Genomic DNA, 57671 nt, shown 5'->3' with positions numbered 1-57671 from the left:
CAGCTCGAGGCCGTTCAGGAGCAGTTTCGCACCGGCGCCATAAGCTTAGGTTGGGACCCAACCACGGCCCAGGTCGTAATAGAGGCCTACCCCATCACCGATGTCGATGTTGATGAAAACGACGAATCGCTTGATGAGGACGGCGCTAACGAGCCCGAAATGCTGCTGGTGCGAATGCCGGTCGGCACCGCCCGCGCATTCGCCAAGCGCACCCGTGAGATCGTGGGTGCCGGGCGTCCGACGTGCTCGCTCTGCGGTTACCCCATGGACGCCGACGGGCACATCTGCACCCTTCCCGAGGTCTGATGCCAGCGCCGGACCTAGTGACCGCCGAGTTGACGCTCACCGGCCGCATCACGACGGCTTCAAACGCTACATTTCTGGGCAGCATCGGCGACGCGGTGGTCGTCTATAAGCCGATAGCAGGCGAAAGTCCGCTGTGGGATTTTCCCCACGGCACCCTGGCTCACCGGGAGGTGGCCGCCTACCTGGTCTCGCAGGTCTTCGGCTGGGACGTCGTGCCGCACACCTGGCTGCGCGATGGTCCGATGGGCGAAGGAATGGTGCAGCTCTGGCAGGAGCAAGACCCCGCCCAAAGCGCCGTGAACCTGGTCGCGACGGACCACATGCCGGAGACGGGCTGGAAACACGTTCTCGAGGGACGAGATGAGAACGGACGGATGGTCGCCCTCATTCACGAAGACTCGCCAGCGCTCAGACGCATGGCGGTGTTCGACATGGTCGTCAACAACGCCGACCGCAAGGGCGACCACATTCTTGCCATGACAGACGGACACCGGTACGGCGTGGACCATGGGCTCACCTTTCACCGTGACCACAAGCTGCGCACGGTGCTGTGGGGATGGCTGGGAGACGCTCTGACCGCCGAGGAACGCGACGGCGTCGATCGTGTCAGCGAAGGGCTGAACGGTGGGCTGGGCCGAAACCTGGCGGACTTGCTCAGCGCCGAAGAAATCGCATCGCTCGCCGCGCGCTGCGCCCGGTTGCGCTTGGCAGAGCGGTTTCCGGCCCCGAGCGGTGAGATGTCGGCGGTGCCCTGGCCGCTGTTCTAAGGGAATTACGGCTACAGGCTTCGCAGGCTGTGTCACGTTGATGGCATGGGTCTTAGGGTAGCGACGGAGCTCATCACCCCTGAGCGCGAGCTCGGCTGGCGATTTTCCTGGGAGCCCGGCCCCGGCGGGCTCCCTCGGTTTCGAAGGTTTGGGCGATGGGAGAGACATCAACTGTCACCGAGAATTCGCTGCCCAAACGCCGATAACAGAGCATACGTACCCAGGTGGCCGGAGACCCGCTTCTTCGCCGGCACCTCGATGAGGCACCGATTTCCGTGGCCTAGCCCAAACTGAAGAACAATCAGCAAGTCATGTCGTACGCGGCCGAGCCACCATGAAGTAGTGAACGCGAAAACCCGACGGAAGGACGGACGAGGATGAATACCCAGAAGAGACCCCACAGGGCGGTACCCGGTCCGCCGTGGGCCGCCGCTCCCCCATACAACCGAATAGGCCGTTTCCGGGGTCCACACGCCCGGAACATCAGGTCAGAGGCGAGAGAGTGCACCATGTGCACACGAAGAAACTCCAAAGAATCCCCTGAACAGGGAAAACACTGTGCCCGAGGTGGGACTCGAACCGGGTTCCAGCCCTAGTAATTCCGCCACTCCCCCGAAAACCTCCGCAATCCGGCCCAGTCCGGCACCGGTACGACCCCATCCACAGCCCAGGGTGTGCACATTGTGCACACCCTCTTTTTGCCAGCCGCAGGCAACGTTGAATCGGGCACGGGCACCCGGGCCGTCACCCGACCTCCTTCCGCCTCCATGTCCTGGACCGCTGCAGTCATGCCTTGTGCCACCGCACGTCCTCTCACCAGGATGGCAGCACCGGCACCGGGCCGTCCACGTCAATATGTTCGGCGTCCCCGCGGGCCAGCCACTGGAGCAGGCCTTCGCGGTCGGACACAACCCGCAGACCGCCGTCGCCGATCACCCACTCGTCACGTTCCTCGGTCACCAACGTCATTCCCGGTGACCCTTTGGCCCGGAGCGAATGCACCACGGCTTCGAGGGCGTTCAGCAGCGAATCCGGGTCGGCCTCCTCGATGGTCCAGGCAGTGTCGAGGTCATGGTGATGCACCACCAACTCGGCAATCCGGAGCGCAACGATGGACGTGGCAGGGAGCGCCCTGCCATTGAGCTGCACCTCAGGGGCCGCAGGCCCCCCGCCCAGCCGCTGTGCCTGCTCGGCAAAGTGCCGGGCCGACTCCCGCAGTTCGCCGACGAGCTCTTGCCGCGGGAGAGCGGCCAAGGCGGCGATCTCCTGGGAGCGTGCGTCCGGCGAGGCATACAAGGGGCGCTCCTCGCCTGAGGTGGCCCAGTCGATGAGCTTTACCAAAGCGCGTCCGTTGGAGGTGACGTGGGCGATGACATCGGCGCGCGTCCACCCCTCGCACAGCGAGGGAGCGGTCATCTCGTCGTCGACAAGGGATTCAACGGTGGCCAGGAACATGTCAGACTCCCTGCCGAGGCGGGACAGGTCTGAGTGAAGGCGTGCGGGCTTGATCATTTTGCCAGCCTATCCACGCGCAAGTACGAGGACCAGCGTTCCTGCCCCGCTGTCCCATATCCAGATCGTATGGATTGAGACGGGCGGGACTGCCAGGGCCACGGCTCCCCAATAAGGCTGTTTGATATCTGCGGTATATGAATGACCCCCGGGCGAAAAGCCGGGTATTTCCCTCATATGACTCGAGTCACACCTCTGTCAGGCTGAAAGCAACCGGAAGACGGCCCTGAAGATCCTTCGTGCGCCGCTCCGCCTTCACTTCGCGCAGAGAGGACCTGGCATCATGACACAACCGCATGCCGTTATAGCCGAAAATCCAAAAAGGGAGGCGCGCACGGCGAATTGGGTCGCCTTCATCATCTGCACCGCCCTCTTGTTTGACGGGTACGACCTCGTCATTTACGGCACCGTCCTTCCGGGACTGCTTGCGGACCCGAGCCAGATCGGCGCTTTTGATACAGTCGCCGCTGGCCTCCTGGGGTCCTGGGCACTCATCGGAGTCCTCGTGGGCTCCCTGATCTGCGGCGCAGTCGGCGACTTCTTCGGCCGGCGCCGGCTGATGCTGCTGGGCATCGCCTGGTTCTCCGTGGGCATGTTCGTCACGGCCTTTGCCACCAGCGTCACTGCTTTTGGAGCCTTGAGGTTTGTTACCGGGCTTGGCCTGGGAGTGGTTATCGCTACTGCCGGCGCCACCATGGCTGAATTCGCACCCGCCGGAAGGCGTCAGTTCTACAACGCAATTGTGTATTCCGGAATCCCCGCAGGCGGCGTCGTAGCATCAATCCTGGGCATCCTGCTGCTCAATAACATCGGCTGGCGCGGGCTGTTCATGATCGGCGCCCTACCCCTCGTCCTCCTCGTGCCCATCGCGTGGTTCAAGCTCCCTGAGTCTCCGCGCTGGCTGCTGGCCCGCGGCCGTGAGCAGGAAGCCCAGGCTGCTTCCCAACGCACTGGCGTTCCGCTTATCGAGGAACAGGTCATTCAACAGGTGGGCGCCGCATCGCAAAAAACAGGTTTCGCTGCAGTGTTCTCCCGGCAGTTCGCTGTGCCATCCATTTTGCTTGGTGTGATGTCGTTCTGTGGCCTGCTCCTGACTTACGGACTGAACACATGGTTGCCGAAAATCATGGAAGGCTACGGCTACGGGCGCACATACTCCCTGTTCTTCCCCCTGGCGCTGAACCTGGGTGCCGTCGCGGGCGGTCTGCTGCTTTCGCGCGTCGCTGACAAGGGCGGCCCCCAGCGGGTCATCGCCTCCACCTTTGTTCTGGCGACTATCAGCCTGGTGCTGATGACCTTCAGCTTCCCGCTGCCCTTGCTGTTCACCTTCATCGCCTTCGCCGGGGTAGGCACACTGGGCACCCAGGTCCTGATTTATGGGTTCCAATCGAATTACTACACCACCAATGCCCGTGCCGCTGGCGTGGCATGGTGCGCAAGTGTGGGACGCTTCGGCGGGATACTAGGACCCATCATCGGTGGCTGGCTGGCTGCCGCAGGCATTGGCGGGGCCACTGCGTTTTATATCTATGGGGCCGTAGCCCTCGTCGGCGCAGTCGTGACCGTTTTGGTCCCCCGCCAGCGAAAGCTGGAGGAAGCCGAGCACAAAGTGGAGGAGATCGTCGAAGGGCGGACAAGGGACAGCATCCCTTCGGATCAACTCAGGTAGCCCGCGTGATGTTGCCCTGACAGCATTACGCCGCCTAAGTATACTAGTAGGGCTCTTTATGGATATTATTTGAATCAATAGCGAGCCCAGGGCAGCATCGGCGGGGCCGGTCGGGCGGAAGGACGGAACCACGTTGGATATTCGGCAGTTGAACTATTTCATCGCGGTTGCTGAGGAGCGGCACTTCGGCCGCGCTGCCAAGCGCCTGCACATGGCTCAGCCACCTCTATCGCAGCAGATCCGTCAGCTGGAAGAGCAGTTGGGAGTCCGCTTGCTCAACCGCACTACGCGGAGGGTGGACCTCACAGCGGCGGGCCAACTCCTGCTGGATCGCGGCCGGCAGATCGTCAACGAGTTGGCGACACTTCAGGCCGATGTCTCTCAAGTGGGTAAGGGCGCCACCGGCGTTCTGAGGGTGGGCTTCTCAGGGTCGGCAACCTACGGCGTTATGCCGCAGATCGCCCGCCTTGCCAAGCAGGTCCTGCCCGGACTGTCCCTGGCGCTGCACGGCGAAATGCTCACGCCTTCCATGGAAGCAGGGCTGCGGGAGGGTACGTTGGACGCCGCGTTGCTGCGCCCCCCCGTTGCTTCCCCTGACATCGACTACCGGATTGTGGCCAAGGAGCCGCTCGTCGTTGCGCTTCCCTCGTTCAGCGCCCTGGCGGTAGACCGGACCGTGGCCATGCACGAACTGCAGGACCAGGACTTCATCGCCTACGCACCCGAATCTGTGCTTTACCGCACCACGTCAGACCTGTGCCGCCAGGCCGGCTTCCGGCCGCGCATCGCCCAGGTCGTAGGTGAGACCTCCACGATGCTGGCATTTGTGGCCGCAGGGGGCGGGGTGGCGGTCATGCCGTCCAGTGTGCGGGCCATCCAGCTCGAAGGCGTCGTCTACCGGGAGATTGAAAACGTCCCCGCGGTGGAACTCGCAGTCGCCTGGGTGCGCGGGCACCCCTCCGCCCTGCTGCAGAATTTCCTGGAAGTCGTTGACACCGCGACTGCAGAGCCCGGGAGCCTGCCCCCCGAACCCCGGCCCGCGCCGTTTCCCACTGATGAAAGGCTGACCCGCTGATGAAGATCGCAGCCATTGAGGCGATCCCCTACTCGATCCCCTATCTCCACCCCCTGCACTTCGCCTCCGGTTCCGTGCACGAGGCAGAACATGTGCTCATCAGGCTCCGCACAGACGACGGGGTGGTGGGCACTGCCGACACACCGCCGCGCCCCTACACCTATGGTGAGACGCAGAAGTCCATCGTCGCGGTGGTAGAGGATATTTTTGCCCCGCAGCTGATCGGGGTCGACATCTTTGACCGGGAGAAGGTCCAGGAAATCCTGTACCGGACTGTCCACAACCAGACGGCCAAGGGGGCCGTGGATATCGCCCTGTGGGACGTCATTGGCAAGACTCTCGGGCAGCCAGTGACAAAGCTGCTGGGCGGGTACTCCGACTCGCTCCGGGTCTCCCATATGCTCGGCTTCAAGCCTGCCCAGGAGTTGCTGGCATTGGCGCTGGAGTTCCGCGAGACCTATGGCATCAACACCTTCAAGCTCAAGACCGGGCGCCGTCCCCTTCACCTCGACATCGAGGCCGCCCGGGTACTGCGCGATGGCCTTGGCGAGGACGCTGAGCTCTACATGGACGCCAACCGCGGGTGGTCAGCCAACGAGGCCGCCGAAGTGTTGCGACGCACGGCGGAGTTGGGCCTGCAGTTCCTGGAGGAGCCCGACGACGCCCGAGAAGTCCTCGGGCGCCGTCGCCTTGTGGCGAACTCCCCCATCCCCATCGCCGCGGACGAGTCTGCTGCCAATCTGGGTGAGGCCGCACGTGAAATCCTCACCGGCGGCGCGAACCTCCTGGCGGTCAAGACGGCACGGTCAGGTTTTACCGAGGCGGCCAAAATCGTGGGGATGGCCGAGGGTATGGGCATCGACGTTTATATCGGCAACCAGATCGACACCCAGGTCGGCACGGCCGCCTCGGTGGTCTTCGGCGCGGCCTTCGCCCATACGGCCAAGCGTGCGGCGGAGCTGTCCAATTACCTGGACATGGCCGACGACCTCCTGGCCGAGCCCCTGACCATCACCGGCGGTCGCATCCGTGTTCCCGAGGGACCGGGCGTAGGCACAGCTGTTGATGAAGACAAGCTCTCCCTGTACCGCTCAGACCGATAACATCCCAACTTCCGAAAGTAGATCCGTGAAATTTCTTGTCCACATGGACGTAAACGTGCCCGCCGACCTCCCCGCCGCTGAAGCCGCGGAGATCAAGGCCAAGGAGAAGGCGTACTCGCATGAGTTGCAGCACTCGGGTAAGTGGCCGGAAATCTGGCGGGTGGTTGGGGAGTACGCCAACTACTCCATCTTCGACGTCGATTCGAACGACGAACTTCATGAGATCCTGCAGAACCTGCCGCTGTTCCCTTTCATGGACATCTCGGTGGTGCCGCTCGCCAAGCACCCGTCCGACGTCAAGTAAGCGCCGGGACAAGTCACACCTGCTGACATCCGAACTAGCTGTGTTCCGGGTCAGTCCTTGGCCCGGAACACAGCCGCAAGTTCGCTGCGGGAGCGGATCCCCATTTTCCGGAAGACCCGCGTCAGGTGGTACTGCACCGTCTTCTCCGCCAGGAACAGGGCGCGGGCCGCCTCCTTGTTGGTGGCTCCGCCCGCTACCAATTCGGCCACCGCCCGTTCCTGCGCCGTGAGCTGTAGGTGGTGCTCGCTGGCCGCCATGAGCACAGGATCGGCCGGATCGGGCAGGTTACCAATGTCGAGACCTGTTGCTTTGAGCTCACGGTCGCACCGTTCCACGTACGTGGCCGCCCCAAGGGTGTCGTACAGGTCCCGGGCCACGCGCAGGACCGAGGACGCCAAACGACGCTTGCCCGCCCGGCGCATGCTTTGGCCGAAGGCAAAGCTAATCCGGGCCCGCAAATACGGCCGGTTGAGTCCCCGGAGGTGGCCCAGGGACGCCTCGAAGTGTTCCCTGGCAGTGTCAGGGTCCCCCTGCGCGGCCACGATCCGGCCCCGTGCCCACGCCATCCGCGCCAGATCCGACGGCACTTCCCGCTCTCGCGGGACACGTTCAAACGCGGTGAGGAACGAGTCGGCGGCGTCGAGCTGGTCAGTCATTACCAGGGCGTTGACGTAGGTGTCCTGCCAGGGCCAGAAGGACACCCGGTTCTCAGTCCAGGGGTCCAGCTCCGTCAGCGGCTGCAGCACCGCCAAAGCACTTTCATAGTCGGCCCGCGCCTCGTGGAAGCGGGCACGGGCAAGGCTTGCCGGCACCTGCATGGCCCGGTAGGTCCCCGGCTGCACGGCCGCCTGTGAAACGTAGTATCGGGCACGGTCCCAGTCCCCGCGCATGGACCACAGCTCCGCTGCAGTCCAGTACAGCAGCGGCCGGATCAGCGGCATCCGCGTGGTCTCGAGGCGGACGGATGCGCGCGCCACGGTGGCGGCAGCCGCATCCCAGTTCCCAAGCACCAGGTGGGTGCGCGCCAGCCAGGCCTCGGCCCACAGGGAAATCCGCATCGAGCCGCCACGGTACTCAGTGGGAGCAGCCGCCTCGAAGTTCACCAACGCTGACTCAACGTTGTCAAGGCGTAACGCCAGCCAGCCGGCACCCATCTGGACCCGCTGCTTCTGGGCGTTCTCGGCAGCATGTTCGAATGCCCGCTGATAGGAGGCCTCCGCCTCCGAAAGCCGGCCCTGTGCATACAGGCCCAAGCCGTAGATTGCCTCTGACTCAATGTGCGCAGGGGTTCCCGGCTGCGTAAGTTCCATAGCCCGTTCGGCCCAGCCGGTAATCAGCGGGCCGTCCCAGGACGCTACCCCGTGCAGGACGAAGCGCTGCGCCACCTGCGCGGCGGCCGCGGGATCACGCTGCGGGTTGCAGGTGCGCCAGGCCATCTCCAGCTGCGTCTGCGCGCTGTCATTTTGTCCCGACACAGTCGAAAGGTAACCCAGAACGGAGGAACGGAGCGGTGAGGACGGCAGGGCGTCCACTGCCGCGCTCCACATCTGGGCCTGGGCTATGTTCCCGGAACCCACCAGGGCGTCCACTGCTCTCAACAGCCTGTCGTTCCGGGAACGGATGTCCTGGGAAAGCCTGGACGCGGAGAACAGCGCCGTCGAGGCATCCTGCCACACCCCCAGCAGTGCCTGGCCCCGGGCGTACTCCTCCAGCTCCTCAGCAAGGGCCTCGTCCGCACCGGGAGTCGCTGAGACGCGGTGGCCCAGACGTTCACCCTCGGGCTGCACGGCCTCAGCTGCCAGCCGGTGCAGCGCGATGCGCCGGCTGGGGACGATCTGTTCATAGATGGCCTCGGCTGTGCCTGGTTCAAAGAACACCACGGAAGAATGGGCCTGATCAACAGTCAAGCCCAGCAGACCTGCCCGGTGTCCCTCGTCGAGTACCTCCATGACCGACTCCAGCCCGCTGACCTGGGAAACCTCTGCCAGACCCGCGCTGCGTCCGAGCACGGACGCAGCCTCTGCCACAGAGACCAGCCCGGGCGACGCGGCCGCCAGGACGCTGCGCATCCGGGCGCGGACCCGGGATGTCGGAGGCAGGGAGGGGAACCACGACTGCCACGTCTCCGCTGGTAACTCGCGGAGCAGCTCGACGACCGGCTGGGCAATTCCGCCGGTGTGCTGGACCAGCCCGTGGGCCGCCGTGGCACTCAGGTCGATGCCAAGCGTCGTCCGGGCAAGATGCTGGACCTGCTGCGGAGTGAGCGGATCCAGCGCGATACGGGTGACCTGATGACCTGAAAGGAAGTCCAGTGCACCTGCGGGGACCCGTGTTGCGTCATCGGGGTTGATCGTGAGCAGGAACAGAATCCGTCTTCCGTGCAGCCTGCGCATGACGAAGGTGAGGATGCGCAGGCTCTCGGCGTCCAGTTTGTGAACGTCGTCGACGGCGACAACTACGGTGCCGTGCGACTGCAGTCCTTCCAGGTGGGCGCTGAGCGTCGAAGCGTAGTTGACCACCTGGGCCGGGGTGAGAGCCGCGACGGGGCCCGAGGGAACGGGCGGGCCGCCGTCGTAATCCTTGGCCGAGCGGAGCGGTACCGTGAGCATCAGCTGGGAATAGCCGGCGAGGGCAAACTGCGCCTCCCACTCGTCGCCCATAGCGGACAGTACGCGGACACCACGGACGCCGGTGCGGCAGTGCTCAAGGAATAAATCGAGCACTGCGGTCTTCCCGGAGCCCGATGGCCCGGAAATCACCACTGCGCCCACCTCTGACTTGCGGACGGTCCGGAGAATCTCCAACAGCTCCTCGAAGACCCCCCGCCGGCCCACGAGCGGAAGGTCCTCCGCCATTTCACCGCTTATGGAGCCCGTCGTCATGACCGCAATCCTACTGGAGCGGACCGCCCGGCCTGGGCTGCGGGAATTCATCGCCCGTGGCCTTAGCCCAGGTCCCCGCCAGCAACTGGAAGGATGGTTCCGGTGAGGTAAGACGCTTCATCTGATCCAAGGAATACGATCGGCGCGGCCTGTTCGTCCAAGGTCCCGTAGCGCTTGAAGAAAGAAGAATCCACGGTTTGGTCGACGATCACCTGGTACCAGGCCTTTTCCATGGAGGATTCGGCCTCCGGCCCCCGCTTGACCTTGCGGGGCGGCGCTTCGGTACCCCCCGGGGCGGTTGCGACCACGCGGATGCCGCGTCCGCCCACCTCCATGGCCAACGACTGCGTTAAGGCATTGACCCCGCCTTTCGCCGCTGCATAGGGCACCCGGTGCATCCCGCGGGTGGCCACCGATGAAACATTGACGATGGTGCCCGAGCCCTGTTCCAGCATGGCCGGCAGCACCGCCCGGCAGGTCCAGAGGGTGGGGAAGAGTGAGCGGCGGATCTCCTTCTCGATCTTCTCCTCGTCGTACTCTTCGTACGGGCGGGCCCAAATCGTGCCGCCGACATTGTTGACCAGAACGTCCACCCGGCCGTGCGTGGCCAGCGCCGCGTCGACGGCGTGCTGCGCTCCGGCGAAGGTCTCCAGATCAGCGGTCACCGCGGTGGCCGAGCCTCCTGAACCGGAGCCCTGTGCGGCCTCCTCAATCCCTTGCGCCACCTCGTGGACCAGGTCGGACCGGTCCACGAGGACAACGGCGCCGCCCTCGGCCCCGATCCGCTCCGCCACCTTCTGGCCAATGCCCTGGGCGGATCCCGTTACGACGGCGACCTTGCCGGCGTACCGGCCCGGAGTAATGAACTGTCCCGCATACGGCTGTGCCATCAGCGGTTGCCTTTGGCGTCGATCGCCGCGGCCATGGTCTCCTTGGCATCCCGTGCGTGGGCCATGATGACCTCCCGCACCCGTGCCTTGTCCTGCTGCTCGAAGGCATCAACGACATCAACGTGGTCCCGCGTGACCCGCTCAAAGATGTGCGTCCCGATCTCGAAGGCCGCCGCCATCTGCGAGTGGACATCGAGCCGGCGGTAGGACTCCAGCAGCATGGGGTTATCGCAGATCATAAAGAGGTATTCGTGGAACTCCTCGTTGGTCCGCGCGAACTCCTCCGGTTCCTGAACGACGCCGGCCGCCACAGAGCGGGTGGTGGCCTCGGCGAGCCGCCGGAACTGGTGCAGCTGTTCCTCGGTGAGGCGGCCCAGCATCAGCTCGCTCACCGCGAGCTCCAGGCCCATGCGGGCGTCCAGCTGGGCGAAGCTGTCCTCCTTGCGGAAATCCAGCCGGCCGGTCTCCAGGGACGAGACGGCCTCGCTGCGTGTCATCGTGTCACCTTCGGCCTGGATCTTTTCCACGGGTGCCGGTGCACCGGTCTCGGCGTCGCCGCCGGTGGCCTCCTTCGGGGCAAAGCGCTCGAAGTAGAAGTTGACGGGCTTGATGCCCTCGGCGTCCAGCCATTTCGACACGGCATTGACCATGGGGGGCGGGCCGCACAGGTAGATGTCAACGTCCCCGTCGTTCAGGTGGGACGGCTCGATGATCTGCGTGACATAGCCGGTGTGGGGAGCGGACGTTCCGGGTTCGGAAGCAATGTAGTCCCAGGTGAATCCGGGCAGCTTCGCCTCATATTTCCGCAGCCAGTCCAGGCCGGCGATGTCCGCCTCGCGAGTCAGCCCGTAGATCAGGTGGACCGGCGTCGACGGCGGGTTCTCGGTGAGCTTCTCGAGGATGGACAGGAGCGGGGCCAGGCCGGTGCCGCCCGCCAGGAGCAGCAGGGGGCGCTTGGGCTCCCGCAGGAAGAACGAACCGTAGGGACCTGTGAGTTCGATGGTGTCGCCCACCGCCGCCCGGTCGCGCAGGTACTCGGACATCGCGCCCTGCGGCGTTACCCGCACCATGAAGGAGGCGGCGTGAACCTCGGGGCCGCTGCTGAACGAATAGGAGCGCTCCGCGTCGGTTCCGGGGACCTTGAGGTTGACGTACTGGCCCGGGAGGAAGGCCAGGGCGTCGCGGTTTTCGACCTCCAGGCTGAAGGAAACCGTGGTTTCCGAATGCTTGTTGAGTTCCGTCATGGTGGACGTGAAGGTGGTGGCCGAGGTTTTCGCGGATGCCGATGTGGCAGGGATATGGATGGCCAGGTCCGACTCCGGGACCGCCTGGCAGGTCAGCATGTAGCCCTTGGCGAGTTCGTCCTGCGTCATCGCGTCGTCAATGAAGTCGCCGGGGTCGAAGGAGCCGGAATCGCAAAAGGCCTTGCAGGTGCCGCAGGCGCCGTCCCGGCAATCTGACGGAATGTTGATCCGGGCCTTGTAAGCGGCGTCCATCACCGTCTCGTAGTCGCCTACCTTGATGACTTTAGTGACGCCGTCTTCGAAGCTGAGGGCTACTTTGTGGCCCATGATTTCCTCCTGCTGGGGGTCGCGTCGTCGCGACCCGGAAAGTGCGGATGTGCCCGGTGGGCACGGGGTTCGGAACCGTCCACGCCGGTGCCCGGGAAGTGCCGGGCACCGGCGCGCGGCCGTTAGATCATGTAAACGTCCACCACATGGTGGATGTAGTCGTTCTTCAGGATGACCTTCTTTTTCATGATGACCGGCGCCTCGCCGGCGAGGTCGATCGTGTAGAAGCTGGTCCCGAAGTACGTGTCGGTTGTGTTGTAGCGGAAGTACAGGGTGAACCAGTTGAAGCGCACCTTCACCTGGTCGCCGTCGTGCTCCACGATCTCGATGCCTGTGAGGTTGTGCCCGGTGCGGGGCTCCGGGAGGGAGGTTGCCGACGACCGGTCTGTCTTGATCCGGAAGACACGGTCCTCAATGCCGCCGCGGTTATCGTAATAGATGAGCGAGATCTCGTTCTGCGGGTCCTCGGTCAACCGGTCGTCGACGTCCCATGCGGGCATCCAGAACTCGGAGTCCGGGTGGTAGCACTGAAGCCATTCATCGAACTGGCGCTCATCCAGCAGCCGGGCCTCCTTGTACAGGAAGGCGCGGACGGTTTCGAGGGTGGCGATCTCCTCAGCGCTCTTGAGCACCGCAACTGTTCTGATCAGGTTTGTCATGGGTTATGCACTCTCTCTGGTTCCACGTGGTCTAGGTCAGGCGGTGACAGGAACGGTGTCCAGCGCGGACTGTTCCTCTTCCGCCAGGGCCCGGTCCATGACTTCCTTCCAGTACCCGTGCTGGATGGGGTAGAGCCCCTCGTCCTCGGTGCGCACGCCGGACGCGATCACCTTGGTCATGCCCAGCGCCTTGGCCTGTTCGTCGGGGCCGGCAACCTCGTGGGTGGACCCGCGGGTCATGTCGTTCCACGGCGCCGAAGTGGCCCAGTAGGTCTTGTTGCAGGACCGGAACTCCTCGAGGTCGTCGGGGGTGGCCATGCCGGTGGCGTTGAAGAAGTCCTCGTACTGCCGGATGCGCTTGGACCGGTTCTCCTGCGATTCGCCCTTGGGTGCGATGCAGTAGATCGTCACCTCGGTCTGGTCCGCGGAGATGGGACGGAAGTGCCGGATCTGCGAGGAGAACTGGTCCATGATGTAGACGTTCGGGTACAGGCAGAGGTTTCGCGAGATGTTGATCATGAAGTTCGCCATCTCCTCGCCGTACTTAGCAACGAGCTCCTCGCGGCGGTCCCACAGGGGGCGGTCCTCCGGGTTGGTCCATTCCTGCCACAACAGCAGGTGACCGTGATCGTAGGAATAGAAGCCGCCCTTGACCTTGCCCCACTTGCCGGCGTCCATGGCCTTGGTGGTGTTGGCGGAGTCGCCGGAGTTGCGGCGGGCCGTGGTGGCGGCGTAGTTCCAGTGCACGGCGGTGACGTGGTAACCGTCGGCGCCGTTCTCGGCCTGCACCTTCCAGTTGCCGTCGTAGGTGTACGTGGATGCCCCACGGAGCACTTCGAGGCCCTCCGGCGACTGATCCACGATGGAATCGATCACCTTGGTGGCGTCACCCAGGTGCTCTTCGAGCGGGAGAACGTCAGCCTTCAAGGAACCGAACAGGAAGCCGCGGTAAGACTCGAAGCGGGCAACCTTGGTGAGGTCGTGGGAACCCTCTTTGTTGAAGCTCTCCGGGTAACCGGCGTTGCGGGAGTCCTTGACCTTCAGCAGCTCACCGGAGTTCTTGAACGTCCAGCCGTGGAACGGGCAAGTGAACGTCGTGCGGTTGTCCGTCTTCCGGCGACACAGCATGGCGCCGCGGTGCGAGCACGCGTTGACGATGCAGTTAAGGTTCTCGTCCTTGTCGCGGGTAATCACCACGGGGGTGCGGCCAATGGTGGTGGTGAAGTAGTCCCCCACGTTGGGAATCTGGGACTCGTGCGCGAGATAAACCCAGTTGCCCTCGAAGATGTGCTTCATCTCCAGTTCGAAAATCTCCTGATCGGTGAAAATTTCGCGCTTGGCCCGGATGACGCCGTTCTCACGGTCGTCGATCACTGCGTCGGCAAGGACCTCACGGACATGGTTCAGGTTCTCGGTCATGGCTGCTCCTTCATTGGAGAGTGCTGTGCGGATTGGCGGCAGGTCCGGGTCAGACGGTGGCGCCGACGGGGAACGTTGTCAGGCAATTTTGTCCTATCGTGACCCCTCTCACATCAGGCAAATACCTAGGTTCGACCAAGGGTGCAACTATGTAGGTTTCATGACTAAAAAGCGGCCAAATCGATATTTGTGGCGTCCTGATCGCGAGGCTTACCATGAGACAGACATCACGCGCAGCCACGTCACCGCGGATTCAAATCCTGACGCACGGAGGCTCGCAACGGGTGCAGGAACCTTTCCTCCCCTGTTCAATGAAGAGTATGGAGAACACCATGACTGAGACCCAAGCGGACACCCGCACAGAGGACGAGGGCACAGCCGTCGAAGCCGGCTCAAAGGCCACCGAACGCTTTACCGCCTCAGGAAAGCTCGCGCATCTGGATGTGCCGAAGGAACGCGTGAGCCTGCTGGCAGGGGCACTTATCAAGGCCGCCAACGACATCGTCGTCGAACACGAGGTCACCTACGAGGAATACAACGCACTCAAGGCCTGGCTGATCAAGGTAGGGACGGACGGGGAATGGCCGCTGTTCCTGGACGTGTGGCTGGAACACACTGTCGAGGACGTCAACTCCCAGGACCGTCCAGGCACCGTGGGCACCATCGAGGGACCCTACTACGTGCCCGGCTCCCCCGTGCTCCAGAGCCCTGGCACCGTGGAGATGCGCGAGGACGAGGAGGGCACCCCGCTGCACTTCACGGGCCACTTCACTGATACCGAAGGCAATGCAATCCAGGGTGCCCAGGTGGAAATTTGGCACGCGGACAGCGCCGGGTTCTACTCCCAGTACGCCCCGGGCCTCCCCGAGTGGCTCTTCCGCGCCACGGTCAAGGCAGACGACGACGGCCGCTTCGAAATCAACACGATGCGCCCGGCGCCGTACCAGATTCCCACGGACGGAGCTTGCGGACAGCTGATCAACGCGGCCGGGTGGCACGCCTGGCGCCCGGCGCACATCCACATCAAGGTCTCCGCGCCCGGCTTCCAGCCTGTCACCCAGCAGCTGTACTTCCCCGGCGATGCTCACAACGCCGATGACATCGCATCGGCAGTCAAGCCCGAGCTGATGCTGGACCCGCGTCCGCGCACGGACGGCCAGACCGGCGAAGAAGTGGTCTATGACTACGTCCTCGCCAAGGAAGGCCAGCACAAGTAGGAACCACCCCTCGCAATCGGTCCGGCCCCGGATCTGGCACGGAAGGCGCCCCGGAGTGTCAACTCCGGGGCGCCCGTATTTTTTCCGCCGATCCCAGGAGCCAGAATGCCGCGATCCCGCCTGATCCCGCCCGACATGCCCCACGCGGAGGCCGCTGTGGCTGCGGAGTCCCAACCGCTGCTTGAACGCCCCGAGGGTCGCCCCGCAGGCGTACGCCAATTCCTCCGTGACCTGGGCACTCCCTATGTATCCAATGGGGTGATCGGTCTCATCTTCTCCAGCTCCGGCCCGGTAGCGGTCACCCTGGCCGTTGGAGCAGCGGGCGGACTTACCCAAGGCCAGCTCGCATCCTGGGTGTTTGCCATCCTTTTCTCGGGCGGGGCCGCGACCGTCTTCATTTCGCTCCTCTATCGCCAGCCCTTGGGCTTCGCATGGTCCATTCCCGGCACGGTGCTCCTTGGCCCGTCGCTGCAGCACCTGTCCTTTCCTGAGGTCGTCGGCGCCTTCTTCACGTCCGCTGTTCTCATCCTCGCCCTGGGTGCCACCGGAATGGTACGGCGCATCATGGCGGCGGTCCCGATGCCCATTGTGATGGCCATGGTGGCCGCTGTGTTCCTGAAATTCGGCACAGACGTCGTTGCCTCAGCCCAGGCGAACCCCGTGGTGACTGTCCCGATGGTGGCCGTCTTTCTGGTCCTCTCGGCCGTGCCTGCCCTGGGCAGGTTCATTCCCCCGGTGCTGGGCACCCTTGTGGTCGGTTGCCTGGCCGTGGCGGCAAGTGGTCAGTTTGCCCTCCGGGAAGGCGGACCGATTCTTGCCACCCCGGTCTTCACCCTTCCTGAGTTCACCTGGGCTGCCCAGCTCGAACTGGTTGTTCCCCTGGCCCTCACCGTGCTGTTCGTTCAGAATGGCCAGGGCGTCGCCGTTCTCCGTGCCGCCGGCCACAATCCGCCGATCAATGTCTTCGCCATCGTTTCAGGCGCGTTTTCCTTGCTCAACGCTTGCTGCGGCGCTGTTTCAGCCTGCGTGACCGGCCCCACGAACGCCCTCATGACCTCCTCGGGAAGCAGGCAGCGCCAGTACACAGCTGCCGTGGTGTACGGCGCCCTGGCCATAATCTGCGCCCTTTTGGCTCCCACCCTCACCCGCCTCATGCTCGCCGCACCCACGGAATTCATCCTGGCCCTTGGCGGCCTTGCGATGCTGAGGGCCCTCCAGCAAGCCTTTGTGACCGCCTTCGCCACAGCCTTCACGTTGGGGTCCCTGGTGACCTTCGTCGTGACCATCTCCGGTTTGAGCCTTTTCAACATCCATCCGGCGTTCTGGGGGCTCGTCATCGGCTACACGGTGTCCCGGCTGCTTGAACGCGGGGATCACGCCAAGTCTCAACGCCAGGATTGCTAGCGGCACGTCGGCCGCCTACTGGACCTGCTCCCGCTCTGGGCCGCTCAATCCTGCCAGGCATCTTCATGCAATGACAGCTCAGCCGTTGATCGCTTGCGGAGATCCAAAGACTTGCCAGCCAGCGTCAGTTCATGCAGTGAGCGGCCCTCCCCACCATGAACAGATAACCAGCGACATCGCTACCCCGGACCATGCCGGCTCGTACTTCGACTCGATCCGCCACATCAGGAAGCTCCAAGCCGACATCATCAAACTGGACCGCAACCTCATCGCCGGAATCGACACCGATCCCCTCCGCCACGCCTTCGGCGAGGCCATGGGCCGGCTTCGCCGAACAGCTCGGAGCAACGCTCATCGCCGCAGGAATCGAACCCATGACGAACTCGCGGCCGTCGCCACTCTCGGCGTGACAGCCGTGCAAGGCTACCTCCTCGACCGGCCCACCACCCGCCACCAGGACTGGGCCCGCTGGAACCTCCCAGCTCCTTCAAAATCGAGAGCAGACACTTCTCAACCAATAACATCGATTTGGTATTGACCACGGTCACGCAGCAGGGACGCACCACTCATACTCAGCCGCCACCCAGATACTCCGCCCTCATGTTCGCCGCCGATCGGTGCTGAGCCGCTCCGGGGCTGAATACAGGCGATAGTCGACCCGCAAGCCGAACGTCTTACGGGCCGACACCTCATTCTCTGAGGAGTTTTCGTCCTACCGATCATTTGCTGTGCTTGAATGCGCCTACAAGAAGCGAGCGTGGGAGTGAAGCCACGAAACTCGAATAGAGGAAGCAGACGTCATGGCGAAATCTTCGGACGGCCACCTTTGGGCTCTAGCGCATGCTGAGCGCGCCGCGCTGGCGAAAGACCTGGCAGTCCTTGGCTAGGAGCAGTGGCATCACGAGACTCTATGTGGACGGTGGGACGACGAGCAAGTCGTCGCGCATCTCACTGCCGCAGCGAGCCTGAACCAGTGGCAGTGGCTGCGCAGCATGCTCGGTGCGCGCTTCCGCCCTGACGTGCACAACCAACGCCGACTGGAGGAGCACCGCGGTAACACCTCGGCCGAAACCCTGGACCGGTTTCGCGCCGTCATCAATAGCAACATCGCACCGTCCTCCGACACTCCGGCCTATCTGGGGGTAGTCGTGCACGCTCAAGACATCCGCCACCCGCTGGGGCTTCACCGTACTCCGAGCATTGACGCGTTGACACCCGTCGCGGAATTCTACGCGCGCCGCGACTTCACTGTTGCCAGCCGCACGCACGCTGCCAGTCTGCAATTGAGGGCAGATGACGGGCCCTTCACCGCTGGTACGGGACCGCTGGTTACTGGGTCGACCCTTGCCCTGGTGATGAGGATGGCCGGACGCGTTCCTTACCTCGAGGACCTTCAGGGTCCCGGCGTGCCGACTCTTCGGTCACGCCTCGCCAGCACCGGAATTGAACCGCTCCGGCAGCAGGACGACCCCGTGGCCTAATTGCTCCTAAAGCACCCGCCAATTGACGCCATATCGGTGTAGGAGATCGAGATTGCACCCGGCTGGGTTGTCATGTGGTCGGACGTCGTAAGACGTGGTGGCCTGGAGACGAGCCCGTGGATGCAATGGGATCAGGTGACGGTCAGCTCCGAAGCCAGGCCGGCCAACAATTCACAACCCGACATGGGCAACCCACACCCGAGCCTCGCTAAAGCGCTGATACGCGTGCTAAACCTTGACTCCAGTCGCTACAACTTCGCAACTTGGGAAGGTTATGCCGAGGAGGACGGCCAATCAGTGATCGAGTTCTCGCCAGTCGGCCGGGGAATGGTCCTGTACTCGGGCAAGCTGGTCGACGAAAAGGGCACTGCCATCGTTCCGATCACAGACAGCGGACGCGTTCCCATGTACTGGTGGCCGGATGATCTGCACTGGTGCATCGGCCAAGATATACACGCTCGAAGCCTCATCATCGGGTGTGATATTGCCACTGCCGGGAAAATCCTCGCAGATCCAGAACTGGACGCATACCTCATCCGAGAAACGGATACCGTGCTGCCTGAAGACTTTTGAGGACACCAAACTCATGCACGCTGAGGGATCCCCCACCGAGCACCTCAGCGAACGGCGAGAATTGCCCCGTGAGATCGCTGCCCGGTGGTTGTCCTTGCGTGCGTCTCGACCACATCGAAGCCCGCAGCTACCAGCTCGTCGCAGAGATCACTTACCGGCCACTGGTATGCCGGGACGACCGAATGATCGAACTTCTCGACGACGTCACCATCGAAGAAGCCGACCAGCACGGCGCCACCAGGGCGGAGTACTCGACTGAACTCCAAGAGAGGAGTGCGGATCGTGTCAGGCTCATGGTGGATCAGTGAGTACCACGCGAGCACTCCACCAATTGTCCCGGTGCTGACATCGAGGGCGTCGAGGCTGCCTGTCCGGAACGGAATGCCGGGGTAGGCAACGCGGGCGTGTTCGATTCGGGAACCAGATCCACTCCGAGTGCAGGAATCCCAGCTACATTGAGAAAATTCGTCCATTGGCCCGGACCGCAGCCAGCGTCGAGTACCGCGCCCTCGACGCCATCCGCCCAAGTCTCCACCAGCTGCCGATCTGAAGGGTGCACAACACCCATTGAAGCAAAGCGTTCGACGTATTCCGCCGCCCTGCTCGAGTATGCATCGCAAACAACGTTGACCATGCGCTCGAGTCTAGGCAAGGTACGGATAAATGCCCGGTAGCCGATCGGCTAATGGGCGGGAGCCGCGTCCACAGAAACTGGTCAAACCCCAGGGGACATGATTGTGAGTTGCCCGCTGCTCAAAAGCGGGGCCACACAGTCTGCAACGCGGAGGGCATCGGCTTCGGACGCTCCCGCCTTCAGCCGGAATCCAAGTCTGGAGGACGGCATGTCCGCGCTTTGCACAGCTGACTCCACACTGGGATCGTCTTCGCACCCGGCAAGAGACGAATAGACAGGGTAGCTTACGCCCACGCCCCATCGGTCGTCGGCAGAAGCAGTACGTGGGTAATCCGTTGGACCGGACGGTGCACCACAGGCGGCCAGCAACATAACGAGTATCGGCGCCAAAGCTCGCTTTCGCATTGCCGCCCCCTAAAACTGTTGTCTTTGCCTTGATGCATGGCATTGCAGACGGCTTTGGACATTCCGTGCAGTCGACTTCTGAAACTGACAGCCGGCCTACCGTCTCGACGGTGCGGGAAGCGGCGGGTGTGAGCAACGCCAACGCCACCCGATACCTGAAAGAGTGGGTCGAAGAGAAGCAGGCCGCGGGAGGTTAGCCGCTCCAGGTGTCGCCTAGCCAACAGCTTCGAGTTGCGTCCTGAGCTTTTGGAGGCCATGCCGGTAAAACGCCTCATTGGGCGAGCGTCCATCAGAGGAGCTCCGCGAAAACGAACTGGCCAACGCGCGCGAGGACGGCGTTGTTGTTTACCGCATCCGGATCGTGGGTCTTGGTCATCACGGCCAGTGTTAGCGGTGGACGCGCATCCGGCCACACGACGCCCGCGTCATTGACGACTCCGTAAGCGCCGGCACCTGTCTTGTCGGCGAGTTCAGCTCCAGGTGGCACCGCCGCACCCAGCCGCTTGCCGGCGGTGGTGTTGCGGAGCATCCAGCTGCGAAGACGGGCCTGCCCGAGTGTACTGAGCGCGTCGCCGAGCAAGAGGGCCTCGTAGAGTTTGTGGATTTCAGACGGCGTGCTGGTATCGCGGAGGTCACCGGGAAGCGCCTCATTGAGCTCCGGCTCCCAGCGGACCAGCCGGGTGGATGGGGCGCCGAGAGTTCGCGCATACGCCCCTATCTGCAATGGGCCTCCGATGAGTTCGAGCAGGAGATTACCAGCCGTGTTATCGCTGAAACGCAGGGCAGCTTCGGCGAGCTCTTCCACGCTCATGTCCCGGTCCTCGTCGGCAGCGCAAATTACGGAGTTCTCCACGATCTGATCATCACGGAATCGAATTCGGCGCTTCCAGAACTCGTCATCGTACGCGTGGTCGCGCAGGAGCCGGGCAACAGCGAGGGTCTTGAAAAGAGAGCACATCGGGAACGTATCACCGCCTCGGTAGGCATAGGATTTTTGTCCTTGTCGGCCCGCGACAATGCCGATCGTGACGCCATTGGCCGATTCGAGGGCGGCGATTGCCCGGTCGAGATGCGGACGGGCGCTCCCCGGTCCGGGAGGTTTCCCTTGGGCGAATCCCGGGTTGTTTCCCGTGGCGACTAGTGAGGCTGCGAGTACTCCACCCGTGGCGAGCCTGAGGATCCCGCGACGGGTCGGGGCGATATTCCGGTCTTGGGGATTGGATGCGTCAATTGGTTTCATGCGGCCAGTCTGCGGGAATGCCCTGATGCGTTCAAAGCCTGAAATGACGAGTTTTATGTATTTTCCGCATAATTAGGAGATGGATATCCTCAGTTGTGCGCGTGCATTCGTTGCCGTCGCTCGGCGGCAAAGTTTCTCGGCGGCCTCGCACGACGAACGGACGACCCAGCCCGTAGTCAGTCGGCGAGTCGCTGCATTGGAGGTCCATCTCGGCGGAGCTCTGCTCGAGCGGAGTACGCGCCAAGTGAGTCTCACGCCCTTCGGCGCGGCACTCCTCGGACATGCTCAAGCGGTTCTGAGCGCCGAACGCGCGCTCCTGGATGCTGCAGAATCCCATCGTCGCGGCACGATCCGCCTTCTCGTACCACCCGATCATGATCCCGCGCTGTGGGCGGCCCTTCGATTACGCGCACTGGGGGCGGGCGCCGACCTCCAGGTCGAGGAGAATGACCGGGAGCGGCGTTCTTTGAGGTTCCGGCTAGGGGAAGCGGATGCCGCCATTCTTCCGGTCGAGACCGCCCGGGCAGACTGGATGGTGCCACTGGGCCTCGCGCAAGCTACCGATCGGACCAGGCCGCTCACACTTGCGGCTTTGCGTCCGACCCGGGCCTTGCGGCCACACGCGGCTTGGCGTATCGCAGTGCTGGCGGAGGACGCGTCCGACCAGCTTCTGACCCTGTTACGAGAGTCCGCTGCGGAGTCCGGGCTGGCAGCACATCAGGTTTACGAATCCCCAAGCGTCATCAGCGCGCTCACAGGAGCGCTAGCAGGCGAGGACTGGGTCCTATGTACGCGGGAGCAGGCGGCCGCGTGGCGTTTGCAATGGTTCGAGGTGCGCGAATTGACGGTCTCACGTGCGTATCGGCTTGAGTCACGCTCGACAGATGCCAGGAAGCTCTTCGATACGATTCTTGGGCGGGAAATCGCTGCGGCGCTCGGCGGCGTAAGGCGGGGGCAATCTTGACTGTCCCGGCGCACGACACCGTTGCGGGGACGAGGGCCCTGCGCCGGGCAGCGCACGTGCTCGAGAGCGCGGGACTTTCGGGATCTCTCCTCGTGCGTCACCTTGGCACGGGAGACGAGCTGGCACTTGATGCCGATCGGCCCTTCCCTCTGGCGTCCGTAGCCAAGCTGCCATTAGCGGCGGCAGCGCTCGAAGCTGCGCAGCAGGGTCGGCTCGATCTCAGCATGCCGGTGCGCATCGATGACGCGAGCCGATCTCAGGGTGGTCCAGGCATTGCCCGCTTTACTCACCCGGTGACGATCGCCGTGGGGGACCTCATTCGGCTTGCAATTGAGATCAGCGACAACACGGCCGCAGATGCAATTTTCGGCATCGTCTCCCCGCTCGACGTCACGAATTGGCTCCGGGCCCTTGGGATCAGCGGTATCGTTTTGCGTCATCCAATTGGCGAACTTTACGCATCACTCGCGACGCAAACCGTAACCCGCGATGCTGCTACGGTGCACTCGCTCGTTGTTTCTGCTGACAGGCAGGGGCACCCCTCTCCATTGCCCCAACTGGACATCGAGCGTGCTAACGCTGGCACCGCGCGCGGGCTTGCCGATGTCCTGCAAAAGATCTGGGACGGAAGCGTCGGTGAGGCAGTGGCGGCACCTTTGCGCGAGATGCTCGCTGCAAACGTCTTCCGACATCGCCTCGCACCGGATTTCTCAGCCGATACATCGGTCTGGTGCTCGAAAACGGGTTCCTTCGTCCATCTCCGTCACGAAGCGGGCGTCGTCGAACACATAGGCGGCGAGAGCTTAGTCGTTGTTGCGCTCACTCGTAGTCGGGTGCCAGCTGTCATCCAGCCGTCAGCTGAGCAGGCGATGGGTCACGCTGCGCGTATCCTCCATGATGAACTCGTGTAACCGTATATCCATCCCTGAGGCAGGCTTCAACACGTTGGTAACCGGACTCCCTCGGGCAGCTCCGCGGAATTTAGCCGTCGCAGCGCTGAATGTCGGCGTCTACGGAAGATTCTCGGGCAGTTGAAGCCATAACAAGCCCGAGCACTCAGCCCTCACTAAGGGCAGTCAAAATCGTGCAACGCCGGCCAAACAGGGTCGGCGCCGTGCAGCTGCAGAAGCGCACCTTCGTTGTCCCACTTGAATTCATACGTGTCGGAGGCAATTGGTTGGTAGCCATCATCAGCGGTCCAAGAACTAACAGACCTGCCAAAGCCACCAAAACCCGCTGCGTACAACTCGCCGCCACCGGCAAACATGAACGAGTGTTCTCTCACTGCGGCCTGGCAGAAGCCGGGCCCCTGGGGGCGCAGGACGGTATAGGTTGCACCAAGATCGCCTACGCCACTGATTACGCTGCAAACGCCGACCAAAACTGCGAGCCCCGCCCACAGTCGCGAACCCCTGCGGGTTGACCTTTGCTCGCCCGAGGCAGTCTTCCGACGGTGGCGCACAAATACGCCGACGATTGTGAGTACGAGCGAAAGTACAAGCAGCGAGGCGCTAAGAGCCCATCCCGGCATCACTAAATCACCCCACACCAGGACGACGCCCAGCATGCCGCCCACCATGGCCACTGCTGCCAGGAATAGGCACAAGCTGACAGCCTGGTCGAGGCGATCTGCCTCCATCGCTCGGTGTCTGAACAATTGCCAAGTTGAGTTCATCGAACCATCGTGCCACCTGGACTTGGTGCTTAGTCCGCGTTTGAGTGGCTGGTCTTCAGCTACGGAAGGCAGTTCACAGCGGTTCAGTTGAGGAAGTGTCCTAGGTTTTGAGGACCTCACGCCTCTGAGGATGTGTCTGAGCTCCGAATGATCTCCGTTGCATTGGAAGAAAAGACCCGGCCGGCATCCAACTTCCCCGATGACTAATAGCCTGTGGAACACGTCCGACTAAAAGAAATACCTACGGGTGCTGGTGCGACGAAAAGCGACCATAAATCGACGCCATATAGCGATCAAATCCACACCGAAGTCGTCTGCACGGAATGTCAGCAGGCGTCTGGACAGCCGTTCCGTGTCCGCATAGGGATCCTCCATCGGGACGATACGGCATCGGTATCGCTACTCCTCCCTGTGGTGAGAAAATGGGCTCGCGTCCCGTTAGCCACCTGGCAATAGGAACGCGAGCCGCTGGTCTGGCGCCCACACATACGCGTCATCACACCGATAACCCCTCAGCCACGCCTGCCCGTCCACAACACGGAGGTAGAAGCCCTTGGGATACTCCACGTCATCGCTCACCGGCTCGGAAGCGACGTGGATTGCTCCGGCCGGGGCGCGGCCTGCGGACAAGGCGGAATCCGGCGCGTTCGCCTGGCCCATCATCGCCAATCGGAGGTAAGGGCCCGTCACCAAGGGACAGAGTTCGAGGCCTTGGTTCATCGCAGCGGTGAAGATCCGGGACTGAACCGCGCCATGCTTGAAGCCAAGATCCTCTACCATTCGCTCCACGATTCGAAAGCTTTGACCCTTTGGGGCGTCGAACTCGGGGTGAGCGAGCAGCGTCTCGGCGTGAACATTGAGCAAGACGCCGTTACTGTGGAGCAACTGCACGACCTCAGCTCGTGACAGACCCCCCACCCGAACCACGAAACCCTCAACCTTCGCTGTGCTGATCATGCACCGATTCTCCATCATTGCCAGCCGGACAACGCCTCGCCGTGGTGATTCAGGATGTCCGTTCGAGGATCCCCAAATGACATGTGATTGATTCCCAGACAATTGGATTTTCCGGGTTCCCTCACAGCCCTTACCCGCCAGCAAAGTGAACGACTAACGGGCGCGCTCCTTAGCGACCCTTTCGTTGGCGTCAGGACGCGCCGGAGACTTGGTGAGGATGGCGACCCAGATGGAGCCAAGGACGATGGCGATTCCCAGCATCTGCATTGGCGTGAAAAGCTCGCCTGCGACCACCCACCCGAGGAGTATGGCCACTACCGGGCTGAGTAAACCCAGGAACGCCGTGGTGCTCGCGGGAAGCCGGGCGATGCCGCGAAACCACATGACGTAGGCAAATGCAGTGCCCACGATAGAAAGATAGGTGTAGCCGGCGAGGTTGGCGGCTGTCAGCGGAGTTGCGGGGAACCCCTCGAAGGCGAGCATCACGATCAAGAGCGTGAGCCCTCCCGTGATGAGCTGCCAGGCGGTGGTGGTCAATGGGGCCGCGGGTTGACCCCACTTCTTGGAAAGCACGATCCCGGACGCCATGGAAAGGGTCCCGCCGACGGCGGCCAGGACGCCGATGGTATCCAGACGGGCTTGCGCCTGAAGCGTTATAAGACTCACGCCGAACACGCCTGAAACGCCGGCCGCAACGATTCGCGGGGTCAACCGCTCGTGAAGGACCCGACTGGCCAAGAGCGCGACAACGAGGGGCTGGATGCCACCGACGATTGCGGCTACCCCGCCCGGAAGTCGGTAAGCCGCGATGAAGAGCAACGCAAAGAACGCCCCGATGTTGAGAATGCCGAGCACCCAGGACTTCCACCACCAATCGCCGCGCGGCAGCTGACGGCAAATGACAAGGAGCAGCGCTCCCGCAGGGAGCGCGCGCAATGTCGCGGCGAGGAGCGGGCGACCTTCGGGCAGGAGCATTGTGGTTGTGAGATAAGTGGTGCCCCAAAGTACTGGAGCCAAGGCCGCGGTCAGGATGAGAAAGCGTTTGCTAAGCACTTAGCTAATATAGCTAAGTGCTTAGCATTTGCCTAGACTTGCCCCATGGCAGACAGAGTCTCTCGGATCCTTGAACAGTGGCAGTTAGAGAAACCCGGCCTTGATGTCTCGCCGATGGCCGTCATCGGGCGGTTGAGCCGTACCGCACTCGCCGTCGAGTCGCGCTTGGCGAACACCTTCGCGCGCCATGGCCTGGACGCGTCATCGTTCGACGTGCTGGCCACGCTGCTGCGCAGCGGTACCCCATACCGGATCACCCCGGCGGAACTGGCACGTGAAGCAATGATTTCTACGAGCGCCGTAGCCCAGCGGCTGAACAAGTTGGAAGGCCGCGGGCTCATCCAGCGCGAGGCAAATCCGGACGACGGCCGCGGCACGCTCGTAGCGCTCACCGGTGCCGGAAAAGAACTCATCGAGACCGCATTGCCTCACCACCTTGCAACCGAGCGCGCCATCCTGGAAACACTTAACATCAAGGAGCGGGAACAGCTAACGGAGTTCCTTCGCCGGATCGATGAGGCAGCCAATACCTGAAAACGAAGTCACTCCCAAATCCGTCCGCTAAAAGATCGGCTTGCGGGCGCCACGCATTTGCAGCCCAGCTGTCACGTATCGCTAGTGGAAAAAAAGTCAGGCCGCCTCCGCTAGCCCCCAGGAATTCCGCAGCGAGGATTAGACCGAAGCACGGCATGCTCAACCGCAGCTTCGTGCGCTCCTATTGCGGGAAAGGATTTGCCCCGGCAATGTGGGATGAGGCCGGTTCCGCGGTGGCGTAAAGGGAGTCGAGTTGGCGGTAGAGGATTCGGGCGATGTAGCGCTTGAGGGATCTGCGGATTTCGCGGTAGCTACGGCCTTCTTGAGTGCGTTTGGCGACGTAGTCCCGGGTTCCGGGGTCATGGGCCATCCGGGTCATGGTGATGGTATGCAAGGCCCGGTTGAGGCGCCTATCACCACCCCGGTTCAGCCTGTGCCGGACAGTGTTACCGCTTGAGGCCGGCAAGGGATTCACCCCTGCCAGCGAGGCAAAGGCAGCTTCGCTGCGAACCCTTCCTGGATGCGACCAAGCTGTCAGGACAGCAGCGACCGTGACAGCCCCGGCGCCCACCATCTCCAACAGCGGCGCAGCGGGGCTTTCCTGGATCAGCTCTGTCATGCGCTTGTGGTTCGCAGCCAGCTGGGTGGTCACTTCGAGAACGCGGCGCGCCAACCGAACTGCTTCCTCGCGCGCGATCGATAGTTCGATCTGCTCCTGTCGTTCCCGCCATCTGGTAATCGTCGCGATCTGGGCGGGAACCAGAGGTTTACGAGCGTCGATTCCAAGGTCATGTGCCCGGAGTAGGGCGATGAGCGCATTGACATTCACTGTTCGTTCCCGTGTCAACTGATCCCGTGCTGTGCTCAGGATCCTGAGTCCGGCACGGGCTCCTTCATCCCGGCGCGGAGCTCGGAGCTGGGACTCCTCTAAGCCGATGACAGCGGTTCCGATGGCGGCGGCGTCCAGCGGGTCGGATTTGCCGATCCCCCGGCGCCCTCGGGCGTTCATCCGTGGAGCTTCGGCGACGTCGTAGCCGGCGTCGGCTACTGCCCGGGCCAGACGTGCCCCTTAGGAGCCGATACCCTCAACGGCCCATAGACACCCCATATCGCCGTCGGTCCGTCGGCCAGCCCAGGCAAGTGCGTGGGAAATCCCTGCCGAGGTGGTCGGGAACTGCTCGCACGCGATCTGTCGCGTGGTACTGGTTTCGATGATGGCGTAGGTGTGTGTGCGGGCGTGACAGTCCACGCCGATGACGAACGGGCGGGTCTCCTCAACGGTAGTCAACGCGGCCACCTTTCTTCCTTTCGAACGGACAAGACGGGTCGCATCGCGACCGGCGCTGGACCTGGGAGATGTCACTTCGAGGCAATACTGTGATGAGCCACAACCCCAAAGGGTTGGGCAAGCTTCTAATCAAGCCACCGACGTGGGACAGGTCAACGCCGGCCGCTCCACTCAGCGCGGACAAGTCGGGGGAAACGCACCCTCAACGGGGGGAATTGTTTTTTCGAGTCACGCGCCAGGCAGAACGACCGGCATCAACACTGCCAGCTAGTCCCAGACCAACCACTAAAAGACTCACAGTTGATGCTCCTATAGGCGTCAAATCGTGATTCTTGCTGCTCGTCCGGGTAAGCACTGAATGCGCTTGTTTCCTGACAAGGACTTCATTTCGGATCACTACTCAAGATCGGATGCAGGACGGCCCCTGGCTGGCTGGGTCTGTTCACTGGCCTGCTCTTCTGCTTCGTCAGTGCATGGTTTGGCAACGTTTTCGGCACACCTTTGTCGGGTGCACGTTCGTCCCAAGAGGCGTGAGACAGTCCGTGTGGAGACCGGCACCGCTGACCATCACCCCGGCGCTGATGTCCGGTGCTCTAGGGGCAATGCCACGAACGCGCGTAAGGTACAGGAAGACGATTCCCCGCTAAATGCTTCATTGTTGGTCGCTTCCGCTCCGGACTATGGGCGGCCCGCGGGGGCTGCGGTCCGCTTTGTGTGAGACAGCTGGAATCGAAGTAACAAAGGGGCTTACCTTGAAGGTGCTTGTTACGGGATCCACGGGATACGTTGGGTCAAGGCTGGTAGCAGCCCTGATTAATGGAGGCCACCAGGTGAGCGCCGGGCTCCGAAACGTCCAGAAAGCTGAGAGCTTTGAGTGGCCCGCGGACGTGCGCGCGGTTCGGTTTGATGTGACAGCTAAAGAAACACTTACAGCGGCGACCACAGGCGTCGACGTTGTCGTTTATCTCGTTCACTCCATGGCGGGGGATGACTTCGTTGCGCGGGACAGGGAGGCAGCGGAAGCTGTCGCGTTGGCATGCGAAGTCAGCGGCGTGCGTAAGATCGTTTATCTTTCTGGTTTGATCCCTGGCGGCCATGACCTTTCGGACCATCTCAAATCTCGGTTGGAAGTCGAGCAGATCTTCGAAAACTGCCTAGTGCCCGCCATCACCCTGCGTGCGGCCATCATCATCGGAAATGGCAGCACGTCCTTCGAACTTGTCAGGACCCTGGTCAACCGTCTCCGGGTAGTCCCGGTCCCTCGGTGGATGACCGGGGACGTTCAGCCTGTCGCCGCATCGGACGTGATACGCGTCCTGTGCGCGGCGGTCCGCGCTGAACCAGTGAATGCGCACTTCGATATCGGCGGCCCCGACATCCTCCCATATGCCGACCTCCTGGCCCTCTACGCTGACTGTGCTGGTCTCAAACGACCGCAGGTCCGGATCCCCTTCATCCCAACGAGGGCCGTCGGGGAACTGGGCGCACTGATCACCGGGATGCCACGCGGCACCGTGACCTCTCTGGTGGAGAGCCTCCACGGGCCCATGGTCGCAGAGAAAACCGACTACGCCGCCGTGTTTGGCTTCGGACCGGAAGAATTGATGGGGGCCCGCCAGGCAATCATGACCGCTCTTGAACCTTCGGCAGATGGCACGCAACGCCGGGGCGAGCCCCTGCATGGAGCGCCGACGGACCCGGACTGGGCCGGGCCCTAGTCCCAGCACCGTCATCGTCGACCCGAGGTTGACTGGTCAGCCATTGGCGGTAACTTGTGGCAAGTGCATCGTTACGGACAAGGCCCCGTTCCAGACTGGAAATTTTGGAAGGCCACTGACCAAGCTCGCGAGCAGCGGTCGTAATAGTGAGACCGAGCCCGGTGCGCATCTGGCGCAGGTCAGCGTTGCTTGGTGCCGGCTGAGGGTTGGTGATCTGGCGATAGAGTTCCCGGGCTGCGTAGCGTTTGAGACACCGCATTGTTTCCCGCTTGCTCTTGCCCTCCGCGGTGCGCTTGGCCACGTAGTCCTTAGTCCGCTCGCACGAGCCCATACGCACCAGTACCACCTGATGCAGGGCACGGTTGGCGTTGCGGTCACCCCCTCTACTGAGCCGGTGACGGGTCGTTTTGCCTGAGGACGCCGGGATCGGCGCAACACCGACGAGGGCAGCGAACTGGGCCTCATTCCCAAGACGATCCGGGTTGTCCCCAACGGTAACCAGGAGCTGGCTGGCTACTTCCGTTCCGACACCTGGAAGGTCACAGAGCATCGGCGCGTAGGTATCAAGGATTTCCCGGAGCGCGGCGTCCGCGGCAGTTACTTCTGCCGTGAGGGACTGGCACCGGGTGGCCAGTGCCTTCAACGTCAACAGGCACACGTACTCGGGGTCAGCAATATGACCCGAAGGCCTGCAGCGCTGCAGCGCTGTGACCATCGCTGCCCCTCCCATCCCCCGGTATTTGGACCGGAGGTTGTCCGGGGCCGACACGAGAAGGCCCTTGATCTGATTGATGGCCGCGGTGCAGGCCTTCACGGCCGAGGTGCGGGCGGCACGCAGAATACGCAGGCATTCCACGGGACCATCTTTAGCCTTCGGGATCGCTGTAGTCCGGCCGTCGAGTACCGACTGAGCGGCCTGATACGCATCCAGCGGGTCAGATTTGCCCTTCAGCCTGCGTGCCGCCCGGTTCGGGCGGTTCACCTCCAGCACAGACAGACCTTCACCGCGCAAAGCTCTGGCAATTTCGGCCCCGTAGGATCCTGTGCCTTCGACCCCGACGGCGGTGACAGAACCGTAGCTGGTAATGAACTCCACGATCTTCCGGTATCCGGAGCCCACGGCCAGGAATTCCCTGTCCGCAAGAGGCCTGCCGTATTCGTTGATCACGGCCACATGGTGCGTGTCGGCATGGGTGTCGATACCGGCGATGACATTGGTTGTTTCAGTTGCCAAGATGGAAAGGTGCCCCTCAGTCGCTCGTTCAATGGCTGATTGAATGGGGCGCGGGCCAGGTGGGCAGACAAAACGGTAATGGGACTGGTCGAATCAGGCTCCTATGAAGTCATGTCCGCCTGGCTCAACACCCCCTTTGACGGACCTTGAACCGGCGGACAGATCAACAGGAAGACAGCGCCCGGAGGCACGTCAGTTTTTTGGAGAGTCACACCGGCCCAAGACCGGTTCCAGTATTACCGTTTTTTGGCTGCTGGCGGAGCATCGCGTAGCTGTGCCCGACGGAGCCGGGGCAACCCGAAGGGCAAGCAGCGGATGGATTGTGGGAGGAAATAAGCGCAGCGCCGACACAAGGCATCCGCTGCGCAGCCGTCCGCAGGACGGTTGATCCGGTGGAGCGGGCACGTACGATCCGCAGGAATCTCAATGACGTTGTCAACGGATGTTGGCGTGCCTATCGGGTGTCCCGGCCGGTTCACGGCCGGACACCTCAGGAGCGCCTAGTTCGCCCAGCCCGGGTAGGGCTTGCAGTCCCGCCCCGGCAGTTCTGCGGCTGTGGCTGGGAGCTTGTCGGGGCCGTGGGACTGGCCGGAGGCCCAGTGGAAGAACACCTCGGCGGTGATCGCTTCGAAGCAGGCGTCCTGGGACCGGAACCAGCACGTGGCGGTGTCTCCTTCGACGTAGGTTCCGTAGCCGAACAGCTCGCCGTTCGGATCGCGGTTGCGGGCAACTGCGAAGATGATGTAGGGCCAGGATCCGGCGTCCCAGCCTTCGCTGCCCCAGTTCGGCAGGACCGACCAGGCGGTGCCTTCGAGGGTGTCGATCCAGTCGTACCCGTCCCCTGCCCGGTTTTCGGCGGGAGGGGCCGGGGCGGTGACCGGTTCGGCGTTGTCGGTCGTGACCGTGCGGGTCATGGTTTCTGTGTTCATGAGGTGATGCTCCGTTTCGCTGGGGCGGGGCGGGTGCCTGAAGTACCGGCTATTCCTGTTTTTTGCCTGCTGGCGGAGCTTCGCGTAGCTGTGCCCGACGGAGCCGGGGCAACCCGAAGGGCAAGCAGCGGAGGGGTTGTGGGAGGAAATAAGCGCAGCGCCGACCCAAGGCATCCGGTGCGCCGCCGTCCGGAGGACGGTTGCGCCGGTGGAGCGGGCACGTAGGATCCAACGGACAGCAGCAAAAAAGAAATAGGGAAAATGCTTGTGCTGTCCGAGCGCAGCGAGGCCCGATCGCGGGCTTTGTATCGTCTGCACCGCACCAGGGGAAGAGCGGCTCATCCGAAAAGGATGACTTGCCGGTCCTCACAGGTGATAGCAGTGTGCGGCGTTCGTCCCACGATTCTTCATGAGCTGGCCGAAGGTTATCCGGGGCGGGGAGGAATCCCGTGAATGTGGCCGGATCCTTTTCCTCGTCTCATCCGTGGAGGATGCGCTGCCGGGCGAACGCCACAGCGGCAACCCAATGTGAAGTGCACTGTTCAGGCCCGGGATCCGGCCGCCTGACGGCTCAGTCTCGTCGATTCACGGGAGTGCATCTGTCGGCCGGCCGACCGCTGGCCCGCTACCGCCTCCGAACCCCAGTTTGACCAGCAGCGTGGAAACGAGCTCACGTACCCTCGTCTCAGCCAGACCCAATGCCTCACTGATCTGCCGGTCGCTCAGACCCTTGCCAATCCGTGCCAGCACTTCCCTCTCCGCGCCGGTCAGGCTACCAAACCCCGGGTCTGCCGTCGCGTTGACGAACCACGCCCTCGCCCGCTCCACCACCTCAGTGCCCAGGAGCGATTCCCCCGTCGCGGCACGACGGATGGCCCGGGCCAGGTGGTGGCCGCGGACTTGCCGGAGCACATAACCTGCCGCGCCGGCAAGAACGACACTGCGCAGCACCTCGTCATCGACATAGCTGGTCATCATCAGGCACTGCAGATCCGAATCAACGGAGCGCACATACCGGCAGACTTCAATTCCGGTGCCATCAGGAAGACGCCCATCCAGCACAACCACGTCCGCGCCCGCTTCTACGATCCTGCGGCTGGCCTCGGCCGCTGACCAGCACTCACCGACCACCTCGAGGCCTTCCCCCTCGAGAAAGTCCCTCAGCCCTTCCCGGACGAGCTCGTGACTATCGACGACAAACACGCGCACCGAACCCTGGGACCGTTCCCGGCCCACAGCGGCGTCCAAAGGCAAACCCATCGACAGACTCCTGTTGTTTGCACCGACCCGCCACTTCGTGCAGGTCCCTCCCACCCGGGGGTCACCTACCAAAATCGTTCCAAACGGGAAGACCTGCTGCTAGGGCCAAAGGACCATCACCCAGCCAAGAAAAGTTGCAGTGGTGACCTGGCGCGGACGATGCTGCTTCGCGGCGACACCGGGTCAGGCCTGACACCTTGGGCGCGCAGTCATCCCGGATCCGGAACCAGTGCGTTGAGGGGTAAGCCTCGACTAAGACCAAGAAAAAGGAGCCTGCGCTGCCCGAGCGCAGCGGGGCCCTTATCGGCCCCGGCCCGGCGTGCCAGCTCCCGGCCATCCGGGACAGAACACTGCAGTGAGCGGTGGCCCGATGAAGAAAGGGTGGCCCGCTGTGCGGGCGCAGTCGTAGCCTTATGGGAGACCGCGGGAATGCTTGTCCTGCGATCAAGCAACGGCTTGAAATCCCGCACTTCTGCGAAGTTCGGGAGGAAAAAGGGTGTGGGTTCTGATGGATGAAAACCAGCAGGAATTGACTCATGTTGCGTTCCTGCTCGCAGACCTCGAAGTCCATGAAGCGTGGTTGGCGTACCTCGCGTACGGGGGCAACCAGGACCTGTTGGTCATCGATGCATATCTGAACGGACTGATTCTGCTGCCGGTCCAGGACAGCGATCTGCTGGCGCTGGTCCTCAATGAGCGCCTGAGCGATCTCCACTTGCCGCACCTTGCCTCCTTCCGCGGCTAAGGATGCATCACGCCGCCTTCAGTCGCGCAGCAACGGGAGTGTAGGTGGTGCCGTCGCGGAGCATGGCCCAGAGGACGTTGAGTCTTCGCCGGGCGAGGGAGAGCATGGCTTGGACGTGGGTTTTCCCTTCGCCGCGTTTGCGGTCGTAGTAGGCCCGGGAGGCGGGGCAGGATTTCAGCGCCGAAAGCCCGGAGAGGTAGAAGACCCGCAACAGCCGGCGGTCGTAGCGGCGGGGGCGGTGGTGGTTGCCGGTGATCCTGCCGGAATCCCGCGGCGCCGGGGCCAGTCCGGCGACGCCGGCGAACCGGTCCGCGGTTTCAAAGACGGTGAGGTCCCCGCCGGTGGCGCCGAGGAACTCGGCGGCGAGGACGGGTCCGAAGCCGGGCATGCTCAGCAGCACCTGTGTGTGCCTGTGTTCGGTGACTTTCTCGCTGATGAGCGCATCGAGTTTGGCGAGTTCCTCGTTAAGGGTGATGATTTCGCGGGCGAGTGCGGCGACGATCTCCTCCCCCATGTGCTAGGCGGGCACGGTGGTGTGCTGGGATTTTGCGGCCTCCACGGCAGATGTCGCAACTGCTGCCGACGAGCGGGCACCCTGCTTTTTGAGCCAGGCGTGGATCCTGGCTTGGCCAGCGCGGCGGATCCCGTCCGGGGTGCGGTGTTTGGTGAGCAGCAGCAGCGCGGCTTTGGAGCGGCTGTAGTCAAAGGCCCGTTCGAGGGCGGGGAAGTATTCCAGCAGTTGGGCCTGCATGCGGTTGATCGCCCGGACCCGGTCCGCGGAATTGTCGGCGCGGCGGGCGGTGAGGATCCGCAGCCCGGTGCTGATCTCGTCCCCGGGCCGCAGGGGCTGCAGGTCCCGGCGCATCCGGGCCTGGTCAGCGATGACGGCAGCGTCTTTCGCGTCTGTTTTGCCCTCGCCGCGGTAGAGCTTGGAGGCGTGGTGGACGATCCGGCCCGGGATGTAGCGGATGTTCTGTCCGTGCGCGACGAGAATCGCTATCAGCAGCGCCGGTCCCCCGTGGTTCAGGTCGGTCGCCCAGATGACCTCGTCCCCGTCGTCGAGTTTCAGGACGCTGGCGATGAGCCCGAGCAGGGCCGGTTCGTCGTTGGGGATTTTCTGCGAGAACAGACGGTTTCCGTCGGCGTCGATCACGACGCAGTGATGATGGGCTTTGCCGGCATCGATACCGGCCCACAATTTCGCCAAAACAGCCTCCAGTCTGTCGTACGGGTCGAACCCTGCAGATAACCGCGCCGTCGTGTCCTTATCCGGCGATTCAAGTCGCGTCTCTCAATCAGCGGTCGGGTCATCGCGGGGCGGCGGGCGGCCAATCCTACGAAGCCGTCACGGAAATCCGTCCGGCCACAGCAACAAAGCCATACCCGCCTCCCCCGGGTAGCCACGACCCTACAACGGCCACGGAACCACCCGTCAACAACATAAGGACAGCAGCAAAAAAACGTCGTAGACACCAAAGGTGATGACTGGCAGGAGCTCTGCGACGGACCGGCAACACCCAGCCGCCGGCCGCGCCGGCGGACGCCCGAACACCGGTGAAGCGCAGCGGAATCCGGACTCGCGGGTTGTGCCCACTGGCGGGCAGGTGGAGCCCTCCGCACAGCTCAAAGCTGTCCCCATTGGGCGGCGCAACCCCCGCCCCCTCAGGGGATCAGTAATACGGGTGCCCTCGATCCGGAGAAGTTCATCGGCTGTCACCTCCGGCTGCAAGCGTCCGGCCATGGATGAACGGCCGCCTCAACACGTCGGCCGACCTAACACGGGCCCGGTGACGCACCGAAGCCCTGGATCCTGGGACCCCCTGTGAAGGACGCCCGCGTGGTGCCTCACGTCAAGATGCTCGCGAAACGGCTGTGCGTGCCTCACGTATTTTTGCTCGCGTGGGCGAGGCACGCATTGCCTGGGTCTTGTCGGCGGCGAGGCTGATGAGCTGGAGCTGGATGTCTGTGATTCCGCGGGTGAGATCGGCGGGATTCGTGGAGTTGAACAGGACCTCGAGTTCAGCGGCTTTGGCAGGTGTGAGCACACGCGCGTCGGTGACCCGCTGGTAGGGGGTTCGGGGTTTGTCGTAGATGCGGGTCTTGTGGCCGTTCCGGTTCTCCCGCCAGCCAATGGCCTTCTTCGTCGCGGTAAACATGTTGAACCGGATCCGCACGAGGGCGTAGAGCTCGTTGAGCAGCTGCAGTTCCAGTGCGGTGTCGTACCGGTAGTGGAAGACGTGGCGGCGCACGATGTCACCGATTTTCTGCTCCACATGGGCGTTGTCGTTGGACTTGTAGGGCCTGGCCCGCGTGAAGTAGATGTCCCGGGCCGTTGCCCAGCCGACGAGCGCCTGGTTGATGAACTCCCCCACCGTTATCGGTGTCCAAACCCGTGAGCGGGAACGGCAGCCGCTCCGCGACGGTCTCCATCGCCGCGAGGATCCATTTGTAGGCGCTGTTGCGGATCGCGACGTTCTCCGTCCAGCCGGTGAACACGTCGGTGGCGGTCAGTGTGCGGGCGAATTCCCCCACCAGGGCAGGGCCGCAGTGCGCGACCAGATCCGCCTCGATGAACCCAGGAACCTGCTCGTGTTCCTGGCCGGCCCGGCGCACCGCGATAGACGAGCGGAGCTCGCTGCCGGCCTTCGTGGCGGACAGGCCCTTCGGCGCCATCCCCGCCCGGGTGGGCTTCAGGAGCCGGTCGATCGTGGCCCCGGAGACGGCCATTAGCTTGTCCCGTATTTCCGGGCTGAACCGCACATTGTTCAGCTCACCATAGGCTTCCAGTTTCGGCAGCCACAGGTCCATGGTCACCGCGAGGTATTTGCTCGAGGGCATGCCGGCCAGCCGCCAGACCCTGATCAAGGCCACCAGCGTGTCGTATCCATAAGTCCGCGGGCGGGGCTTCCGCTTCGCTTTCCGGACGGGAGTTTTACGTTTCAGCGCCGTGGACAACGCGCGGCGGGCGTTGGCCCGGGACCAGCCGGTGACCGCGACCAGATCGTCCAGGATCCTGCCCTTGTCCTTCTTGGCCGCCCGTGCGTACTCCGCCGCGGATTGCTTCGTGATCTCCCTGCGCGCTGACAACGACAAACCCTGACCCATCCATCATGGTCCCAGCAGCACCCGGAGCCGGACCCGTTTCGCGAGCACTTCCCAAATGAGGCACGCACCCCATTTCGCGAGCACTATTCGTGAGTCTCGTCGGCCCGTTGTGGCGCAAGGGCCGTAGTCTTACAATCGGTTTTGTCACGGGAGGTGAGTGATGCTCGAAGAAGCGGACCTGTTGCAGGCCCTGCGGCGTCACTGGGAGTACGCAAGCACGGACCAGGACATCACGCACGAGATCTACCACGACGACGCGGTGCTCGAGTTTCCGCAGTCAGGCGAACGTTTCGAAGGCGTGGAGAACTTCCGCGAATGGCGACGACAGTACCCGGCGAAGCTCCAATTCCGCACCCGGCGAATCACTCATCGTGGCGACCTTGTCGTTGTGGAAAACCTGATCAGCTACGACGGCGCGCCATGGATGTACACCGTCAGCATCATGGAGTTCCGTGGCGAACGGGTTGCACACGAGCGGCTGTACATTATGGATGGCTGGGAGGCTGCAGAGTGGAGGGCCCCATGGCGCGCCGAGACACCAGCAGACCCACCCCCGCCACCACCGACGGGGTAGTACCGCGGTAGGTCAACATTTGGACAGTCGCCAGCCCTCAGCAGCGGTCGCGAGCCCGCCTCACAAAGTCCCTACAAACGCAGGCCTGAGACAGAATCCGTTGAGACGAGTTCCTAGGACACTGCGGGGGCCGGAACGACGCGGAGTCTGATCGGGGCCACCAGCGTCGGTGCGTTGTCTTGAAATGCTGTTGTATTCCAAGACGGTAGTTGGCGATGTCTCACCAACGGTCCTTTCGTGAACGGCCGCCAAGGTGCGAGGATGCCGTCGGCGATCCGGCAGTCGCAGGCAGTCACCGAGACGTTTGGTCATGGGCGTTGGCGTGAGCGGCGGAACGGATGAAACTGGTTCTCGGCGGTCTCGTTTGGCGTAGGACTTAGGTGGTTGGCGGCGGGAGGTGCTCCGCGGCCATTTTGTAGCAGTGCTTTCCGTCTAGTTTTTGGGGCCGGCTCCAGACTTGGTAGCCTTCCGCTGCGGTGAAGAGTTCTCGCCCGTGGCTGCTGTCGGAAGCCAGCCACAGTACCGACGAGTCAGGCATGACGTCGTCAACAATGCCTGCCCGGACGATCGAGAAATCTTTGCGGATTTCCACCGGTGTCCCGACTAGCCGGGTCCAGTCATGGTAGGGGTATGGGTCAGCAGTGATCTCGGAACCTCCGTTTCTCGCGCCTTATCGGAATTTACTCGTACCGTCGGAGTGGACGTCGCAGGAACCGGCCACGGGTTCGGCAAGTCTGAGGAACCCGTGGAAGCCGCTTGTCATGGCGGCTCCTTTCCGGGCGCCCTTGGGTCAGTGGATGTGGCTTCCGCCGTTGATGTCGATGGTGGTGCCGGTGAGGTACGCCGAGTCCTGGGAGGACAGGAAGGTGATGACGGCGGCGACTTCCTCGGTGGTCGCGTTCCGGCCCAAAGGGATGCCGGCGTTGATCGCGGCTTCCTGTTCCTCGGTGCTGCCGACGCGGATGTTGGTGTCCACGGCGCCAGGGGTGATGGCGTTGACGGTAACGCCGGTGGGGCCGAGTTCGCGGGCGAGGGCCTTGGTGAAGCCCAGGATCGCGGCTTTCGCGGCGGAGTAGGGGACCTTGCCGAACACTCCGCCGCCGCGCTGGGCGGAAACGGAGGACATATTCACGATCCGGCCCCAACCGTTCTCGATCATGTCCGGCAGGAAGGCCACGGTCACGAGGTAGGTGCCCGTGGCGTTGACGTCCATCACCTTGTGCCAGAGTTCGAGGGTGGTCTCAAGGAACGGCAGCGGGGAGGTGATGCCGGCGATGTTGGCCAGAGCACCCACGGGAGGGAGGTTGCCGGCGGTGACCTCGGCGGCGACCGCGGCCTGGGCGGCGGTGACGGAGGCTTCGTTGGCGACGTCGATCTCGTGGCCGAAGGCAGGGACGTTGAACTCGGCGCTGATTTCCGCGGCGACCTTGGCGGACTTCTCGCCGTCCAGGTCCAAAATCACGACCGCCCAGCCTTCGTTGGCGTAGCGGCGGGCGGTGGTGATGCCGATGCCCCGGTCCGAGGTTGCCCCGGTGAGGACGGCGGTGCGCTGGAGAGTGCTCATGATGCTCCTTGAAGGCTTGCGGTGCGAATGTCTGGGCCGGTGGTGAAGAGCACGGAGCCGAGTAGCGAGTTGAGCATCGGCGTTGATCCTCTAAAGACCTGCGGTGATGTGAATCACTGTAGGCCGGATCATTGTCAACAGTCAACCCTCATCATTGACTGTTGACAATGGAAATGGCGCAGGTCACACTGGTCGGACAATTTGTTAACAGTCGACAGCGTGGGAGCCTGAGGCCCCGTCGCTAATCGAAAGGGATGTAGCTAATGAGCAACGAAGCTCTCAAAATGCGGGGCCATGTACACGGCACCAAGGACGCAAAGCGCGTAGCGATCGGCTCCGGTGTTGGCGCCGTCATTGAAACGTACGATTTCATCGGCTTCGGTACGGCCGCTGCGCTGTATTTCGGTACGGCGTTCTTCCCCACCGGGGACCCGGTCACGGGAACGCTGGCGGCCTTCGCCACTCTCGGCGTCGGCTTCGCCGCCCGCCCCATAGGCGGCATTATCGGCGGCCACCTGGGCGACAAGGTCGGTCGCAAGCCGGTCCTGGTGGCCTCCCTGATCCTGATGGGCGTGGCGACATTCATCATCGGCCTGCTTCCCACCTACGAGCAGGTGGGCCTGCTCGCTCCGGCGCTGCTGGTGTTCGTCCGTGTTGTCCAGGGCCTGGCCTTCGGTGCCGAGTGGGGCGGCGCGATCCTGATGAGCTACGAACACGCGCCCTGGAAGTCCAAGGGCAAGTACACCGGCATCGTCCAGGCCGGCTTCCCCGTGGGCCTGCTGCTGGCGAACCTGGTGTTCCTGGTGAGCGTGAACCTCGGCGGCGAGCTCGCCTGGCGCGTGCCGTTCCTGGCCAGCATCGTGCTCGTTGCCGTCGGCCTGATCATCCGAGCCAAAGTCCCCGAGTCCCCGGTCTTCGACGAGGTCAAGGAAAGCGGCGCCATCGTCAAGTCCCCCATCATCGAGGTCATCAGGACCGACTGGCGCAACATCGTCAAGGGCATCGGCCTGCGCATCGCGGAGACCGCCGGCTACGCCGTATCCATCACGTACATGATTTCCTACCTACACACCGAGAAGCTGGCAGACAAGACCGAAACCCTGGTAGCCCTCTGCATCGCCTCCTTCATCGGCATCTTCGCCACCATGGCCTGGGCCCGGCTCACGGACAGGATCGGCCGCCGGCCGCTGTACATCTGGTCCACCGCCTTCGCCCTGCTCTTCGGCACCCCGATGTTCCTGATGGTCAATACCGGAATGTTCATTGCCATCATCGCCACCGTTGCCATCTCCTACGCCGTCTGCCAGAACTCCCTCGCCGGCGCCCAGGGCGCCTGGTTCCCCGAACTGTTCCAGGCCAAGACCCGCTCCTCCGGAGCCTCACTGGCCTACCAGATCTCCGCCATGGTCTCCGGCTTCACCCCCTTCGTCACCACCCTCCTGTTCGTTTCCCTGGGCTGGATGGGCCCCGCGCTCCTCTTCAGCTTCTACGCAGCCATCGGCCTCTGGGCAGCAATCGTCACCCGGGAAACCTGGGGCAAGCGCGAACGCCAGCTGGCAGATGAGGCCACCAAAAACACCCCCAACACGGTGAGCGTCTAATGACCGCCACGCACCAATCACATACGGAGTCAGTAATGCCAGCAGAAACCGTCCAGGACCGGATTGCGCAGAACGGGATGACCCCGGACGTGACGACGCAGGACCGCCTCGCCCAGGTCAGCGCAGCGGCCTACCGGATCCGGCATCATGCCCTGAACATGGGCGAAGTCCAGGGCCAGGGCTATGTTGGCCAGGCACTCGGTGCGGCGGACATGCTGGCTGTGGTCTATGCGGACCAGCTCCGCTACCGCGCCGGGGACCCGGAGTGGGAGGGCAGGGACCGGTTCCTGCTCTCCACCGGGCATTACGCCATCGGGCACTACGCTGCCCTGGCCGAGGCCGGCATTGTTCCGGTCGAGGAACTGGAAACCTACGGCTCTGACGATTCGCGGCTGCCGATGTCCGGGATGTCCACCTACACGCCCGGCATGGAGATCTCCGGCGGCTCCCTCGGGCACGGTCTGCCCATCGCCGTCGGCATGGCCCTTGGCCTGCGGTACCAGGGCTCGGACGCCCGGGTATACAACTTCCTGTCCGACGGTGAACTGGACGAGGGCTCCACCTGGGAAGCCGCGATGGGCGCACACCACCACCAGCTGGGCAACCTCACCGCCATGGTGGACATCAACGCCCTGCAGGCCGACGGCAAAACCGACACGGTACTGCGCACAGAACCAATAACCGAGAAGTGGGAAGCGTTCGGCTGGTACACCCAGCGGGTGGACGGGAACAACATGGCCGAACTGCTCGCCGCGTTCGACAACGCAGCCGCCCAGGCCGCCGCCGTCGGACGCCCTTCGGTGATCCTGTGCGACACGAAGGTGGGCCGCGGCGTTCCGCTGCTGGAGGACCGCGAAAAGGCGCACTTCATGCGCATCGAAGAACACGAATGGCAGACCTGCCGCGAGCAGCTCACCGCCGGATACGAAGGAAAGGCTGCCCGATGAGCGCCACCACCGAGGCCCCCGACACAACAACAGCCGCCAAGCCGAAGCTCAAGACCTCGGCGATGATTGCCTCCTTCGCCGACCCGGACCAGAAAACCGCATCCGCCCCGTTCGGGCACGCCCTGGTAAAGGCCGCGCAGGAGAACGACAAAATCGTTGGCCTCACCGCGGACCTGGGCAAGTACACGGACATGCACATCTTCGCCAAAGCCTTCCCGGAACGGTTCTTCCAGATGGGCATGGCCGAGCAGCTTCTCTTCGGCGCCGCCGCCGGCCTGGCCGAGACCGGCCTGGTTCCGTTCGCTTCCACCTATTCGGTGTTTGCCGCCCGCCGCGCCTACGATTTCCTCTGCCTGGACGCGGCAGAGCCGAACCTGAACGTGAACATCGTGGGCGGCCTGCCCGGCCTGACCACCGGGTACGGCCCCAGCCACCAGGCAACCGAGGATATGGCGATTTTCCGCGGCATGCCCAACCTAACCATCGTTGACCCCTGCGACTCGATCGATATCGAGCAGGCAGTCCCGCAGTTGGCAGCCAGTGACGGGCCCACCTACCTGCGCCTGCTCCGCGGCAACGTCCCCACCGTCCTTGACGAGTATGACTACACGTTCGAGCTCGGCAAGGCCAAGGTGCTGCGCGGCGGCAACGACGTCGTGTTCATCTCCTCCGGCCTCATGACCATGCGCGCCCTCCAGGCAGCCAAGGCCCTGGCGGCACACAACGTGGACGTCGCCGTCGTCCACACCCCCACCATCAAGCCGTTCGACGCCGCAACTGTCCTCGCCGAGATCAACACCGACCGGCTCGCCGTGACGCTGGAGAACCACAGCGTAGTGGGCGGCCTTTTCGAAACCGTCGCGTCCGCCGTCGTCACCGCTGGAGTGGGAAAACGCGTGGTTCCCGTCGCGCTGCCCGACCAGTTCCTCGACGCCGGCGCACTGCCCACCCTCCACGACCGCTACGGCCTGGCCGTGGACCGCATCGTCGCCAAGGTGCTCGCCGAACTCAGCTGACCGCCCGCAGCTGGCTGCATATAACTCAGAAAGCACGGCGCTGGCCCACGCGGCGCCGTGCTTTCTGCCGTATCATCAGACAACCAACTGTAAACAGTCGACCTATAACACTGAGGACGGGCCATGGCCGGAACGACAGCCCCGCTGCTGGGATTGCAGAAGCAGAACCTGCGCGAGCAGGCGGTTTCAGCACTGCGCACCGCCATCACCAGTGGAGAACTGGAGCCCGGCCGGCACCTGGTGGAAACCGAGCTTTCCGAAATGCTGCAAATCAGCCGGGGAACGCTGCGTGAGGCTCTCCGCCAGCTGGAACAGGAAGGGCTGCTGTCCGCGGGGCCGCGCGGCCGGCTCTCAGTCCGGCATTTGGACGAAAAAGAAATCCGCAATATTTTCGCCGTACGGGCCGCCCTCGAAACACTGGCCGCACGCACCCTGTGCGAGCTCCCGGACCGCGAACCTGCCATCGCGTCCCTACATCAGAAAATTGACGTCATGGAGGCAGCTCAGAACGCGTCCTTGGAAGAGCGGATAGAATCCGACATGGAGTTCCACCGCACCCTGTGCCGGCTGACAGGAAATGAAACACTCCTCCACTCCTGGGAATCACTGGAGGGATCCATCCGGATGTCCATCATGTTCGCTGGACGGGAAAAAGGGGTCAGGAACATGAGCGTGGACCGGCACCACGAGATCGTCGAGGCCATCGAAACCGGCGACGCCTCCCTGGCCCGCAAAACGATCCGCGAGCACATGGACAGCGCCGCAGACAACCTCGTCGCCTAGAGCTTCTGCTCCATATCTTCCGAACCATCAGTCGGTGAAGCCCACCGGGGAGCGTATCGGCCTGGGGACTGTATCGCCGGGTCATCGTGGTGACACTCTCCTTCCGTGGCTCCTTGTCCACCAGCTGGCCCCTTCTCCGAAGGGAATCTTGAACCCGCTTCCCCTCCACGTCAACCTTTTGGGCCTACTTTGAAGCTGTGCGTGCTTGTCCCATCAGGCCGAAGGTTGGCTTCGGCAGCACATGATTTCATGCGCTGTGTAGCGTGCGTTTGCGCGCGTAGGCCCGTGCGGCGCGGACGCGGTCGCCGCAGCGGGTTGAGCACCATTGCCGTCGCGCGTGGGTGCGGAGGAAGAATCGCTGGCACCCGTCCGCTTCGCAGGACGCGAGCACCGATGCTTGGTCGCCGCTTAGCAGCGAGGCAGCGTCGTCGGCGATGACGGCCATGACGTGCTCGACGACTTGTGTCACGGGGTGGCTGGCGTTGCGGGTAAACCCTGACTCCGGGTCGAATTGAAGCAGGAGCGCCCCGGGTGCACAAGTCAGCGCACGATTTAGAGCTTGCACGGCCGCTGTCGTGGGGACGTCCCCTGTGGTGTGCGCGGTGAATAGATCGCGCAGGTCTGCGCGCAGGTCTGCGAGCCTGCCCCGGCAGTGCTCGTGCAGCACAGTGTCCGGTGCGATGAGATCGTGTGCTCTCAGCCAAGCCGCGGCGTCGTCAGGACCGTCCAATTCGTCGTAGCGTTTGCCTCCGGGCAGTTCGCTTGCGCTGTTGACCAGTGCGAGGCCAGGATGCTCTTTGGCGCCTGGTACGGCTGCTAGCAGTGTTTCGGACATGGTTCTCATGGTATCAGTTTCATTTAAGCGTGAGGCAGCTGCTACGCTCGAATCACGCCAAAAAACATGTTTTTCCATGAGGAGTTCTAATGAAGTTCGGTCAAGCAGCCGGCACGGCCCCATTCACACTGTCCGTGCTTTCCGCGGGCGGCACCGGAGTGGGGATGACCGCTGAGGAGGGGCTCGCGGGCACGATCGAGTTGGCGCGGACGGCGGACCAGCGCGGCTATCACCGGTTCTGGATGTCTGAGCATCATGCGATGGGAGCGACCTCGGTGTCTTCACCTCCGTTGATGCTCGCCCGCCTCATCGCTGAGACGACGCGCATCCGCCTTGGCGCCGGAGGGGTAATGCTGCCCAACCACGCACCGTTGCTGATCGCCGAGCAGTTCGGGATGCTGGAGGCTCTCGCCCCCGGCCGGATCGATCTTGGGCTGGGACGCGCCCCAGGCACTGATGGGGCGACTGCTGCGGCTCTGCGTAGGGGCGCGGATGCGAACGACGGATTCCCGCAGCAAGTACTCGAGTTGCTCGGGTTCCTGGGCGACGGGTTTCCTCCCGGACACCCATACCGGCACGTGCACGCGGTTCCCGGCCCTTGGCAGGCAAGGGAAAACCGGGTGTCCGCACCTTCGACCGCTCCGGAGGTGTGGGTGCTGGGCTCCTCTCCGTACTCAGCACAACTGGCCGGGCAGCTCGGCCGGCCGTATGCGTTCGCCTTGCAGTTCGGCGACGCTGACATCGACACGGCCATGCGTCTCTACCGTGAGAGCTTCCGGCCCTCCGACGTGCTTGCCGAGCCCCACACCCTGGTCAGCGTGCCCGTGGCGATCAGCGACGCCCCGGTTGAGGCCAAGCGGCAGGCGGCAACAGCGGCGATGGCGATGCTGCGCATGTTCAAGAGCGAGGGCTACCTGCTCCTGCCCCCGGACGAGGTCGAGGCGTACGCTGCCACGCTTCAGGAGCGGCAGATCCTCGACGCCTACACCAGCCGCAGTTTTCATGGCACCGCCGCTACTGTCGCCGACCGTCTCGAAGCCCTGCACGAGCGCACCGGGGTCGATGAGGTGATGCTTGTCGTCGGCGGGCACTCGACAACCCTCGACCAGCACGGGATCACCCTGATCGCCGATCACTTCGAACTCCCGCACCTGAACGCACCGCTACCGGCCACCGCGCAATAGAGCCATTTCAACAGTCCGACGTTCACAACACGCCCCTTGAAGGAGAACCCCATGACCGCCCCCCCACCGAGCTCTAATCGTCATTGACGCCCAACAGGAATACTTCGACGGACTGCTTCCGATCCAGTACCCGGACCGTGACCGATCCATCACCAGCATCCAGACCGCGATCAAGGCCGCAGAGCAGACCGGAACGCCGGTCGTGCTCGTCCAGCACGAGCTTCCCGCAGAAGCCCCGGTGTTCGGGTCCGGGTCGGCGACCTGGCAAAACCACCCCGAAGTAGTTGCCCACGAGGACGCGGCAGCCAAGCGAGTTGGCAAGCAGTTCTCCAGCATCTTCGCTGACACCGATCTCGAAGCCTGGTTGCGTGAACAGGGCATCGACACGATCACGCTCGCTGGCTACATGACAAACAACTGTGTGATCGCCTCCGCCGCGGCCGCCGAGCCCCTCGGATTCGCCGTCGAAGTCCTCAGAGACGCGACGGGAGCAATCGACCTCGCCAACGACGTCGGCACCGCGCCCGCACGCCAGGTCCACGAGACCCTCATGGCCCTGCTGCACTCGAACTGGGCCGCCGTCACCGACACCGAGACCTGGACCGAAGCACTGCATATGGGCGCGCCGCTGACCAAGAGTGACCTCATCACCTCCGCCGCCCAAGGCCGCAGCACCCGGTAGAAGGAATGCATCACTTATAGAACCTTCCGCTAGGCCCAAATCATCTTGAATAGGCATCTACGCAACCGTTAGCTTCGTGCTGCCGCGTGAAGGACGGGATCATCGCCTGACTTGTGCAGACATACTCTTTCCCTCGTTTGCGGCTACGAGAGCCACCTCGTCCCGCAGACCACCCAGTAGCTCATCACGCAAGGAACCAACCCCATGACCAACACCACTAAGGCCTGGCTGCTCTTAATTCCCGCGATCCTGGTCGAAGTGACGGCCTCACTCGCCCTCAAGGGCGCACTCGAGCACCCTGCCCTCTACGTCGTCGCTGTCATCGGCTACCTGAGCGGATTCGTCCTGCTCGCCAAGATACTCCGCACGGGTATGGCCCTCGGGGTTGCCTACGGTATCTGGGGAGCTACCGGTGTCGCCCTCACTGCCGTTGGCTCCCTCCTGCTCTTCGGAGAACCGATCACCGCGCTCATGGGCATCGGAATCATCGTCATCATCGCCGGCGTCCTGTGTGTGGAGCTCGGAGCCCAGGCCGCCCACAAGAAGGCAGAGATTGCCTGATGTCCTATCTTCTCTTCATCGGCGCCATCCTGTTTGAGGTCTCCGGCACGATCAGCCTCCGCCTAGCCATCGACAACACACGCTGGTACGCAGCAGTTGCGGTCGGATACGTGGTGTCCTTCAGCATGCTCGGCCTCACCCTCGCTCATGGGATGCCCATTGGCATCGCCTACGGAATTTGGGCCGCAGCAGGCGTCGCCCTTACCGCCGTCCTTTCCAAGTTCCTCTTCAAAGATCCCCTCACGTGGCTAATGAGCCTTGGCATCATCCTCATCATCGGCGGCGTCCTCCTCATCGAACTCGGCGCACCCCACTAGCCAGAACCACAGTCGCCCGTAAGGGGGTTCCCAGCTTAAGACGGTGTCTCGAAACCCTTAGTGCCTCAAAACGCTGGGGATACAAGACGGAGGGATTAGGCCACGCCCCGCTCCCTGGCCGCGCGCAATTTAGCGATCACAAAACGCCGCCAAATAGCGCCGAAAGTCACATTCCTCGACATTCCTTACGTCCCCTGGAACACGACTCGACCGTCTCAGTAATGGATCGTTTGTGAGACTGAGGTGTGTCAATGATGCGGGGCAGCGCCTGACCGGACAAGCTGTTTTTCGGCACGAACGGGTAATCCGGCACCCAGGCGCCAACTGGATGCGGGAGCGAGAGGGACAGGCTCTGATGACCATGGTGGACAACGCCGTCTATGTTGACGGCCTGCGGACCGACAACCCGAAGAACCTTGATAAAACGTATGAAGTGATGCGGGAGCGCGGCGGGATGGCGTGGATCGCGCTATACCGTCCGGGTCTGGAGGAACTCACGTCAGTGTCGGACGAATTCAGCCTGCACGAACTCGCCATTGAAGATGCCCTCAACGGTCACCAACGGGCCAAACTCGAACGCTACGGGGACACGCTGTTTACCGTGCTGCGCCCGGCACGGTACCTGGACGATGTGGAAAAGGTCGAGTTCGGCGAGCTGCACGTCTTTGTGAGTCCGGACTTCGTCGTTACGGTCCGGCATGCGGAGTCCCCGAACCTGGCGAAAGTCCGCCACCGGCTCGAGACTACCCCGGAGCTGCTGGCCCTGGGCCCACAGGCCGTGCTGTACGCGATCCTGGACGAAGTCGTGGACCAATACGAACCCGTCGCCGCCGGTCTGGAGAACGACATCGACGAGATCGAGACGAGCTGTTCAGCGCCGGCCCGGACGTAGCCCGGCGCATTTACGAACTTTCCCGGGCAGTCATCGAGTTCCAGCGCGCCACCCACCCGCTCCGGGCCATGCTGGAGGCTCTTGAACGCGGCGCGGAGAAATACCATCTGGACCTGGAACTGCAGCGCAGGCTAAGGGACGTCCATGACCACGTCATCCGCGTCGTGGAACGGGTCGACGCTTTCCGCGTGCTGCTCCATAGCGCGCTGACGGTCCCCGCTACCCTGGTGGCCCAGCAGCAGAACGAGGAGATGCGGCGTCTCTGAATCGAGCTTGGCCCAAAACGAGGAGATGCGTCACCTCTCCGAGGCGGGCCTGGCCCAGAATGAGGAAGTCAAGAAGATCTCCTCGTGGGCGGCCATCCTCTTCGCCCGCACTCTCGTCGGAACCGTATACGGGATGAACTTCGAGTTCATGCCCGAGCTGGCCTGGCCGCTAAGCTATCCCTTCGCGCTCGGCCTCATGCTCGCCATGGGCATCGGCCTCTACCTGTCGTTCAAGCACCGCAAATGGCTCTGAACTGTGAAACGTGAAAGCGCTGCCACTGTCATCGGACACGTCCAGCCCGGCACCCCGGCGGGCCTTCAGCTTCCGGGGGGCGTTCCGGATTTGGTGGCGGCGGCGTCAGGGAAGCCAGAAGACCGGACGGCGCGGAAAACCAGTCCCCGCAGCGGGGAGGTCAGTGGGGGCTGCCGCACCGGCCGGGTGATTGGCGTCGGGCATTGAATATCCATGAGGACGTCCCGGGCAACCGACCCCACCAGGACCTCCAAGTCAGCCGCCCAGCAGCCGGCCGCGCCGGCAGACGCCCGCAAGCATTCTCGTCGACTACGCGGTCGTGGGCTCGCTGGGGTTGAACTACGCGGTCAGGCCGTTCGAGGCGTCTGACCTCCAGGAACGGTTCGGCGAAGAATGAGGCCCACTGGCTGCAGGCCGGGGTGCGATGTTACCCGTATCGCGGAAGGGCACTGTTGCTGTGTCAGGTGTGCCGGGCGGCCCTAGCCGATGATGGGGCGTTCCTCGGGGAGGTGGTAGTGGCGCGGCCGGGCTGAGAGGGCGAGGGCGGAGGCGACCGCAACGGTTCCTATGCGTCCGGTGAACATGAGCGCCATGAGGACCCATTCTGCGGACGGGGGAAGGTTATACGTGATGCCGGTGCTCATGCCGACGGTTGCGAAGGCGGAGATGGATTCGAAGAGGACCTTTTCGAGGCTGTAGTCGGTGAACATGAGCAGCAGCATGGTTCCGGAGACGACCGCCGCGATGCCCAGGAGGGCCACGGACAGGGCTTGACGCTGGGATGAGGAACTGATGGAACGGTGGGCGACGGTGACCTGGTCCCGGCCGCGGACTTCGTTCCAGATCGCGAAGCCCAGTACCAGGAAGGTGGTGATTTTGATTCCGCCGGCGGTGCCTGCGCTGCCGCCGCCTATGAACATCAGGATGTTGGTGACCATGAGTGTTTCCGGTGCCGCAACTCCGTAGTCGATGCTGTTGAACCCGGCGGTGCGGGGAAACACTCCGCCGGCGAAGGAGCCGAGTATCTTGCCGGTGAGGGTGAGTTCGCCGAGGGTTTCGTTCCTGTTCCATTCGAACGCGGCGAACAGGCCCGTCCCGGCGACCAGAAGGAAAACCGTTCCGTAGATGGTCAGTCGCAGGTGGATGGTCCAGTTCTTGGGTCGCATTTCGCCGCGGATGAGCTGGATGATGACCGGGAACCCGAGTCCGCCGGCGATGATGGCCAGGCAAATGGGGGTGATGATCCAGGGGTCTTCGGCGAAAACGATGAGGTTGTCGCTGTAGAGGGAGAAGCCTGCGTTGTTGAAGGCGGAGATGGCGTGGAATATGCCGTGCCAGAGGGCGGTGAGGGGATTCTGGTCGTAGGCGATCCAGAATCTCAGGGTCAGGATCAGGGCTGTTGAGGCTTCGACTGCGAGCATGATTTTCGCTACCCGGACCAGTACGGCCCGGACGTCGCCGAGGTTCAGGGTGTGGGTTTCCGATTGGGCGACGAGCTGGCCGCGAAGTCCGATGCTTTTGCGGACGAGCAGGGCCAGGAGGGTTGCCAGGGTCATGATGCCGAATCCGCCCACCTGGATGAGCCCGAGGATGACGCCCTGGCCGAAGGGAGTCCAGAACGTTGCCGTGTCCACGGTGATCAGGCCGGTGACGCAGACGGCTGAGACTGAGGTGAACAGGGCATCCGTAAACGCCCCGGACGCGGGGTCTGTCCGTGACGCGGGGAGCATCAGCACGGCTGCGCCGATGCTGATGACGATCAGGAAGGCCAGGGGCACGGCCCTGACGGGGTGGGACATCAGCCGGCGGATGATGCTTTCCCTGCGGCCGCCGTTGTCACGGCCCGACTTCTGAAAGGCGGCGATGCTGAAGATGTCCGCCCGCGGGCTGCCGTTTGCGGATGGTCCCTTCTGGCGGCTGCTCACCCGACGTGGATGCCCGGGCGGCGGTCGGGGTCCGGTTCGTTTTCGCGGATGATCTCCCGGACGACCGGGGCGGTGTCGCCGCTTCCCAGGAGCAGGTAGCGCATGAGGTGGGCAAGGGGGTTGCCTTCGGACCATTCGAAGTAGGCGTGCGGGCGGACGCCGGTGGCGTCGCGGAGGGCCAGGAGGATCGCGGCGATCGCGTTGGGGGCGGCGGGGCTTTGGGCGCGGAGGACCCGGTGGCCGTCTACCTCTACTCCTCGGACTTCCAGGGTGTCACTGAATTGGGAGGGGTCGGTGATGTCGATTTCAAGGAAGATGACGTCCGCTGTGCCGGGGACGGGGTTGTTGTCCCTCTGGGCTGCTTCCTTGTCTGCGTATTCGGCGCCGTCGCGCGCCTGGGGACGGTTGGCGATGAGATTTATCCGGCCGTCATACTCCAGTGTGTCGCTGATGAAGCGTCGGGCGTTGTCGTCGAAGTCGATCCGGTGCACGCGCAGCTCAGTGGTGCGGCTGATGCGGGAGACGAGGGAGATGGCGATGATTCCGAGGATGAAGAACCCGGAGATGGTGATGCCGTCCGGTTTTGAAATCACGTTCGCGGCAAGGGCGTAGAGCATCACCACAGTCAGGACGGTGAAGCCGATGGACGCAGCGCGTTGTCTTTTGCGGATGGCGGAAATGGTGACGGCGATCGCACCGGAGACCATCATCGCCAGGATCCCGGTGGCGTACGCGCCGGCCTGGGCGTTGACGTCCGCGTTGAAACCGATGGTGATCAGGATGCTGATGGCTGTATAGACGAGCACGACCGGGCGGACGGCGCGGGACCAGTCCGGGGCCATGCCGTAGGAGGGAAGGTAGCGGGGGACGATGTTGATGAGCCCTGCCATCGCGGAGGCGCCGGCGAACCAAAGGATGAGGATGCTGCTGACGTCGTAGACGGTGCCAAAGCCGTTTCCGAGGTGTTCGTGGGCCAGGTACGCCAGGGCCCGGCCGTTCGCTTCGCCTCCAGCCTGGAACTCCTCTGCCGGGATGAGCACGGTGGTGACGAAGCTGCTGCCGAGCAGGTACACGCTCATGATCAGCGCCGCGACGGTCAACAGTCTGCGGGTGTTTTTGATTCTGCTGGCCAGTTTCTCCTCCGGTGTAGCGCCTTTGGCTGCCACGAGGGGCATCATGCTGACGCCGGTTTCGAAGCCGGACAGGCCCAGGACCAGCAGGGGAAAGGCCACGAGGGCCGGCCAGATGATCCCACCGAAACCGCCGCCGGAGGAAGTCAGAGCATCAGTCCAGGTAGTGAATGCGCCGGGGGTGGTGAAGACGTCGATGATCCCTGTCCCGATGATGATGGCGTTCATCAGCAGAAAAACAGCCACGAGGGGGATGGCGACGGCGACTGCTTCGGAGAAGCCCATGAGGAACACCGCGCCCAAAATCAGGAGCATAACGACGGTGATGGCCACTGCCTGTCCTTCCAGGAAGGGGGGCAGGTAGGGGTTTTCAAGCAGGTGAACAGTGGCGTCCGCCGCTGAAAGGGTGATGGTGATGATCCAGGACGTCGCGACGAAGCCGAGCAGGATCAGCACAAAGATCTTCCCGCGCCAGAACGGCAGGAGCCGTTCCAGCATCGCCACCGAGCCCTGCCCGTGGGGGCTTTCCTTGGCCACCCGCCGGTACATCGGCAACATCCCGAGCAGCGTCAGGGCCACGATCAGCAGCGTCGCCAGCGGTGACAGCGCACCGGCGGCGAGGGCCGCGATGCCTGGCAGGTAGGACAGGGTGGAGAAGTAGTCCACCCCGGTCAGGCACATAACCTTCCACCAGCTCTGCTGCGTAGCGTGATCGTCGGGAGTCTCCGGCCCGACGGGCTGGTGCACCCGGTGTTCCAGCAGCCACCGGACCAGCGCGTTGCCGGGTTCGGTGACGCGTTCAGGGTTCGGAACAGATGCGGGGAGGGAAAAGCCGGTGCGAGCCGTCAAGGACGTGTCTTTCTCTACTGCCGCAGACGGGCACAACAGCACCCCGTCTCAGGCGCGGCGCTGTGCTGATAACCACCGGAGCGTAGCACCGCGCTGAGGACCTCAGACCGGGTATCCCGTGGATCTTAATGCTTCCTTAACGCCGGCCCGGCGGCGGCCCGGCCCGGGGACCAGGTCCTCCCCGGTCACTCCTGGAAGCGGTAACCGAGTCCGGTTTCCGTCAGAAGATGCCGTGGGTTAGCCGGATCGGCTTCCAGCTTCCGTCGCAACTGTGCGAGGTAGACCCGAAGGTATCCGGTCTCTTCGACGTACGCAGGGCCCCAGACCTGGGTAAGGATCTCTTCGTGAGTGACCAGGGCCCCTCGGTTCCTGACCAGCAGCTCAAGGATGTTCCACTCCGTGGGGGTCAAACGGACGGTAACCCCGCGCCGGGTCGCCTGTTTGGCGGCGAGGTCAACGGTGAAGCCATCGGTTTGCACGATCGGGACGTCCCCCGCCGTCCCGCGGCGCAGGGCCGCGCGGAGCCTGGCCAGGAGTTCATCCATCCCGAACGGCTTGGTCACGTAATCATCCGCCCCTGCGTCCAGTGCCTGGATCTTGTCATCGGAGCCGTGTCGTGCTGAGAGCACCACGATGGGTACTTCGCTCCAGCGCCTGAGCCTGCGGATGACCTCAACGCCGTCCAGGTCAGGCAGACCCAGATCCAGGATTATGACGTCCACCGGATTACTGGCGGCCTGATCCAAGGCGCTTTGCCCGGTAAACGCGGTAAGGGTTGAGTAGCCTCTGGCGTTCAGGTTGATCTGCAGGGCGCGGAGGATCTGGACTTCGTCATCAACGATCAGTACTGCTGCCATGGTGTCCTCTCGTACCGGGGTTCCGGCGCTACGCCGGTGGAGAGCGGCAGCCGGATGACCATGGTCAGGCCCCCACCCGGGGTGGGCTCCGCCAGAAGGACCCCGCCCATTGCTTCGGTGAACCCTTTTGCCACTGCCAGACCAAGGCCGATTCCCGTTCCCGGCGTGGTGTCATCAGCACGTTGAAAGGGCCTGAACATGGCCAGAACCTCGTCCGCAGGGATGCCCGAGCCGTGATCGACGACCGTGAGCTCACTGGCAGGAACATCCCCAATCCTTGCACTGCCCGCGCCGCCCACCGCTCCGGCAATCACGACATCAGACCCCGGGGCATACTTCAGCGCGTTCTCCACCAGGTTCGCAATGACCCGTTCCAGCATCCCGGGGTCGGCATCGACCGGTGGCATGTTGTCCGGCAACAGCACCCGGAGCCGCTCAGAAATGGTGCCGCGCAGCGCTTCACCCACCACGTCGGCCCAAAAGACCGGGCGGATGAGCGGCGCAACAGAATCGGCCGTAATCCTGGACATGTCAAGGAGATTGCTGACCAGCCGGTCCAACCGGTCAGCGCCGGACTCTATGGTGGCCAGAAGTTCTTCCTGCTCCCCCGGCCCAAGGGTGATGGTCTTGTCACGCAGGCTGCTGGAGGCAAGCTTGATACCGGCAAGCGGAGTACGCAGATCATGGGACACAGCCCGCAAAATCGACGTCCGCATAGTATTCCCCTCCGCCAGGCGAACGTTTTCACGCTGGCTGGCTGAGAGCTCCTCGCGCTGGACCATGGCCAGCAGGTGCGCACCGAACGCTGACAGCAGTCGCCTCTCGTCCTGGGAAAGCTCCTTCCCGGTCAGGGTCAGCATCCTGTCCCCGTCCAGCTGCTCCACGGTGTCTGCCTCCGACACCTTGTCCGGGCGGTGCGGTTCGCCGGAGAACTCCTGAAGCTCCCACGTGACGGTCCTGCCGGGGCCGGACTCATGACCTATCCACAGACCTGCCCCCAGAACCTGAAAATGCTCCCGGACCTGATCCAGGAAAGCAGGAATGCTGTTCCCTTCAGCGACGGCCCGACGGCTCAATTCACCCAGAACGGCAGCTTCCGCGCTGGCAATGTGTGCCTCCTTGCTGAGCTTGGCCGACCGATCCACCACCATCGACACGGCCACCGCCACCACCACGAAGATCAGCAACGCCAGGACATTCTCTGGATCAATCACCGACAGTGACCCCACCGGCCGAACGCTGAAGTAATTGACGATGAGCCCCGCGACGACGGCGGCCACCACGGCGGGCCAGAGCCCCCCGAGCAGGGCAACCCCGACGATCCCGGTCAGATGGACCAGCATGTCCGTTGACAGCTGGTCGTGGGGCAGAAGGTCCAGTACGAACTGCAGGAGAAAAGGAAGCCCCACCGCCAGGGCAAATGCCGGTATCTCCCGGCGCCGCCCCAGCCCCGGGCGCCTCGTCCGCGCCCTGTTGGCCGCGCCCTGGACGTAATTGATGAGGTGAACCTCGGTCGCACCGGCATTCCGCATCACGGTCGCCGCCGCCCCCCGCCGGAAACCAATTGAAGACTGGCGCCGTGGGGACCCCATCACGATTTGGGTGGCGTTGATGCTCCGGGCGAAGTCCAGCAACGCCGAGCCCGCGTCCTGCCCGCCAATGGAGTGGAAGACCCCGCCGAGCTCTGCCGTGAACTTACGCAGCAGTTCCAGGTCCTTGCCTGACTCCGGGGCGCGTCCCTCCACACTGGTGCGCACATGCACTACGTGGAGTTCTCCGCCGGCAGCAGCTGCCAGCATCCTCGCAGCCCGTCGTACCAGTGCCTGATCCTGACTCTGTCCGCCCGCCCCGACGACGATCTTTTCCCTGGTGGGCCAGCTGTCCCTGATTCTTTTCATATCCCGGTAATCCGACAAGCCTGCATCGACCCGTTCCGCGAGCCACAACAAGGCGAGCTCCCTCAAAGCGGCAAGCGTGCCGATACGGAAAACACCGGCCAGGGCGGCATCGGCCTCCTCCCGGGTGCCGTAAATCTTTCCGTCCGCGAGCCGCTGACGCAGGAGTTCAGGGGAGACATCCACCAACTCGATTTGATCAGCGCCCCGCACCACGGCATCCGGGACCGTGGCTCCTTCCTGCACGCCCGTGATCGCGCGCACGACATCGGATAGCGATTGCACGTTCCTGATGTCCAATGTGGAAATGACGTTGACCCCTGCTTCCAGCAGGGCGCCGATCTGTTCCCACCGACCCACACCGGCCGACATCGCAGCGTAATCATCAACCAGAACGACGTCAGGGTCACGGGCTGTCAACGCCTGGACATCCAAACCGGCATCCCCCACCTGGCTGTAAGGAGGCTCGGAGCATGTTTCCATGCCCTGCAGCAGTTCTGCAGTGTCGGCACGTCCCCGCGTGGAGATCGCGCCAATAACGACATCGAATCCCTCACTTGCCAGTCGGCGGCCTTCTTCCAACATCGCATATGTCTTACCTGCCCCGGGCGCAGCCCCAAGAAAGATGCGCAGATTCCCTCGTGCCATGGCTCCATTGTTCCTCCCTGCCGGGCTGCGGATAGCAATGACCACCATCCGGCACCGCTCACCAGTCGCGCGACGGAAACGCCGCGTACCCCCATAGGAGAGGGAAGGCGGGAGCGGAAGTGGCGCGGGTGACTCTGGACGCGGGATCAAAAGTGAAAGCCTGGCTTCCGGGGTGGGGACCGCTGAAGCTTCACTTGATACGTGCCTGTGAGATTGAGGGCAAAGTGGGGTCCCGGCATAACGTCCGGGTTGACGGCCGCCCCGGGTTTGATCAAGGTGTATTAGTGCCCGCGAAATCTGAACAACCCATGCCCGCCCGGCCGATGCCGGGCAAGGCGTTGGTCAGCTGCGGAAGACGCGGGGCATGTCCCCGATCCGGGGCGGACCCCAACTCAGCCTGCTGCTAGGTCCAGGAACTTACTCATGTCTGCCGCGGCCGTCATCCCCGCAAGCTGACTCCATCGCGTTGAGACCATGGAGCCAGCATTCTGCAGGGATTGGCGACGCGTGCTCGCCGGGAGGCCTGCCCCCAACGATTGCTCGGGCCCCTCCCAAGGCAAGAGTAGGTGCAGGTCAGCTCGCTGGCAATAGTTTTTCGTTTGACTGGCCGTTGTCACGCACCTACGGTGGCCGGGCCCCCGCCGCATCCCCATAGGCGTCTTCGATGTCAACGAAACTCTCTCTCCAACATGTCCCCCGTGGGCGAACGCTTCAGCGAGATCGGCGCGCCGGCTGAACTGGCCAAACTTTGGTTCGCTACCCAGCTGCGCGACGGCTTCGCCCTCACGGCCAGCGGTGACAAGGGATCCTTCGCCGTCATCGGGGCCGAGGCACTCCGGGGACTCCTTACCGGGGGTGAGGCTCAACCGGCCACTTGAGGCAGCCGTCAAGCATGTCATGGGCGGCATGACGGCCTGAGCGTACATCCGGACGTCCCGGATGGAATTAGGGCACTCGCCGCTGCCGGGTTCCGGCTCATCACATTCAGCAACGGCTCTGCCGAGATCGCCGGGAAGCTGTTCAGCGACTCCGGAATCCGGAATCCGTGACGAGTTTCAGTCGCTACTCTCGGTCGAAGACGCGGCCGGCTGGAAGCCCGCACGGGTAGCCTACGAATATGCCGCCGCCGCTTGCGGGCCGCCCCCTCCGAAATGGTGCTGGTCGCCGTCCATCCATGGGACATCCACGGCGCAGGCCGCGCGGGCCTGCGCACGGCATAGATGAACAGGGCAGCGGGAAGCTACCCAAGCTACTGTCAGGCTCCTAATTTCACAGTCACCACACTGAACGAGCACCCCGAGGACCTGACATCAGGGTGACATGCACCGCGGAGCCCCTTGCGGACCGCAACGGGGTCGACCGCTGTGTCATGGACCTGCATCTTAACCGAGTCCGCCAGGGAGCGCGGACCCGCAGGCATCGACGAGATGTCCTTGATCGCCAGGCCATGCTGCCGGTCAGGCAAAGCCCCAAAGAAGCCCCGACAAAACCTCGCCCGTGCATTGGCACGAGGTGCCCGGTCCCGCGGCGCTGACGCTCCGCCTCCGTAGCCACAGACGCCGACGCCGACGCCGACGCCGACGCCGAGGAATAATACGGTTCGCCCCTACTCGGCTGCAACACGGCGGTACGCTTCAGTCTTTCGCGGATTCGCTGACTATGTCTGTTGGCAGACCGGGTGACCAGCACTGCTCGTAGTCCGGGTGCTCCCGATAGGAGCTCGCGAGGATGGTGAGCATGGCCCGGCGGGCAATGGCAACTGTCCCTTCGGCTTCGCTGGGGTCGCTAATCCCTTCGACGTCGGCAGCTTCCTTCCAGCTGGCGATGATGGCTCTCTTCTGTGCGCACTCTGCCAACATTCGCCTGCCCAGTGAGGATTTGTCTTCGCTTCCGTTTTCATGATCGTCGGTGATCCGCAGGACGAAAGAGCCCTCGTGGATGGCTGATTCCTGCTCGGCGATGCGTGCTTCCAGAAAATCGACAATATCCATGAGCCCATCATTCCATCCGCCGTTAATTCCCCGCGCGGTTCCTGCTCCTGTGCAGGGGCGGGTTGGGCTCGACGTCCACCGGTACCTCTCATTACCTCTCATTGCGATTGCGGAGGTCACAGCGTTGTCCGCGGAGGGGACATTTCGTACTCGTTGCCCTCGACGGAGAACCGGGCATTGGTTGTTTCCCTGGGTGTGGTTGTGTAACGGGTTGGTGTCGGTTGTGGGGTGACCCATCCGGGGTGGGGGGTGTTCCCGAAGTACTCCTGACAGACCAAGCCGGACCCGCTGGAAGACGTGTCAGGCCGTGTTTCACGGCCGCGGGAAC

48 protein-coding genes and 4 pseudogenes (1 of these 52 running past the window's edge) are annotated in these 57671 nt (G+C 63.4%); 28 read left to right on the top strand and 24 right to left on the bottom strand.

Annotated elements, in window-relative coordinates; translation table 11 throughout:
- Positions 1–306, top strand: partial view of a DUF3090 domain-containing protein gene (locus AC50YC_RS18205; RefSeq protein WP_494954698.1) — the 3' portion only. The gene continues 249 nt to the left of window position 1, outside the view; only the last 306 of its 555 coding nucleotides appear in the window; its start codon lies beyond the left edge, outside the window; its stop codon occupies positions 304–306.
- Positions 306–1073: an SCO1664 family protein gene (locus AC50YC_RS18200; RefSeq protein WP_494954697.1), complete on the top strand. Its 768-nt coding sequence runs from the start codon at positions 306–308 to the stop codon at positions 1071–1073. Before AC50YC_RS18205 ends, AC50YC_RS18200 begins: the two co-directional genes overlap by 1 nt.
- Positions 1074–1886: 813 nt before the next feature.
- Here the strand turns inward: AC50YC_RS18200 and AC50YC_RS18195 are convergent.
- Positions 1887–2585 (bottom strand): maleylpyruvate isomerase family mycothiol-dependent enzyme, encoded by a 699-nt coding sequence (locus tag AC50YC_RS18195; RefSeq protein ID WP_494954696.1) that lies wholly within the window; start codon positions 2583–2585, stop codon positions 1887–1889.
- A 283-nt stretch (positions 2586–2868) separates the two neighbouring features.
- Here AC50YC_RS18195 and AC50YC_RS18190 point away from each other — a divergent pair, with 283 nt between their 5' ends.
- The 4 genes from AC50YC_RS18190 (at position 2869) to catC (ending at position 6736) form a co-directional block, all read left to right on the top strand.
- Positions 2869–4254, top strand: a complete 1386-nt coding sequence (locus AC50YC_RS18190) for an MFS transporter (RefSeq protein ID WP_494954695.1) — start codon at positions 2869–2871, stop codon at positions 4252–4254.
- A gap of 133 nt (positions 4255–4387) precedes the next feature.
- Positions 4388–5329 (top strand): LysR substrate-binding domain-containing protein, encoded by a 942-nt coding sequence (locus tag AC50YC_RS18185; protein ID WP_494954694.1) that lies wholly within the window; start codon positions 4388–4390, stop codon positions 5327–5329.
- Positions 5329–6432 (top strand): mandelate racemase/muconate lactonizing enzyme family protein, encoded by a 1104-nt coding sequence (locus tag AC50YC_RS18180; protein ID WP_494954693.1) that lies wholly within the window; start codon positions 5329–5331, stop codon positions 6430–6432. Before AC50YC_RS18185 ends, AC50YC_RS18180 begins: the two co-directional genes overlap by 1 nt.
- A gap of 25 nt (positions 6433–6457) precedes the next feature.
- Complete coding sequence (gene catC / locus AC50YC_RS18175; RefSeq protein ID WP_494954692.1) at positions 6458–6736, top strand: muconolactone Delta-isomerase; 279 nt, start codon at positions 6458–6460, stop codon at positions 6734–6736.
- Between the two features lie 50 nt (positions 6737–6786).
- Here catC and AC50YC_RS18170 read toward each other — a convergent pair whose 3' ends face one another.
- The 5 genes from AC50YC_RS18170 to benA form a co-directional block, all read right to left on the bottom strand.
- A complete protein-coding gene (locus AC50YC_RS18170) occupies positions 6787–9618 on the bottom strand; it encodes an AAA family ATPase (protein WP_494954691.1) in 2832 nt (943 codons plus the stop codon).
- 62 nt (positions 9619–9680) lie between these two features.
- Positions 9681–10508 carry a 1,6-dihydroxycyclohexa-2,4-diene-1-carboxylate dehydrogenase gene (locus tag AC50YC_RS18165; protein ID WP_494954690.1) on the bottom strand — a complete coding sequence of 276 codons (828 nt, stop codon included), beginning with the start codon at positions 10506–10508 and terminating at the stop codon, positions 9681–9683.
- Complete coding sequence (gene benC, locus AC50YC_RS18160; RefSeq protein ID WP_494954689.1) at positions 10508–12079, bottom strand: benzoate 1,2-dioxygenase electron transfer component BenC; 1572 nt, start codon at positions 12077–12079, stop codon at positions 10508–10510. The genes AC50YC_RS18165 and benC overlap by 1 nt, the downstream gene beginning before the upstream one ends.
- A gap of 122 nt (positions 12080–12201) precedes the next feature.
- On the bottom strand, positions 12202–12738 hold the full coding sequence (gene benB, locus AC50YC_RS18155; RefSeq protein WP_494954688.1) for a benzoate 1,2-dioxygenase small subunit: 537 nt from the start codon (positions 12736–12738) through the stop codon (positions 12202–12204).
- Positions 12739–12774: 36 nt separating this feature from the next.
- The gene (gene benA / locus AC50YC_RS18150; protein ID WP_494954687.1) at positions 12775–14157 is read right to left on the bottom strand and encodes a benzoate 1,2-dioxygenase large subunit; all 1383 of its coding nucleotides are present in this window, start codon (positions 14155–14157) and stop codon (positions 12775–12777) included.
- A gap of 320 nt (positions 14158–14477) precedes the next feature.
- Here benA and catA point away from each other — a divergent pair, with 320 nt between their 5' ends.
- The 6 genes and pseudogenes from catA to AC50YC_RS18120 all read left to right on the top strand — a co-directional run bounded on the left by catA (position 14478) and on the right by AC50YC_RS18120 (position 19140).
- The gene (gene catA / locus AC50YC_RS18145) at positions 14478–15374 is read left to right on the top strand and encodes a catechol 1,2-dioxygenase (protein WP_494954686.1); all 897 of its coding nucleotides are present in this window, start codon (positions 14478–14480) and stop codon (positions 15372–15374) included.
- Between the two features lie 105 nt (positions 15375–15479).
- Positions 15480–16778 (top strand): benzoate/H(+) symporter BenE family transporter, encoded by a 1299-nt coding sequence (locus AC50YC_RS18140; protein WP_494954685.1) that lies wholly within the window; start codon positions 15480–15482, stop codon positions 16776–16778.
- Positions 16779–16848: 70 nt separating this feature from the next.
- Positions 16849–17316, top strand: coding sequence for an EAL domain-containing protein (locus AC50YC_RS18135; protein ID WP_494954684.1), 468 nt, complete (start codon positions 16849–16851; stop codon positions 17314–17316).
- Between the two features lie 361 nt (positions 17317–17677).
- Positions 17678–18259 (top strand): annotated as a pseudogene (locus AC50YC_RS18130) (maleylpyruvate isomerase family mycothiol-dependent enzyme); the annotation flags it as partial.
- Between the two features lie 120 nt (positions 18260–18379).
- On the top strand, positions 18380–18832 hold the full coding sequence (locus tag AC50YC_RS18125; protein ID WP_494954683.1) for a hypothetical protein: 453 nt from the start codon (positions 18380–18382) through the stop codon (positions 18830–18832).
- Positions 18833–18930: 98 nt separating this feature from the next.
- Positions 18931–19140 (top strand): hypothetical protein, encoded by a 210-nt coding sequence (locus tag AC50YC_RS18120; RefSeq protein ID WP_494954682.1) that lies wholly within the window; start codon positions 18931–18933, stop codon positions 19138–19140.
- Positions 19141–20160: 1020 nt separating this feature from the next.
- Here AC50YC_RS18120 and bla read toward each other — a convergent pair.
- A complete protein-coding gene (bla, locus tag AC50YC_RS18115) occupies positions 20161–21111 on the bottom strand; it encodes a class A beta-lactamase (RefSeq protein WP_494954681.1) in 951 nt (316 codons plus the stop codon).
- A gap of 79 nt (positions 21112–21190) precedes the next feature.
- Here bla and AC50YC_RS18110 point away from each other — a divergent pair, with 79 nt between their 5' ends.
- Positions 21191–22075, top strand: a complete 885-nt coding sequence (locus tag AC50YC_RS18110; RefSeq protein ID WP_494954680.1) for a LysR family transcriptional regulator — start codon at positions 21191–21193, stop codon at positions 22073–22075.
- Between the two features lie 56 nt (positions 22076–22131).
- On the top strand, positions 22132–22986 hold the full coding sequence (locus AC50YC_RS18105) for a serine hydrolase (protein WP_494954679.1): 855 nt from the start codon (positions 22132–22134) through the stop codon (positions 22984–22986).
- Positions 22987–23141: 155 nt separating this feature from the next.
- On the opposite strand, the gene AC50YC_RS18100 is transcribed toward AC50YC_RS18105, so the two are convergent.
- From AC50YC_RS18100 to AC50YC_RS18090, 3 genes are all read right to left on the bottom strand, one after another.
- Positions 23142–23750: a hypothetical protein gene (locus AC50YC_RS18100; protein ID WP_494954678.1), complete on the bottom strand. Its 609-nt coding sequence runs from the start codon at positions 23748–23750 to the stop codon at positions 23142–23144.
- A gap of 438 nt (positions 23751–24188) precedes the next feature.
- Positions 24189–24707 (bottom strand): hypothetical protein, encoded by a 519-nt coding sequence (locus tag AC50YC_RS18095; RefSeq protein ID WP_494954677.1) that lies wholly within the window; start codon positions 24705–24707, stop codon positions 24189–24191.
- Positions 24708–24860: 153 nt separating this feature from the next.
- Positions 24861–25760, bottom strand: a complete 900-nt coding sequence (locus AC50YC_RS18090) for a DMT family transporter (protein WP_494954676.1) — start codon at positions 25758–25760, stop codon at positions 24861–24863.
- Between the two features lie 45 nt (positions 25761–25805).
- Here AC50YC_RS18090 and AC50YC_RS18085 point away from each other — a divergent pair, with 45 nt between their 5' ends.
- Positions 25806–26294: a MarR family winged helix-turn-helix transcriptional regulator gene (locus AC50YC_RS18085; RefSeq protein ID WP_494954675.1), complete on the top strand. Its 489-nt coding sequence runs from the start codon at positions 25806–25808 to the stop codon at positions 26292–26294.
- Between the two features lie 181 nt (positions 26295–26475).
- Here AC50YC_RS18085 and AC50YC_RS18080 read toward each other — a convergent pair.
- A pseudogene (locus AC50YC_RS18080) lies at positions 26476–27582 on the bottom strand (IS110 family RNA-guided transposase).
- Between the two features lie 647 nt (positions 27583–28229).
- Between AC50YC_RS18080 and AC50YC_RS18075 the strand changes: the two are divergent.
- The gene (locus tag AC50YC_RS18075; protein WP_494954674.1) at positions 28230–29300 is read left to right on the top strand and encodes an NAD(P)H-binding protein; all 1071 of its coding nucleotides are present in this window, start codon (positions 28230–28232) and stop codon (positions 29298–29300) included.
- On the opposite strand, the gene AC50YC_RS18070 is transcribed toward AC50YC_RS18075, so the two are convergent.
- The 3 genes from AC50YC_RS18070 to AC50YC_RS18060 form a co-directional block, all read right to left on the bottom strand.
- Positions 29206–30534, bottom strand: a complete 1329-nt coding sequence (locus AC50YC_RS18070; RefSeq protein ID WP_494954673.1) for an IS110 family RNA-guided transposase — start codon at positions 30532–30534, stop codon at positions 29206–29208. The two genes, AC50YC_RS18075 and AC50YC_RS18070, sit on opposite strands and share 95 nt — an antisense overlap.
- Before the next feature lie 500 nt (positions 30535–31034).
- Positions 31035–31463: a hypothetical protein gene (locus AC50YC_RS18065; RefSeq protein WP_494954672.1), complete on the bottom strand. Its 429-nt coding sequence runs from the start codon at positions 31461–31463 to the stop codon at positions 31035–31037.
- A gap of 585 nt (positions 31464–32048) precedes the next feature.
- A complete protein-coding gene (locus AC50YC_RS18060; RefSeq protein ID WP_494954671.1) occupies positions 32049–32723 on the bottom strand; it encodes a response regulator in 675 nt (224 codons plus the stop codon).
- 508 nt (positions 32724–33231) lie between these two features.
- On the opposite strand from AC50YC_RS18060, the gene AC50YC_RS18055 reads away from it, so the two are divergent.
- Positions 33232–33468 carry a hypothetical protein gene (locus tag AC50YC_RS18055; protein ID WP_494954670.1) on the top strand — a complete coding sequence of 79 codons (237 nt, stop codon included), beginning with the start codon at positions 33232–33234 and terminating at the stop codon, positions 33466–33468.
- Between the two features lie 7 nt (positions 33469–33475).
- On the opposite strand, the pseudogene AC50YC_RS18050 reads toward AC50YC_RS18055, so the two are convergent.
- The 3 genes and pseudogenes from AC50YC_RS18050 to AC50YC_RS18040 form a co-directional block, all read right to left on the bottom strand.
- Positions 33476–34675 (bottom strand): annotated as a pseudogene (locus AC50YC_RS18050) (IS110 family RNA-guided transposase).
- 643 nt (positions 34676–35318) lie between these two features.
- The gene (locus AC50YC_RS18045) at positions 35319–35741 is read right to left on the bottom strand and encodes a hypothetical protein (RefSeq protein ID WP_494954669.1); all 423 of its coding nucleotides are present in this window, start codon (positions 35739–35741) and stop codon (positions 35319–35321) included.
- On the bottom strand, positions 35722–36555 hold the full coding sequence (locus tag AC50YC_RS18040; RefSeq protein ID WP_494954668.1) for a hypothetical protein: 834 nt from the start codon (positions 36553–36555) through the stop codon (positions 35722–35724). The genes AC50YC_RS18045 and AC50YC_RS18040 overlap by 20 nt, the downstream gene beginning before the upstream one ends.
- Before the next feature lie 178 nt (positions 36556–36733).
- On the opposite strand from AC50YC_RS18040, the gene AC50YC_RS18035 reads away from it, so the two are divergent.
- Positions 36734–37147, top strand: a complete 414-nt coding sequence (locus tag AC50YC_RS18035) for a nuclear transport factor 2 family protein (RefSeq protein ID WP_494954704.1) — start codon at positions 36734–36736, stop codon at positions 37145–37147.
- Between the two features lie 790 nt (positions 37148–37937).
- Here the strand turns inward: AC50YC_RS18035 and AC50YC_RS18030 are convergent.
- Positions 37938–38711, bottom strand: coding sequence for an SDR family NAD(P)-dependent oxidoreductase (locus AC50YC_RS18030; protein ID WP_494954667.1), 774 nt, complete (start codon positions 38709–38711; stop codon positions 37938–37940).
- 263 nt (positions 38712–38974) lie between these two features.
- Between AC50YC_RS18030 and AC50YC_RS18025 the strand changes: the two genes are divergently transcribed.
- The 4 genes from AC50YC_RS18025 to AC50YC_RS18010 all read left to right on the top strand — a co-directional run bounded on the left by AC50YC_RS18025 (position 38975) and on the right by AC50YC_RS18010 (position 43058).
- Positions 38975–40312: an MFS transporter gene (locus AC50YC_RS18025; RefSeq protein ID WP_494954666.1), complete on the top strand. Its 1338-nt coding sequence runs from the start codon at positions 38975–38977 to the stop codon at positions 40310–40312.
- Positions 40313–40389: 77 nt separating this feature from the next.
- Positions 40390–41259, top strand: a complete 870-nt coding sequence (locus AC50YC_RS18020) for a transketolase (RefSeq protein ID WP_494954703.1) — start codon at positions 40390–40392, stop codon at positions 41257–41259.
- Positions 41256–42275 (top strand): transketolase family protein, encoded by a 1020-nt coding sequence (locus AC50YC_RS18015; protein WP_494954665.1) that lies wholly within the window; start codon positions 41256–41258, stop codon positions 42273–42275. Before AC50YC_RS18020 ends, AC50YC_RS18015 begins: the two co-directional genes overlap by 4 nt.
- A gap of 123 nt (positions 42276–42398) precedes the next feature.
- Positions 42399–43058 (top strand): GntR family transcriptional regulator, encoded by a 660-nt coding sequence (locus AC50YC_RS18010; protein ID WP_494954664.1) that lies wholly within the window; start codon positions 42399–42401, stop codon positions 43056–43058.
- A 247-nt stretch (positions 43059–43305) separates the two neighbouring features.
- On the opposite strand, the gene AC50YC_RS18005 is transcribed toward AC50YC_RS18010, so the two are convergent.
- Positions 43306–43893: a CGNR zinc finger domain-containing protein gene (locus AC50YC_RS18005; protein ID WP_494954663.1), complete on the bottom strand. Its 588-nt coding sequence runs from the start codon at positions 43891–43893 to the stop codon at positions 43306–43308.
- Positions 43894–43982: 89 nt separating this feature from the next.
- On the opposite strand from AC50YC_RS18005, the gene AC50YC_RS18000 reads away from it, so the two are divergent.
- The 5 genes and pseudogenes from AC50YC_RS18000 (at position 43983) to AC50YC_RS17980 (ending at position 48048) form a co-directional block, all read left to right on the top strand.
- Positions 43983–45077 carry an LLM class flavin-dependent oxidoreductase gene (locus tag AC50YC_RS18000; RefSeq protein WP_494954662.1) on the top strand — a complete coding sequence of 365 codons (1095 nt, stop codon included), beginning with the start codon at positions 43983–43985 and terminating at the stop codon, positions 45075–45077.
- Between the two features lie 76 nt (positions 45078–45153).
- Positions 45154–45759 carry an isochorismatase family protein gene (locus AC50YC_RS17995; protein ID WP_494954702.1) on the top strand — a complete coding sequence of 202 codons (606 nt, stop codon included), beginning with the start codon at positions 45154–45156 and terminating at the stop codon, positions 45757–45759.
- 204 nt (positions 45760–45963) lie between these two features.
- Positions 45964–46320 (top strand): DMT family transporter, encoded by a 357-nt coding sequence (locus AC50YC_RS17990; RefSeq protein ID WP_494954661.1) that lies wholly within the window; start codon positions 45964–45966, stop codon positions 46318–46320.
- Entirely contained in the window at positions 46320–46637 is a 318-nt protein-coding gene (locus tag AC50YC_RS17985; protein ID WP_494954660.1) for a DMT family transporter, read from the top strand. Before AC50YC_RS17990 ends, AC50YC_RS17985 begins: the two co-directional genes overlap by 1 nt.
- A gap of 355 nt (positions 46638–46992) precedes the next feature.
- Positions 46993–48048: pseudogene (locus AC50YC_RS17980) on the top strand (magnesium and cobalt transport protein CorA).
- Positions 48049–48527: 479 nt separating this feature from the next.
- Here AC50YC_RS17980 and AC50YC_RS17975 read toward each other — a convergent pair.
- From AC50YC_RS17975 to AC50YC_RS17960, 4 genes are all read right to left on the bottom strand, one after another.
- A complete protein-coding gene (locus AC50YC_RS17975) occupies positions 48528–49847 on the bottom strand; it encodes a TrkH family potassium uptake protein (protein WP_494954701.1) in 1320 nt (439 codons plus the stop codon).
- A gap of 122 nt (positions 49848–49969) precedes the next feature.
- Positions 49970–51952 carry an APC family permease gene (locus tag AC50YC_RS17970; RefSeq protein WP_494954659.1) on the bottom strand — a complete coding sequence of 661 codons (1983 nt, stop codon included), beginning with the start codon at positions 51950–51952 and terminating at the stop codon, positions 49970–49972.
- A 185-nt stretch (positions 51953–52137) separates the two neighbouring features.
- A complete protein-coding gene (locus AC50YC_RS17965) occupies positions 52138–52809 on the bottom strand; it encodes a response regulator (RefSeq protein WP_494954658.1) in 672 nt (223 codons plus the stop codon).
- A complete protein-coding gene (locus AC50YC_RS17960) occupies positions 52794–55352 on the bottom strand; it encodes a DUF4118 domain-containing protein (protein ID WP_494954657.1) in 2559 nt (852 codons plus the stop codon). The genes AC50YC_RS17965 and AC50YC_RS17960 overlap by 16 nt, the downstream gene beginning before the upstream one ends.
- Before the next feature lie 698 nt (positions 55353–56050).
- Here AC50YC_RS17960 and AC50YC_RS17955 point away from each other — a divergent pair.
- Positions 56051–56230, top strand: a complete 180-nt coding sequence (locus AC50YC_RS17955; RefSeq protein WP_494954656.1) for a hypothetical protein — start codon at positions 56051–56053, stop codon at positions 56228–56230.
- 756 nt (positions 56231–56986) lie between these two features.
- Here AC50YC_RS17955 and AC50YC_RS17950 read toward each other — a convergent pair.
- Positions 56987–57343 (bottom strand): DUF6221 family protein, encoded by a 357-nt coding sequence (locus tag AC50YC_RS17950; RefSeq protein WP_494954655.1) that lies wholly within the window; start codon positions 57341–57343, stop codon positions 56987–56989.
- Positions 57344–57671 lie beyond the last annotated feature (328 nt).

The organism is Pseudarthrobacter sp. MDT1-56 (genome assembly GCF_059383555.1).
Note: the sequence above shows the minus strand (reverse complement) of the source record. Positions and strands in the feature narration are given on the sequence as shown.

Bases quoted from the DNA above. Each gene is read 5' to 3' on its own strand.
- AC50YC_RS18200 (WP_494954697.1), top strand. From the start codon at position 306: ATGCCAGCGCCGGACCTAGTGACCGCCGAGTTGACGCTCACCGGCCGC.
- AC50YC_RS18195 (WP_494954696.1), bottom strand. From the start codon at position 2,585: ATGATCAAGCCCGCACGCCTTCACTCAGACCTGTCCCGCCTCGGCAGG.
- AC50YC_RS18190 (WP_494954695.1), top strand. From the start codon at position 2,869: ATGACACAACCGCATGCCGTTATAGCCGAAAATCCAAAAAGGGAGGCG.
- AC50YC_RS18180 (WP_494954693.1), top strand. From the start codon at position 5,329: ATGAAGATCGCAGCCATTGAGGCGATCCCCTACTCGATCCCCTATCTC.
- AC50YC_RS18170 (WP_494954691.1), bottom strand. From the start codon at position 9,618: ATGACGACGGGCTCCATAAGCGGTGAAATGGCGGAGGACCTTCCGCTC.
- AC50YC_RS18165 (WP_494954690.1), bottom strand. From the start codon at position 10,508: ATGGCACAGCCGTATGCGGGACAGTTCATTACTCCGGGCCGGTACGCC.
- benC (WP_494954689.1), bottom strand. From the start codon at position 12,079: ATGGGCCACAAAGTAGCCCTCAGCTTCGAAGACGGCGTCACTAAAGTC.
- benB (WP_494954688.1), bottom strand. From the start codon at position 12,738: ATGACAAACCTGATCAGAACAGTTGCGGTGCTCAAGAGCGCTGAGGAG.
- benA (WP_494954687.1), bottom strand. From the start codon at position 14,157: ATGACCGAGAACCTGAACCATGTCCGTGAGGTCCTTGCCGACGCAGTG.
- catA (WP_494954686.1), top strand. From the start codon at position 14,478: ATGGAGAACACCATGACTGAGACCCAAGCGGACACCCGCACAGAGGAC.
- AC50YC_RS18140 (WP_494954685.1), top strand. From the start codon at position 15,480: ATGCCGCGATCCCGCCTGATCCCGCCCGACATGCCCCACGCGGAGGCC.
- AC50YC_RS18135 (WP_494954684.1), top strand. From the start codon at position 16,849: ATGACAGCTCAGCCGTTGATCGCTTGCGGAGATCCAAAGACTTGCCAG.
- AC50YC_RS18125 (WP_494954683.1), top strand. From the start codon at position 18,380: ATGCAATGGGATCAGGTGACGGTCAGCTCCGAAGCCAGGCCGGCCAAC.
- bla (WP_494954681.1), bottom strand. From the start codon at position 21,111: ATGAAACCAATTGACGCATCCAATCCCCAAGACCGGAATATCGCCCCG.
- AC50YC_RS18110 (WP_494954680.1), top strand. From the start codon at position 21,191: ATGGATATCCTCAGTTGTGCGCGTGCATTCGTTGCCGTCGCTCGGCGG.
- AC50YC_RS18100 (WP_494954678.1), bottom strand. From the start codon at position 23,750: ATGAACTCAACTTGGCAATTGTTCAGACACCGAGCGATGGAGGCAGAT.
- AC50YC_RS18095 (WP_494954677.1), bottom strand. From the start codon at position 24,707: ATGATCAGCACAGCGAAGGTTGAGGGTTTCGTGGTTCGGGTGGGGGGT.
- AC50YC_RS18085 (WP_494954675.1), top strand. From the start codon at position 25,806: ATGGCAGACAGAGTCTCTCGGATCCTTGAACAGTGGCAGTTAGAGAAA.
- AC50YC_RS18075 (WP_494954674.1), top strand. From the start codon at position 28,230: ATGCTTCATTGTTGGTCGCTTCCGCTCCGGACTATGGGCGGCCCGCGG.
- AC50YC_RS18065 (WP_494954672.1), bottom strand. From the start codon at position 31,463: ATGAACACAGAAACCATGACCCGCACGGTCACGACCGACAACGCCGAA.
- AC50YC_RS18060 (WP_494954671.1), bottom strand. From the start codon at position 32,723: ATGGGTTTGCCTTTGGACGCCGCTGTGGGCCGGGAACGGTCCCAGGGT.
- AC50YC_RS18055 (WP_494954670.1), top strand. From the start codon at position 33,232: ATGGATGAAAACCAGCAGGAATTGACTCATGTTGCGTTCCTGCTCGCA.
- AC50YC_RS18035 (WP_494954704.1), top strand. From the start codon at position 36,734: ATGCTCGAAGAAGCGGACCTGTTGCAGGCCCTGCGGCGTCACTGGGAG.
- AC50YC_RS18030 (WP_494954667.1), bottom strand. From the start codon at position 38,711: ATGAGCACTCTCCAGCGCACCGCCGTCCTCACCGGGGCAACCTCGGAC.
- AC50YC_RS18025 (WP_494954666.1), top strand. From the start codon at position 38,975: ATGAGCAACGAAGCTCTCAAAATGCGGGGCCATGTACACGGCACCAAG.
- AC50YC_RS18020 (WP_494954703.1), top strand. From the start codon at position 40,390: ATGACCCCGGACGTGACGACGCAGGACCGCCTCGCCCAGGTCAGCGCA.
- AC50YC_RS18015 (WP_494954665.1), top strand. From the start codon at position 41,256: ATGAGCGCCACCACCGAGGCCCCCGACACAACAACAGCCGCCAAGCCG.
- AC50YC_RS18010 (WP_494954664.1), top strand. From the start codon at position 42,399: ATGGCCGGAACGACAGCCCCGCTGCTGGGATTGCAGAAGCAGAACCTG.
- AC50YC_RS18005 (WP_494954663.1), bottom strand. From the start codon at position 43,893: ATGTCCGAAACACTGCTAGCAGCCGTACCAGGCGCCAAAGAGCATCCT.
- AC50YC_RS18000 (WP_494954662.1), top strand. From the start codon at position 43,983: ATGAAGTTCGGTCAAGCAGCCGGCACGGCCCCATTCACACTGTCCGTG.
- AC50YC_RS17990 (WP_494954661.1), top strand. From the start codon at position 45,964: ATGACCAACACCACTAAGGCCTGGCTGCTCTTAATTCCCGCGATCCTG.
- AC50YC_RS17985 (WP_494954660.1), top strand. From the start codon at position 46,320: ATGTCCTATCTTCTCTTCATCGGCGCCATCCTGTTTGAGGTCTCCGGC.
- AC50YC_RS17975 (WP_494954701.1), bottom strand. From the start codon at position 49,847: ATGTCCCACCCCGTCAGGGCCGTGCCCCTGGCCTTCCTGATCGTCATC.
- AC50YC_RS17965 (WP_494954658.1), bottom strand. From the start codon at position 52,809: ATGGCAGCAGTACTGATCGTTGATGACGAAGTCCAGATCCTCCGCGCC.
- AC50YC_RS17960 (WP_494954657.1), bottom strand. From the start codon at position 55,352: ATGGCACGAGGGAATCTGCGCATCTTTCTTGGGGCTGCGCCCGGGGCA.
- AC50YC_RS17950 (WP_494954655.1), bottom strand. From the start codon at position 57,343: ATGGATATTGTCGATTTTCTGGAAGCACGCATCGCCGAGCAGGAATCA.